The 57,671-nt window shown below is 43.8% G+C and carries 50 protein-coding genes and 5 pseudogenes (2 of these 55 running past the window's edge); 11 read left to right on the forward strand and 44 right to left on the reverse strand.

Annotated features, from left to right (window positions below; all coding sequences use genetic code 11):
* The 21 genes and pseudogenes from ACQVGT_RS16910 to ACQVGT_RS17010 form a co-directional block, all read right to left on the reverse strand.
* Positions 1-356, reverse strand: the 5' portion of a protein-coding gene (locus tag ACQVGT_RS16910) for a carbohydrate ABC transporter permease (RefSeq protein ID WP_015383038.1). The gene continues 535 nt to the left of window position 1, outside the view; the window shows 356 of its 891 coding nt (coding positions 1-356); the start codon lies at positions 354-356; its stop codon lies off the left edge, out of view.
* A gap of 3 nt (positions 357-359) precedes the next feature.
* Positions 360-1,289, reverse strand: coding sequence for a carbohydrate ABC transporter permease (locus tag ACQVGT_RS16915; RefSeq protein WP_003233835.1), 930 nt, complete (start codon positions 1,287-1,289; stop codon positions 360-362).
* Positions 1,286-2,569, reverse strand: coding sequence for an ABC transporter substrate-binding protein (locus ACQVGT_RS16920; protein ID WP_015482921.1), 1,284 nt, complete (start codon positions 2,567-2,569; stop codon positions 1,286-1,288). The genes ACQVGT_RS16915 and ACQVGT_RS16920 overlap by 4 nt, the downstream gene beginning before the upstream one ends.
* Before the next feature lie 104 nt (positions 2,570-2,673).
* Positions 2,674-3,780, reverse strand: coding sequence for a two-component system response regulator YesN (gene yesN / locus ACQVGT_RS16925; protein WP_015383036.1), 1,107 nt, complete (start codon positions 3,778-3,780; stop codon positions 2,674-2,676).
* Positions 3,780-5,513 (reverse strand): two-component system sensor histidine kinase YesM, encoded by a 1,734-nt coding sequence (gene yesM / locus ACQVGT_RS16930; RefSeq protein ID WP_046340214.1) that lies wholly within the window; start codon positions 5,511-5,513, stop codon positions 3,780-3,782. Before yesM ends, yesN begins: the two co-directional genes overlap by 1 nt.
* Complete coding sequence (locus tag ACQVGT_RS16935; protein ID WP_015383034.1) at positions 5,510-6,139, reverse strand: YesL family protein; 630 nt, start codon at positions 6,137-6,139, stop codon at positions 5,510-5,512. The genes yesM and ACQVGT_RS16935 overlap by 4 nt, the downstream gene beginning before the upstream one ends.
* A 114-nt stretch (positions 6,140-6,253) precedes the next feature.
* Positions 6,254-6,557: pseudogene (locus tag ACQVGT_RS16940) on the reverse strand (YesK-like family protein).
* A 22-nt stretch (positions 6,558-6,579) separates the two neighbouring features.
* The gene (locus tag ACQVGT_RS16945; protein ID WP_014479097.1) at positions 6,580-7,122 is read right to left on the reverse strand and encodes a GNAT family N-acetyltransferase; all 543 of its coding nucleotides are present in this window, start codon (positions 7,120-7,122) and stop codon (positions 6,580-6,582) included.
* A gap of 123 nt (positions 7,123-7,245) precedes the next feature.
* Positions 7,246-7,815: a spore coat protein CotJC gene (gene cotJC, locus ACQVGT_RS16950; RefSeq protein WP_003233850.1), complete on the reverse strand. Its 570-nt coding sequence runs from the start codon at positions 7,813-7,815 to the stop codon at positions 7,246-7,248.
* Between the two features lie 14 nt (positions 7,816-7,829).
* Entirely contained in the window at positions 7,830-8,093 is a 264-nt protein-coding gene (cotJB, locus tag ACQVGT_RS16955; protein ID WP_003219491.1) for a spore coat protein CotJB, read from the reverse strand.
* The gene (gene cotJA, locus ACQVGT_RS16960; protein ID WP_003219489.1) at positions 8,077-8,325 is read right to left on the reverse strand and encodes a spore coat-associated protein CotJA; all 249 of its coding nucleotides are present in this window, start codon (positions 8,323-8,325) and stop codon (positions 8,077-8,079) included. The genes cotJB and cotJA overlap by 17 nt, the downstream gene beginning before the upstream one ends.
* A gap of 126 nt (positions 8,326-8,451) precedes the next feature.
* A pseudogene (locus ACQVGT_RS16965) lies at positions 8,452-9,317 on the reverse strand (SDR family oxidoreductase).
* Positions 9,314-9,760, reverse strand: coding sequence for a nuclear transport factor 2 family protein (locus ACQVGT_RS16970; protein ID WP_015383031.1), 447 nt, complete (start codon positions 9,758-9,760; stop codon positions 9,314-9,316). The pseudogene ACQVGT_RS16965 and the gene ACQVGT_RS16970 overlap by 4 nt, the downstream one beginning before the upstream one ends.
* A gap of 78 nt (positions 9,761-9,838) precedes the next feature.
* The gene (locus ACQVGT_RS16975; RefSeq protein WP_015482917.1) at positions 9,839-10,423 is read right to left on the reverse strand and encodes a TetR/AcrR family transcriptional regulator; all 585 of its coding nucleotides are present in this window, start codon (positions 10,421-10,423) and stop codon (positions 9,839-9,841) included.
* 113 nt (positions 10,424-10,536) lie between these two features.
* Positions 10,537-11,004: a spore coat protein YeeK gene (gene yeeK / locus ACQVGT_RS16980; protein WP_015482916.1), complete on the reverse strand. Its 468-nt coding sequence runs from the start codon at positions 11,002-11,004 to the stop codon at positions 10,537-10,539.
* Between the two features lie 133 nt (positions 11,005-11,137).
* Complete coding sequence (locus ACQVGT_RS16985) at positions 11,138-11,857, reverse strand: YebC/PmpR family DNA-binding transcriptional regulator (protein WP_003242611.1); 720 nt, start codon at positions 11,855-11,857, stop codon at positions 11,138-11,140.
* A gap of 159 nt (positions 11,858-12,016) precedes the next feature.
* A complete protein-coding gene (phrH, locus tag ACQVGT_RS16990; RefSeq protein WP_015482915.1) occupies positions 12,017-12,190 on the reverse strand; it encodes a phosphatase RapH inhibitor PhrH in 174 nt (57 codons plus the stop codon).
* A complete protein-coding gene (gene rapH / locus ACQVGT_RS16995; protein WP_015482914.1) occupies positions 12,180-13,310 on the reverse strand; it encodes a response regulator aspartate phosphatase RapH in 1,131 nt (376 codons plus the stop codon). Before rapH ends, phrH begins: the two co-directional genes overlap by 11 nt.
* 145 nt (positions 13,311-13,455) lie before the next feature.
* Positions 13,456-14,616 (reverse strand): lysozyme inhibitor LprI family protein, encoded by a 1,161-nt coding sequence (locus tag ACQVGT_RS17000; RefSeq protein ID WP_015482913.1) that lies wholly within the window; start codon positions 14,614-14,616, stop codon positions 13,456-13,458.
* Between the two features lie 155 nt (positions 14,617-14,771).
* Positions 14,772-15,692 (reverse strand): DUF5655 domain-containing protein, encoded by a 921-nt coding sequence (locus ACQVGT_RS17005; protein ID WP_015383026.1) that lies wholly within the window; start codon positions 15,690-15,692, stop codon positions 14,772-14,774.
* 12 nt (positions 15,693-15,704) lie between these two features.
* Positions 15,705-16,043: a hypothetical protein gene (locus tag ACQVGT_RS17010; RefSeq protein ID WP_015482912.1), complete on the reverse strand. Its 339-nt coding sequence runs from the start codon at positions 16,041-16,043 to the stop codon at positions 15,705-15,707.
* A gap of 166 nt (positions 16,044-16,209) precedes the next feature.
* Here ACQVGT_RS17010 and yeeF point away from each other — a divergent pair, with 166 nt between their 5' ends.
* The 5 genes and pseudogenes from yeeF (at position 16,210) to ACQVGT_RS17035 (ending at position 20,343) form a co-directional block, all read left to right on the forward strand.
* Positions 16,210-18,219, forward strand: a complete 2,010-nt coding sequence (gene yeeF, locus ACQVGT_RS17015; protein ID WP_015482911.1) for an LXG family T7SS effector deoxyribonuclease toxin YeeF — start codon at positions 16,210-16,212, stop codon at positions 18,217-18,219.
* A 4-nt stretch (positions 18,220-18,223) separates the two neighbouring features.
* Positions 18,224-18,709 carry an LXG family T7SS effector immunity protein YezG gene (gene yezG, locus ACQVGT_RS17020; RefSeq protein WP_015383024.1) on the forward strand — a complete coding sequence of 162 codons (486 nt, stop codon included), beginning with the start codon at positions 18,224-18,226 and terminating at the stop codon, positions 18,707-18,709.
* Positions 18,710-18,722: 13 nt separating this feature from the next.
* Positions 18,723-19,177: pseudogene (locus ACQVGT_RS17025) on the forward strand (TIGR01741 family protein).
* 339 nt (positions 19,178-19,516) lie between these two features.
* The gene (locus ACQVGT_RS17030) at positions 19,517-19,909 is read left to right on the forward strand and encodes a CDI toxin immunity protein (RefSeq protein WP_015482908.1); all 393 of its coding nucleotides are present in this window, start codon (positions 19,517-19,519) and stop codon (positions 19,907-19,909) included.
* A 122-nt stretch (positions 19,910-20,031) separates the two neighbouring features.
* Complete coding sequence (locus ACQVGT_RS17035) at positions 20,032-20,343, forward strand: hypothetical protein (RefSeq protein WP_015383021.1); 312 nt, start codon at positions 20,032-20,034, stop codon at positions 20,341-20,343.
* 170 nt (positions 20,344-20,513) lie between these two features.
* On the opposite strand, the pseudogene ACQVGT_RS17040 reads toward ACQVGT_RS17035, so the two are convergent.
* The 8 genes and pseudogenes from ACQVGT_RS17040 to srfP form a co-directional block, all read right to left on the reverse strand.
* Positions 20,514-21,293, reverse strand: a pseudogene (locus tag ACQVGT_RS17040) (MrcB family domain-containing protein); the annotation flags it as partial.
* Positions 21,294-23,063 carry a hypothetical protein gene (locus tag ACQVGT_RS17045; protein WP_015383019.1) on the reverse strand — a complete coding sequence of 590 codons (1,770 nt, stop codon included), beginning with the start codon at positions 23,061-23,063 and terminating at the stop codon, positions 21,294-21,296.
* A gap of 88 nt (positions 23,064-23,151) precedes the next feature.
* On the reverse strand, positions 23,152-24,930 hold the full coding sequence (locus tag ACQVGT_RS17050) for a DUF2326 domain-containing protein (RefSeq protein WP_015383018.1): 1,779 nt from the start codon (positions 24,928-24,930) through the stop codon (positions 23,152-23,154).
* Positions 24,927-25,178 (reverse strand): ABC-three component system middle component 6, encoded by a 252-nt coding sequence (locus ACQVGT_RS17055; protein ID WP_015482907.1) that lies wholly within the window; start codon positions 25,176-25,178, stop codon positions 24,927-24,929. Before ACQVGT_RS17055 ends, ACQVGT_RS17050 begins: the two co-directional genes overlap by 4 nt.
* The gene (locus ACQVGT_RS17060) at positions 25,175-26,446 is read right to left on the reverse strand and encodes an SIR2 family protein (protein WP_015482906.1); all 1,272 of its coding nucleotides are present in this window, start codon (positions 26,444-26,446) and stop codon (positions 25,175-25,177) included. The genes ACQVGT_RS17055 and ACQVGT_RS17060 overlap by 4 nt, the downstream gene beginning before the upstream one ends.
* A 662-nt stretch (positions 26,447-27,108) precedes the next feature.
* A complete protein-coding gene (rlmD, locus tag ACQVGT_RS17065; RefSeq protein ID WP_015482905.1) occupies positions 27,109-28,500 on the reverse strand; it encodes a 23S rRNA (uracil(1939)-C(5))-methyltransferase RlmD in 1,392 nt (463 codons plus the stop codon).
* 55 nt (positions 28,501-28,555) lie between these two features.
* The gene (locus tag ACQVGT_RS17070) at positions 28,556-29,467 is read right to left on the reverse strand and encodes a diacylglycerol kinase (protein ID WP_003233894.1); all 912 of its coding nucleotides are present in this window, start codon (positions 29,465-29,467) and stop codon (positions 28,556-28,558) included.
* 150 nt (positions 29,468-29,617) lie between these two features.
* Positions 29,618-32,776, reverse strand: coding sequence for a surfactin resistance protein SrfP (gene srfP / locus ACQVGT_RS17075; protein WP_041517738.1), 3,159 nt, complete (start codon positions 32,774-32,776; stop codon positions 29,618-29,620).
* A 131-nt stretch (positions 32,777-32,907) separates the two neighbouring features.
* Between srfP and ACQVGT_RS17080 the strand changes: the two are divergent.
* Positions 32,908-33,775 (forward strand): annotated as a pseudogene (locus ACQVGT_RS17080) (TetR/AcrR family transcriptional regulator); the annotation flags it as partial.
* An 18-nt stretch (positions 33,776-33,793) separates the two neighbouring features.
* On the opposite strand, the gene gatB reads toward ACQVGT_RS17080, so the two are convergent.
* Genes gatB through gatC form a run of 3 tightly spaced genes read right to left on the reverse strand, consistent with a single transcriptional unit; the run spans position 33,794 to position 37,001 of the window.
* On the reverse strand, positions 33,794-35,224 hold the full coding sequence (gene gatB / locus ACQVGT_RS17085; protein WP_003219444.1) for an Asp-tRNA(Asn)/Glu-tRNA(Gln) amidotransferase subunit GatB: 1,431 nt from the start codon (positions 35,222-35,224) through the stop codon (positions 33,794-33,796).
* Positions 35,225-35,237: 13 nt separating this feature from the next.
* Positions 35,238-36,695, reverse strand: coding sequence for an Asp-tRNA(Asn)/Glu-tRNA(Gln) amidotransferase subunit GatA (gene gatA, locus ACQVGT_RS17090; RefSeq protein WP_003233901.1), 1,458 nt, complete (start codon positions 36,693-36,695; stop codon positions 35,238-35,240).
* Between the two features lie 15 nt (positions 36,696-36,710).
* Positions 36,711-37,001, reverse strand: a complete 291-nt coding sequence (gene gatC, locus ACQVGT_RS17095; protein WP_015482902.1) for an Asp-tRNA(Asn)/Glu-tRNA(Gln) amidotransferase subunit GatC — start codon at positions 36,999-37,001, stop codon at positions 36,711-36,713.
* Between the two features lie 413 nt (positions 37,002-37,414).
* On the opposite strand from gatC, the gene opuE reads away from it, so the two are divergent.
* Complete coding sequence (gene opuE / locus ACQVGT_RS17100) at positions 37,415-38,893, forward strand: proline transporter OpuE (RefSeq protein ID WP_003242814.1); 1,479 nt, start codon at positions 37,415-37,417, stop codon at positions 38,891-38,893.
* A gap of 105 nt (positions 38,894-38,998) precedes the next feature.
* Positions 38,999-39,697, forward strand: coding sequence for an MgtC/SapB family protein (locus tag ACQVGT_RS17105; protein ID WP_010886431.1), 699 nt, complete (start codon positions 38,999-39,001; stop codon positions 39,695-39,697).
* Positions 39,698-39,734: 37 nt separating this feature from the next.
* Here the strand turns inward: ACQVGT_RS17105 and ACQVGT_RS17110 are convergent, their stop codons facing one another.
* The 5 genes from ACQVGT_RS17110 to pcrB all read right to left on the reverse strand — a co-directional run bounded on the left by ACQVGT_RS17110 (position 39,735) and on the right by pcrB (position 47,110).
* Complete coding sequence (locus tag ACQVGT_RS17110; protein WP_080030642.1) at positions 39,735-40,745, reverse strand: phosphotransferase enzyme family protein; 1,011 nt, start codon at positions 40,743-40,745, stop codon at positions 39,735-39,737.
* Positions 40,746-40,906: 161 nt separating this feature from the next.
* Positions 40,907-42,097, reverse strand: a complete 1,191-nt coding sequence (locus ACQVGT_RS17115; RefSeq protein ID WP_015383010.1) for a CamS family sex pheromone protein — start codon at positions 42,095-42,097, stop codon at positions 40,907-40,909.
* Positions 42,098-42,112: 15 nt separating this feature from the next.
* Positions 42,113-44,119, reverse strand: coding sequence for an NAD-dependent DNA ligase LigA (gene ligA / locus ACQVGT_RS17120; RefSeq protein ID WP_015383009.1), 2,007 nt, complete (start codon positions 44,117-44,119; stop codon positions 42,113-42,115).
* Between the two features lie 23 nt (positions 44,120-44,142).
* Positions 44,143-46,362, reverse strand: coding sequence for a DNA helicase PcrA (gene pcrA, locus ACQVGT_RS17125; RefSeq protein ID WP_015383008.1), 2,220 nt, complete (start codon positions 46,360-46,362; stop codon positions 44,143-44,145).
* Positions 46,363-46,423: 61 nt separating this feature from the next.
* On the reverse strand, positions 46,424-47,110 hold the full coding sequence (gene pcrB, locus ACQVGT_RS17130) for a heptaprenylglyceryl phosphate synthase (RefSeq protein WP_015383007.1): 687 nt from the start codon (positions 47,108-47,110) through the stop codon (positions 46,424-46,426).
* A 264-nt stretch (positions 47,111-47,374) separates the two neighbouring features.
* On the opposite strand from pcrB, the gene ACQVGT_RS17135 reads away from it, so the two are divergent.
* Positions 47,375-48,952 (forward strand): FMN-binding glutamate synthase family protein, encoded by a 1,578-nt coding sequence (locus tag ACQVGT_RS17135; RefSeq protein ID WP_015383006.1) that lies wholly within the window; start codon positions 47,375-47,377, stop codon positions 48,950-48,952.
* A gap of 37 nt (positions 48,953-48,989) precedes the next feature.
* Here the strand turns inward: ACQVGT_RS17135 and ACQVGT_RS17140 are convergent, their stop codons facing one another.
* The 3 genes from ACQVGT_RS17140 to ACQVGT_RS17150 are packed head-to-tail and all read right to left on the reverse strand — an operon-like array spanning position 48,990 to position 52,071.
* Positions 48,990-49,304 carry a YerC/YecD family TrpR-related protein gene (locus ACQVGT_RS17140; protein ID WP_003219429.1) on the reverse strand — a complete coding sequence of 105 codons (315 nt, stop codon included), beginning with the start codon at positions 49,302-49,304 and terminating at the stop codon, positions 48,990-48,992.
* 2 nt (positions 49,305-49,306) lie between these two features.
* Entirely contained in the window at positions 49,307-50,302 is a 996-nt protein-coding gene (locus ACQVGT_RS17145) for a DUF3048 domain-containing protein (RefSeq protein ID WP_015383005.1), read from the reverse strand.
* Between the two features lie 26 nt (positions 50,303-50,328).
* Complete coding sequence (locus tag ACQVGT_RS17150; RefSeq protein ID WP_015383004.1) at positions 50,329-52,071, reverse strand: adenine deaminase; 1,743 nt, start codon at positions 52,069-52,071, stop codon at positions 50,329-50,331.
* 128 nt (positions 52,072-52,199) lie between these two features.
* Here ACQVGT_RS17150 and ACQVGT_RS17155 point away from each other — a divergent pair, with 128 nt between their 5' ends.
* On the forward strand, positions 52,200-52,427 hold the full coding sequence (locus tag ACQVGT_RS17155; RefSeq protein WP_003233931.1) for a YgaP family membrane protein: 228 nt from the start codon (positions 52,200-52,202) through the stop codon (positions 52,425-52,427).
* A gap of 14 nt (positions 52,428-52,441) precedes the next feature.
* Here the strand turns inward: ACQVGT_RS17155 and ACQVGT_RS17160 are convergent, their stop codons facing one another.
* Positions 52,442-53,716, reverse strand: coding sequence for an APC family permease (locus ACQVGT_RS17160; protein WP_041517735.1), 1,275 nt, complete (start codon positions 53,714-53,716; stop codon positions 52,442-52,444).
* Positions 53,717-53,859: 143 nt separating this feature from the next.
* On the opposite strand from ACQVGT_RS17160, the gene ACQVGT_RS17165 reads away from it, so the two are divergent.
* On the forward strand, positions 53,860-54,279 hold the full coding sequence (locus tag ACQVGT_RS17165) for an Lrp/AsnC family transcriptional regulator (RefSeq protein ID WP_015482899.1): 420 nt from the start codon (positions 53,860-53,862) through the stop codon (positions 54,277-54,279).
* Positions 54,280-54,319: 40 nt separating this feature from the next.
* On the opposite strand, the gene purD is transcribed toward ACQVGT_RS17165, so the two are convergent.
* The 3 genes in view from purD to purN are tightly spaced (at most 15 nt apart) and all read right to left on the reverse strand, a layout consistent with a single transcriptional unit that may run on beyond the window.
* On the reverse strand, positions 54,320-55,588 hold the full coding sequence (purD, locus tag ACQVGT_RS17170; RefSeq protein ID WP_015383001.1) for a phosphoribosylamine--glycine ligase: 1,269 nt from the start codon (positions 55,586-55,588) through the stop codon (positions 54,320-54,322).
* Between the two features lie 15 nt (positions 55,589-55,603).
* Positions 55,604-57,142: a bifunctional phosphoribosylaminoimidazolecarboxamide formyltransferase/IMP cyclohydrolase gene (purH, locus tag ACQVGT_RS17175; RefSeq protein WP_015383000.1), complete on the reverse strand. Its 1,539-nt coding sequence runs from the start codon at positions 57,140-57,142 to the stop codon at positions 55,604-55,606.
* Positions 57,139-57,671 carry the 3' portion of a phosphoribosylglycinamide formyltransferase gene (purN, locus tag ACQVGT_RS17180; RefSeq protein WP_015382999.1) on the reverse strand. It continues 55 nt past the right edge of the window, so only the last 533 of its 588 coding nucleotides appear in the window; its start codon lies beyond the right edge, outside the window; its stop codon occupies positions 57,139-57,141. Before purN ends, purH begins: the two co-directional genes overlap by 4 nt.

Below are 57,671 nucleotides of genomic sequence, written 5' to 3' on the forward strand. Positions count from 1 at the left end.
ATACGCGCAAATCCGTACGCAATGACAGCCGATGACAGGACGGCACCGATTGTTGACAGCCCGACAATAATCGCCGAGTTTTTAATAAACGTCAGAAACGGCTGTCCCGCGATCCCCTTCCACCCTTCAGCATAGTTACTGAGAATAAAAGGGTCTGGAATGAGTGAATGAGAGGTTGTAAAAATACTGGCGCTTTCTTTAAACGAGCTGACAAACAGCCAAATGACCGGGTACAGCAGTAACACCGCCAGTGTTCCTGTACAAACATGGAACAGTATGCGTTTGGGACTGACGCGCCCGGCTTTTTTTCTCTCAAAAACCGGGGCTTCTCTGACAGGCTGGTTGACCGGCTCCATCCGTCATTCCTCCTTTGACTCGTAATGAACCCAATATGACGATGTTTTAAACAATATGAGCGTAATCAGCCCGACAATGACAAGCATGACCCACGCCATCGCCGATGCGTAGCCCATTTGAAAATAGTTAAACGCACGCTGGAACAAATAGAGCGAATAGAGAAGTGTCCCGTCAAGCGGCCCGCCCTCGCCCTTCGAAATGATATAGGCAGGTGTAAATGTCATAAAAGCAGAAATCGTCTGCATCACAAGATTAAAGAAAATAATCGGTGTAAGAATCGGAAGCGTGATCTTGAAGAAACGCTGCACCCGATTTGCCCCATCCACACTTGCCGCTTCCAAATACGAAGACGGAATGTTTTTCAGCCCGGCCAGAAAAATCAGCATTGACGACCCGAACTGCCAGACGGACAGCAGAATCAATGTCCACAGCGCACTTGTCGGATTCTGGTACCAAAGAATTTTTTGATCAATCCCGACAAAAAACAGCAGCGCATTGATGACCCCGTCATTGCCAAAAATATTGCGCCACATAATCGCCACGGCGACGCTCCCGCCGATGATCGAAGGCAGATAAAAGAGCGTTCTGTAAATGGCCGTTCCTTTTGCTGCATTGTTTAAAATGACAGCGATAAAAAGCGCGAAGCCGAGGCGGAGCGGAACCCCGGCAAGCACATACGTAAATGTCACCTTCAGAGACTGCCAATACTTTTCGTCACCCGTAAACATTTCCTTAAAGTTGTCGAGCCCGATCCATTTCGGCGCCGTAAACAAGTCATAGCTCGTGAAGGACAGAAACAGGGACGCCCCCATCGGGATCACCGTAAAGCATAGGAACCCGATGATAAACGGAGAAATAAAAGCATATCCCGCCAGATTGTCTTTTCTTATACTCCGGCTTTTTTTCATTGCGTCAGCCCCATTTCCCGTCAATTATTCCTCTCTAATATCTCATTGGCCTTTTTCCGGAACGTTTTGGCGGCTTTTTCCGGCGATACCTTCTGATACAGAATCTGATCTGACGTATCCTTCAGCAGCTTGATGACCTCCGCGCTTCCCACAGGCTCTGGCGGATCGGCTTTGCTGATGTTTTTTGACGCGGTTTCTACATACTCCACGATGTTGGCTTCTTCCTCATTCAGCTTCGGTTTAATCGCATCCGCCACCTTGTCGGAGACTGGAACGCCTCGCTCGCCTTTAATCAGCTGGTTCGCTTCCTCATTATTCACGAAGAAATTAATAAATTTCGCTGCCTCTTTTTTATGCTCAGAGCTTTTCGGAATGGAAAACAGCATACTCGGCTTCAATGTCAGAGCCTTTTCCTTCATTTGCTCCGGCGGCAGATAGAGAGACAGCGGCGAGTCTGTCAGCCGGGCAAAGCCCAAATATTGATTGGAGTAGTTCCATGTAATCGCTGATTTGCCTTTGACGATAAAATCGTCTTCCATCCCTTTAATCTGTGCGCTTTCATCAGGTGTTGGGGACGTTTTCGCTTTCACCAGCCTCAGCTGCCGCTCAAAGTAATCGACAAACAACTGATCATCTTGATACGCGAGGCCAGTGCCGTCTTCTTTATAAAAGCGCTCACCCTTTGTGCGCAAATAATAAGGGAAGAAAATATCAGGCGGATGCATTCCGTTGGAACCGTAGACACCGGCTTTTTCCTGAAGATCATACGCCAGCTTCTCGTAATCCTCCCACGTCCAGTTTTTCTGATTGATAGACACACCGGCTTTTTTCAGCAAATCTTCATTGGCAATCACAGACAGCACGTTGACACCTAGCGTAAATCCATATAGCTTATTGTCGATTTTTCCGCCCGACAGCATATTCTCGTCGATTGAACTGACGTCAATCGTTCCATCCTTTGTATACGGCGTTAAATCCTCCAGCTGGTTCTTCTTTCCGTATTGGGCTAAGTAAGCGGTATCCATTTGAATGACATCCGGAAGCTGGCCGGCGGCAGACATGGGCGCGAGCTTTTTCCAGTAGTCATCCCAGTTCGCAAATTCCGCTTCAATATGGACGTGCGGATTCTTTTTTTCGTAAAGTTCAATTACCTTTGTTGTATAATCATGCCTTGGCTGCCCGCCCCACCACGCGATTCTGAGTGTAACGTCTTCTTTTTTTCCCGAGGCCTCTTCACCTGCTGAACATCCGCTGAAAATAAAGACGCAGACAAGGGATAACAGCACGTAACAAATCTTCTTCAAACCAATCCCCCCTTTTAATGTAAGTGCTTACATTTTATTTTAAAGCGTTCGGATAGGGCGAAACACTCAAAAAACAGTGGCGAAAGTCAAAAAAACAGAGATGGCTATCCTGCGGAAGCGCCTCCCTGTTTTCTTCTGAATTCTGACGGTGTCAGACCGGTATATTTTTTAAAAACAAGACTGAAATACTTCGGATTATCGCCAAACCCGATTTCTTCAGCAATTTCTGATACACTCGCATCCCGCCTCATTTTCATCTGTTTCATCGCATGTTCAAGACGCACTCGTGTAACATATTGGGAAAATTTCTCGCCTGTTTCCTGCTTAAATAACTTCCCGAGATAATCAGGATTCATAAACAGCATATCCTTCGCCGCCCATTTTAAGGACAGATTCGGATTTCCGAGCTCGTCGGCAATAAGCCTGATCATTTTTGAAATCACTGCGCTCCCATGCAGGTCACCAGACGCTTCAGCTGTGTCACGAAACAGCTGCCCCGCGTGCCGGAGTTCTCCCGCCTGACTGATGGCCAGCTTGCGGGTTGCAAAAACCTCCGCCGCCTTTTCAGCGGCGTTCTCCTCTACGGCGAGCACGGTCCATTCTCCGCTGCTGCAAACCGCTGTCAGTGCCGACCCGAGTGCCTCTCTGGCTGTGGCATCAATAGATTGTTCCCCTTTTAAGATCAAGAGGCGGATCTTTTTTCCGGCAAGTGAAGGCGGCGGAGACAGCTGGGCCACACCGGCGATCAAGCCTTCCAAGTATTGATCGGCTGCAAAGGAACGGATATGGTCGAGCTCGTGTTTTAGATGGGCTGTTTTCTTTTTGTGCACATCTTGCCGCTTCAGCTCAGCAATGATTTCCTCCAGCGAGCTGATAATCTGCTGTTCATTGCAGGGCTTCAGCAAATAATGCTTCACCCCATATTTCATGGCTTCCTTTGCGTACTCAAACTCTCCAAACCCGGACAGGACGATAAATTGCACCGACGGGCTGACGGCTGACACCTTTTTGATCAGCTCAAGCCCGTCCATGCCGGGCATTTTGACGTCTGTGATGACGATATGCGGCTGCTTATGTACAATCTTTTCATATGCTTCATGTCCGTTCTGCGCTTTACCGATCAATGAGGCGCCAAGCGACTCCCACTCAATGATTCCTGCCATTCCATCAAGGATAATCCTCTCATCATCAGCCAGCAGAATTTTATACATCACACCACCTCATTTTGGCACGGTATTGTGATCACAATCCTCGTCCCCTTTCCATGCTCACTATGAATCCGCAATCCGTATGGCTCTCCGAATGTCAGGCTGATGCGCTCGCGAATATTCCAAAGTCCGATTCCTCTTCCGCCCGTTGATTCAAGAATCCGTCCATCCATGCCAGGGCCGTTATCTTCGACCGTAATACAGACACATTCCTTCGCCTTTTTCGCCTGAATCCGGATGGCGCACGGTCTTGTAAAGGGTTCAAGCGCGTATTGAATCGCATTTTCCGCAAGCGGCTGGAGCGTCAGTTTCGGAATGAGGCAATGCTTCACCTCATCGTCAATATCCAACGTGAAATTCAGGCGCTCTTCAAATCGAAATCGCTGAATGGTCATATAGTGACGTACAATGTCCGCCTCCTCCTGAATGGTCACGATATCCTTTTTCATATGTATGCTGTTTCGCAGAAGAAAACCGAGCGATTCCACCATTTTTGAGATTTGCTTTTGCTGATTCGCCTTGGCCAGCCAATTGATGGACTCGAGCGTGTTATATAAAAAATGCGGATTGATCTGGGCTTGCAGTGCTTTCAATTCGGTTTCTTTAATAATGAGCTGTTTTTCCACATTTTCTTCCATCAGCTCATTAATCCGTTTCATCATGACAGTAAAATGGCGGTTCAGCATGCCGGCCTCATCCTGTGTATGTTCCGGCAGAGAAAGCGACACACCCGCTTCAATGCCGCCGTGCTGTACCGATTTCATCGCGGTCACAAGCTGTTCAATCGGCTCCGTGATACTGTTAGCGATTTTCCTTCCGAAAAGCAAAACCACACAGAAAAAGAGGAGAAAGCATGTGCCGATCACTGTTTTCATAAAGGAAATTTTCGCGAACATCTGATCAAAGGGGATAACGTTATAGTAGCTCCAATTTTGGTAGGATGATTGAAGATAAGAAATAAAGTAACGTTTGCCATTCTTTTTTATCAAGTCATAACCGGGGTGCTTCAGCGTCTCTTTTGCTGCCTCAGGAACATGCGCTGATGCATGTGCCGTATACACCAAATTCCCGCCTTGGTCAGCAATCATAATGTCTCCGACTGAATCGCCCCAATCCTTCGGCACATCACGAATCATTTGTTTTACATTGACTTGGATCAGCACCATGCCCAAGCCGTTCAGACTCAGCTGGTGATAGGACCTGATCTGCCGTGCTGAAATCAGGACAGGATCTGACCCGCCGAGCGTCATCCAAAGATTTCTTCCATTTTTTGCTTTCGCTCGCTTAAATACCTCTTCCTGCTCCTGCTTCAAAAGATCTGAAGAACTGCTTCCGGCTGAATACTCTGAGCCGCGGGCATCAATCACATGAATGGAATCGATGTACTTTTCATCGCTGGCATATCCCGCAAGCTGATCCCAAAGCTCCTGCTTCATTTGATATTGATCATACGTATCATCCCGATTTTGCATGCTCAGGATGCGCTGAATCTGTTCGTCTGTAATGATTTCATATGACACATCCTCTATCTTCTTCAGCTCGTCTTCGATCCTTTCAGAAGACATCCGAAGCACCTCCGAGGACTTGCGGTAAATCTGCTCATCATACACATGAAAGGCATACTGGACCCCGCTGTATACAAACAGAAAGGATACGGCCATAATCAACGATAGAAACACAAACAGCTTATCCTTAATTTTCATCCGCCTGTACCAGCCAGCAACTCTTTTCTTCATGCCGCCTTTTCTTTCTCCTGCCGCTGATCCATTGACCGAAACGCTTTAAAGGACAGCTTCGTTAAGATCAGGCTGAGTAAACTCCCGCTGAAAAACAATAGAAACGTGACATGAAACAGAACGAGACAAAGCACACCGACAGCGCCAGCCGCCATCAAAAGCGTCACCGCCGGACGGCTGAAGGCAATGAAAAAGCTGATGCTCAGCACCTCTTTGATTTTCACGTCAAAATGAGAAAATACCGGGAACACATACAGCACAACAAACGCGAAAATCAAACTAATGCTCAGGAATACATTGACGAGCACAGGCTGGTCCATCTGAGCCGCTATCCGCATATCCGCAAACAGAAACAGGGCAGCCGTCACAACGATAAGCCCGAGGATCTGTGATGCCCGCCATTCCTTTTTAAACGCCCGAATAAAGACAGAAAACACCGGGGCATCTGTATTCCCCTTCGCCCATTCTCTCGCCACTGTAAACATCGCGGCAGTAGCGGGCATCAGTCCAAACACAACCAGGCCTGCAAGAGAAAACAAAATCCAAAGCACATTCAAATAGGCCAGTCTCATCACCCACGTACAAAAACGATTCAGCCCATTTGTCACACTCTGTATCATCAACATCACCTTCCCGCTTCGGAAAACGCTTTCATTTTAAAGTAATATGTATTTCTCCTTTCGAAAGAAAATTCCTGCCGTTCTGTGAAAATTTCGACATGATGAGAGACGGCAGCAGCTTTATCTTTTCCTGTAACGCCGGATGGCCTTATCGACCAAATATCCGGCAATGGCCCCGAAAATGACATTGAATCCAAGCATTCCGAGCGCAGCCCCTTCCCAGCCGCGTACATACACGAGGCTGTACCAGATCGCAAACATGCCAAGGACGATCAGCACGGCCAACATCCATTCTGGCCGACTTTTGTCAGGAAATCTCATCCGCATCAAAACGGATACGCCAGCAAACAGACAAGCCGTCACAATCCCTGACACAAATAAAATTGGCCACAACATCGCCTGCCCTCCCTTTTAGAAAAGACAAAAAAGCCCCCTGCAAAGGACGCTTATTCTGCCGTAATCTCTTTCTCAAACAAATGATATCCGGACGCATCAGCACCCATGAATTCATATCCCATACGCCGATAAAAGGAATGCAGGGCGTCGCTATCAGCGACACAGTCAAGCCGGATCCGCGTTTTTTCCGGAAAGTGTATGCCCGTCTCCGCCCACTGAAGGACGCGGGCTCCAAGCCCCTGTCCCGCAAACCGGCGGCTTACTGCGAGGCGATGCAAATAAATGGACTCCTCATGCCCATCGTCTCCCCAAAGCGTCCGGTCCCACTCGCTCGGTTCAGGCAGCAGCATCACGACAGCCGCAAGCTCTTCATCTTTTTTAAACACAAACACATGTCCCTTTTCAATTGACCCCGTGATATCATGTATATCTTGCCCTTTCAGAAGTCCGCTCCATTGGTTAGAACCCCGATCTCGGAGCCATTCAGCTGTTCGGACGAGCAACCCGGTAATCGATTCTGCATCCTCATAGACGGCCGGACACGCGTAAAATCCATCTGCAATCGTTTCGTTCTCAATCTTAAAAGCTGACATAAAGGCCTCCCAATCAAAAAGTAAGCTTGCACACACCCTTGATTATAATGCAGACCAAACTGCAAAAACAGACCATTTTCTCTGTATGTAAAAGGGTGTATGAAAGAGAGGCCAATCTGCCTATTAAAAAATCTTCTTTTTATCCCGTTCTTCTTTTAAAATTTCAACCGCTTCTCTGAAGCGCATAGAGTGTACGATTTCACGCTCACGCAAAAAACGCAGGGAATCGTTTAAATCAGGATCATCCGAAATATCAATCAGCCATTGATACGTCGCCCGCGCCTTTTCTTCTGCGGCAATATCTTCGTATAAATCGGCAATCGGATCGCCCTTCGCTTGGATATAGCTCGCGGTAAACGGCACGCCCGCCGCATTATGATAAAAAAGCGCGCTGTCGTGATTGACGTAATGATCGCCAAGCCCCGCTTCACGCAGCTGCTCCGGTGTAGCGTCTTTCGTTAACTTATAGACCATGGTCGCAATCATTTCCAAATGGGCAAACTCCTCCGTGCCGATATCTGTTAAAAGGCCGATGACCTTATCAGGAATCGTATAACGCTGGTTCAAATACCGGAGAGCCGCGGCCAGCTCGCCGTCCGCTCCGCCATACTGCTCAATCAAATACTTCGCCAGCGTCGGGTTGCACGTACTGACCTTGACAGGGTATTGCAGCTTCTTTTCATACACCCACATTCAGGCATTCCTCCTTATACTTGCCACGGCCATGGCCCTTTTCCCCAATCCCAATCCTTGCCCGCGGGGCTGTTGCCGAACTGCAGAAGCGGTCCGTAAGAGGATTCGAACTGTCTTTTTAAGTGCCTTGAATAGCCGGAATATTGATTGAATTGCTTCAACGCATCTTCATCATGAGGATGTGTATTTAAATAAAGACTCAGCTCAACAAGCACAAAATCAGCAGCCTGTATTTGCTCTAGCTGACGATAATATTCGGCATCAACCTTTTTTGCCATGTGCGTCTCCCCCTCGATAAGGGTTTTCATAAAAATCATAGAGATCCTTCCAAAGGGTGCCTTTCCTCAAAGCCTCCATCGGCGAAAACTGCTCCATGTGCTCAGGCTGAAAGGTCATATAAAGGTTAGGGGGCGTTCTGTAATATTTCTTCCCTATAGGCGGACAGGGATCAAAACGGCTGTGAAAGGGCGTATATGATTTGACAGGCGTAAACGGCTGCATATCCTTCATTCCGGCTCCTCCTTTCTCAAAAACAATGACCTTAATAGGTATGAGGCAGGGGGCATGATTATGACTGAAACACGGCTTAGCTTTTTCAATAAGAAGACCTTCGGAAGAGCCGAAGGTCTTTCTAGACTATTCAGTCCAAAATGAGATCAGTGTTTCCAATATGCAGCATGAGCAGCCGCAAACTCTGACAGCGAACGAGGTTCTTTTCCCGTCACACGCTTCACTGTATCCGTTACCCGATGTTCCGCACCATGGCTGATTGCCTCATCAAGCTTCGCCATAAAATGGGCATAATCCGCGGGCAAACCTCCTGCCTCCATTTTATGCTGCAGCTCGGAACGAGAAATGCTGACATGCTCCACCCGGCGTCCTGCCGCTGCACCGATCATCTCTGCCGCTTCGGCATAGCTCAGCGCCTCGGGTCCTGTCAGGATATGATGTGTCTGATGAGGAACACCATCAATTAAAGCACGCACGGCTGTTTCTGCAATGTCATCAGCATCAATGAATCCTAGCTTTCCCTCGCCCGAAGCCGTGATGATGCGCCCCTGAGTTTGAATCGACATTCGATGCTGGACATTGATGAAATTTTGCATAAAGTATGAAGGCCGCAGCACCGTCCATTCTGGAAACTCACGCACTGCCTGATGAAGCGCGCCAAACACGAGACCATTCTCAGGGACAACAGACGCACTTAGCATCACTACACGCTTTGCACCGAGACGCTTTGCCTCTTTTAAAAAGGGGAGCACATAGGGAGCCGGATCAAATACACCGACCGGAGCAACAAGATAGATCTGTTTTACCTGTTCCAGAGCAGGCGTAAAACTGGAGGCGTCCTTCCAATCAAAATACACATACTCAGCATCAGCAAGCGCGCCCTTTTTCCGGCTCGCAATACGCACCCTGTGCCCCAGCTCTATTAAACGGCTGGCGATTCGGCTGCCGGTTGTGCCGGTCCCGCCTGTAATTAAAATCGGATTCTGTTTCATCGTTTTCCACTCTCCTCTGTTTGCAAAAATGATCCTCCAAAGGCCTCTTTTACAACAAGCGGATTCCAATAATCCTTATAACGAACAATGCGGCCATCTCTCGTTTCGATGACACTGATATAGCTTTGGCGATAAGGCAGCCCAGTCTCAATCACATGGCCGTCACATTGAAACTCCGCAATCATCGTATTCGTATCTGCTGAACGGTACACTGTCGGAGCGGTAAATGAAGAAAGATGGATCTGCTTAGGATAATCCTTAATATAATTGTAAATGGCCGCTTTTCCTTCTATTCTTTTTGGTGATCCCTCCGGCGCATAAGGAAACTCAAATACAGCATTCTCATCCCAAAGCTCCGTCCAGCTCTTCATGTCCTTCTCAAGCATATAAGCTATAAACTTTCTCAATGTTTCACATGCTTTTTCAAACTCATTCATCAACATTCATCATCACCTCATTTTTATTTCTAGACTATTCAGTCCAAAAAGTACATACATGGGCAAAGAATCCTTTACCACATGTTAATCAAGCACTGATAAACTCACGTCAACATGGTCCTGAAGCCGATCCATATCATCCGTCACTTTCGCAACAAATGTCAGAGACAGCCTGCTTTGATTCAGGTACCGGGCAAGCGCAGATATATCAGTATCTTCGCCATTCAATTCTCCTTGATCCTTCGCTCTTAAAAGCGCCTGATAAAAAGCGTCCTCAAGCTGCTTGGATTGTCTTTCAAAATACCGGGCAAGCTCAGGGTCATGCGGAATCTGTTCAATCGCACTGTTAATGATATAGCACGCCTTCGCCCGTTCAGGATCCCTCAAAGCATTGACACCTTCTTGAAAAATATCACGAATGGCTTCCTTTACAGATCCTGGCGCTTCAAGCCTTTCCATAACGGCAGTGTTTTTCCCTTCAAGATACGTTTTCACAGCTGACAAAAACAAATCACGCTTCGTGCCATACGTATCATACAAACTTTGGCGCGCAATGCCTAAATGAGAGAGCAGATCCTGAAGAGACGTTCCTTCGTAGCCATACTCTCCGAAAACCTCTATCGCCCTGTGAAGAACAAGCGCCGTATCAAATTCTTTATTCCTCCCCAAAAAACGATCACCTCCTGAAACAAATGTTACCAATTTCCAGACTGAACAGTCAAGAAAAAAGGTGAAAAACACTCTTGATCTGCAAGAGTGTCCTCTTTTTATCATCATCTTCTTTATTTATATCCGTCTTTTCCCCAGTGGCCCATATGGTGGTGATGGTGGCCATAATGACCATCATGATGGTGGTGATGATTATCCTTTCCAACATGGTGATGATGGTGATGAAGATTATCTTTTCCATCATGATGATGGTGATAATAGTGGTGATGGCCATCATTTTCATGGTGCATGTTCGGATAACTTACAGTTCCCGGAGAGCCTCCATAGCCGCCGCTTGGGTAACCGCCGGATCCTCCGTATCCTCCGTATCCTCCGTACGTTCCATATCCCGGATAGCCGCCGACACCTCCATGTATGCCGTGATCTGGGTAGCCTCCATACATGCCAAAGCCCGGGTGGCCTCCATACATGCCATAACCCGGGTGGCCTGTGCTTTGCATGCCATAGCCCGGATAGCCAATACCAAAGCCCTGATAATGACCACAACCAGGTCCGCCATACATATGTCTTGTATCAGTCATATTCACTCTCTCCTTCACATAGGTTACAGTCCAGAGTATGAGAATATCTTACTGATCGTATAGGCGGCCGCCTACATACAGCTAAAACAATTTCCAGGACAAAAAAAGCAGGCCATAACAGCCTGCTCACTCCTTACTCGCCTAAATCAACGTTATGATATACCTGCTGAACATCTTCCAAATCTTCTAATGCATCAATCAATTTTTCAAACTGTTCCTTTGCATCATCCGGAAGCGTTACTTCACTTTGCGCAAGCATTGTCAGCTCCGCTACTGTAAATTCCTCGACACCCGCGTTTTTAAACGCCTCTTGCACCGCATGGAATTGATCAGGCTCGGCATACACGATCGCGCTGTCATCCTCTTCTAAAATGTCACGCACATCAACATCCGCTTCCATCAGGATTTCAAGCGCTTCGTCAGCAGTTTTGCCTTCCACACCGATTACAGCCGTCGCGTCAAACATGTAAGCAACAGATCCGCTCACACCCATGTTTCCGCCGTTTTTCCCGAACGCCGCACGCACTTCCGGCGCCGTCCGGTTTACATTATTCGTCAGCGCATCAACGATAATCATTGATCCGTTCGGCCCGAAGCCCTCATAACGAAGCTCATCGTAATTCTCTTCCGCTCCGCCCTTCGCCTTCTCGATCGCACGTTCAATGATGTTTTTCGGCACGCTGTAAGTCTTCGCACGCTCAAGCACAACCTTCAGCGCCTGGTTGGATTCCGGATCAGGCTCGCCCTGTTTCGCCGCCACATAAATCTCACGGCCAAACTTCGCATAAATTCGACTCGTATTTGCGTCCTTAGACGCCTTCTTCTCTTTAATATTGTTCCACTTACGGCCCATGATGTTCCACTCTCTTTCATATATATCAATCTAAATACTGTTATTCACTTTATCCATTATACCTCAAATGGTTTGGTTGTTTCGAGTGTCTTGCGTTAGAAATAGAAGGAATGCCGCGATGTGGAAAATGGAACGTCTTCCATAAAGCAAGAAAAAGCCCTAGCTAAGGGCTTTCTTCTGATCACTAAGTTTGTAAGGGGAATGATCGATATACGTCGTATTTCGATCTGTTGATTCCTTAAATCCACTGGAGTTTGTCAGGAATGGAAACGACATGCTTCCGAAAACTAGAGTAACAGCCAGACACATCATCACTTTTTTCTTAATAGGCATATAAACACTCTCCTTTTAGAATATCTTCTTGGGCTTTCAGCACTTTCCGATAAAACGCAGCAGCTTGTTCAAAGTGACAGCTGCTTTCAAACACAGCGGCAGCACTCCGGGCACATGCTTCAATGTACGCGTGCAGGTTCTTTTTTTCGAAATAGCTTAAAAGATCATGAATTTTTCGTTCGTCAACAGTCTCCTTGTACACGGCCTGCAAGAACAGAAACAATTCTTTATAAAATTTGTGAGAACGTGCTGTGATATGGTCTAATCCTTCCTCTATGAACTGAAACGCCTTCTGTGTTTGGCCCGCTTTACATAATGTCCAGCTTAACCCAAACAAGACTTTCGGAAGCAGATCAGGCACTTTCTCTCTGCTTACTTTCGCCGCTTTTTGGAAATGTTCTACAGCCATCTGATCGTCTCCTGATCTGTCATAGCTGTTTGCAATGTTCAATAAAGAAATGGCGATAAACCGATCGTTTTGAATGTCCGTTGCCAATTTGAGCGCCGCCTCTAAATGCGGGAGCGCTTTATCATAATGTTTGAAATCATCATAGTTGCCGGCGATCACAAACAAGCTTTGTATGGTTCTAATGCTGTATAGGGGATTGTTTTGATAAATGTCCAAGGCTTGAAGAACATGATGCATCGACACATGGGTTTGCTTCATGTGATAATACGCTTCGGCCACTTTAAAATGGAATTCCGCTTTCTCAATTTCATCTGACACAACCGGCAGTTCTTTCTCCGCCTCGCGATAATATCCGATCGCTTCCACATATTCTTTTTGGTCAAATTCATACATGCCGCGGAAAAACAAAGAGTAGTATTTCAAAAGGCCTGTGAGTTTTTTCTGCGGGTTCTCAATCGTTTCAAGAAGCTCTGTCACTGTAGGGCGATTCCCGTAAGGTTGTCCCGGCTCCAAATAATCCAGCATCAGCTGGTGCCGGAAACACATCAGAGAATAATAGATCAGTAAATCCTGGTCTTCTTCCATCTGCTGAATGTCCTGCTCAACCTCCGCTTTCAGAATCTCAGCATCCGGAACACTGAACTGGCGAATCATTTTATACCATTCATTAATCTTAACACCTACACGCGAAGACGGTATGGCTTGACTCAATGGCTTCCCTCCTTCTCTATGAGATATGTCATATTCTATCAATCCCAAATTTTGAAAACAATACAGAAGGAAGAAATTGCTTTTTCATCCTGTCAATTTGTTTTTCTACGCAAAAAAGACCCTTTACGCAAGGGTCTTTGTCATTCTATTTCATATACGTATTCATCAGCTCGTAACAGCGCTCTTTCGTCTGTTTGGCAAGCTCTTCCGTTTGGACGACCCGGGATAATGAACCGCCGCCCTCCTCATCATATCGTTTCTGGGCCGCAGCATCCCTATCCTTTATCCATTGGCGCTGTTTAACTTTTAATGCCGCCATGTCTGAAGCAGGAAGCTGTTTTTGCAGCACGCCGTATATCTCGTTCAGCAATCCGTCCCACATTTGATAGTTGTAACCGTAATCCTCAATCATCTGATAATCACTTTGATAGTCATTGTGCTTTTCTTTCTGTTCTGTTGCTGACAATTTGGCAGCATAATCTGCTTTTATGCCTCCCGTTGCCTGCTCACTGCTCTGTGTATCCGCTGTATCAGGTGATGCGGTTTCCGCAGTCTTCTGAGCTGGCTCTTGCCCTGGGGCCTCAGTCTCGTCTTCATCATCACTTACCAGACTGGTATCCTTTGAGCTGATCGCCGCCTGTCTTTCCCCATTTGAACTTTTCACATTGAAAAGATAAGCTGTTCCGCCAGCAGCTTTCGATTCATAGGACTCTACAAATTCCGCCGTTTCACCGTTTCTCGACAGAATCGTTTTCGCTTCTTCTTTTGTCAGCTTGATATCATCACCTTGAAGCGACTTGCTGTCCCACTTGTTTATCTTCCAATCGCCATCTTCCTTCACCAATTCAAACGTCCATAACGTGCCCATGTTGTTTAATTCTGTTGCCGGATCTATTGATGAAGCCTCTATCTTATTCTTGTTCTGTTCATATGTAAAACGCACATCGAAATCAGTGCCCGGTTGAAAAGGAGCATCACACTCACAATAGTACTCTCCAGCCAAATCCTTTAAGATCTGATCTGCAAACGTTTCTGTTGCATAAGGCAAGACACTTGGCCGCAGCTTGTTGAAATCCGCCTTGTTTGCCGTGCTCCAGCCGTTTTCTGTTCCCGCTTTATCAAATGCATTGAAGATCGAATCAATATCGTTTTTCAAAGCAGATTTTACTTCCTGCTCCGTCAGCTTCGCAACGCTCTCCTTCTTCACGGCTTGCTTTTCCTGATTCTTATCAGAAGCTCCGCTATCAGAACACGCCGATAATAGGAATAGTATCGATAAAAGCATCACACCTAATTTATAACTCATTGTCTCTCTCACCCTTCTGCTCTCTCATGGTAGCTTTCTCATTTTATAGGTCTTTTGTCGGTTTGTACATTTCATTTTTGCAGAAGCAGAAAGAGAGTGAAATAAATTCTTCTTTAGCTATGCCACAATAAAAAAGAACTTCTCAATGGAAGTTCTCACTTATTTTTCTCATAGGATTGTTTGATCAATCCCATGATATATTCAATGTTTTCGTCATCTTTTATGAAAATCTCATAGTCTCCATTTCCCCAGTGGCCGGTCTCAGAGACATCACGCATTTTCTCTTCTGGATCATGCAATTCTCCCTTTTTCATATTCACCCACACCTTAAGTCCGCTTTTTAAAAGAAGAATGTCTGTGAAATTTTGCTTATTTGATGTAAACGCAATATAAAGCTTTGTCGGTTTGATTGAAATATGATCGTCCAAATTAAAAATGAATTCCTTTAGCTGCTGATAAAGCTCTATGATGTCAAACGGCTTATCTGCAAGGTGATCCTCTTCAGAAAACACTTTAATTTCTTTGCTGACCTCTTGAATGGTCTCACTTTGCCGTGAAATGGTCTTTATCGACTCGGAGACGCCATCAGCCTTCATTTGATTCAACTGGATCAGATCATTTTCGTATCTTTTCATCTCCCATAATTCAATAGGCAGATCTTTAAAATGGATCGATTGCTTTTGATACACCGTAAAAACAGGAGATATAAAAATAACCTTCGACTGTGACCAATCCACATCATCCCGCTTTAACGGACAATCATGATTTTCATTGTACTCAAGAATGAAATCAGCTTTATGATTGAGCATTGTCGCTAAATAGGCGTAGCCCTGATCAACAACACTGAAGTTTTTCGTATTTTTATACTCGATAATCACGAAAGCATTTGTCTCATCATCAAACGCTAACGTATCAATGCGGAAATTGTTAATCCTGAATTCGGATTTTACAAACCTGAGACCTAACATCTGCTGAAGATTTGTCTCACATAAATCCTGAATCTCTTTTTCTTTTTTAAACGGTTTCTCGCGAATACCTTCTATCTGATTTTGGCTGTTTACTTTATAGAGATACATGCTGGGCTCCTTTTATTTTACTAATTCCATTAAAGTTTTCAAGGATAGACTCGAAACCGGATTTTGCGTTTTCGTTTTCAGCGTACCGCCAATCAAATAAGAATAGTCACGGCACTCTGCCAATTGAAAACGGACTCTATTATTCGTTTTAGTGATTTTGGCAGGTTCATCAGATTCCCAAGCGTCAACGATCTTGTAAACATTTAAAATCACACCGCTCCGAACAACAATTGCCCGTTTACATTCCTTTGCTCTGGACAATTTCATATCCCAGTTCCCGCAGGCGCGGTTCGTTAGCGTGTCGCCTTTTTGAATATCCTTGATCTTTATGATTAAGAAATCTTTACCCAAATGAGCTCTTCCCCTTTTTATTGATCTATCATTATCTTATCAAAACCGTGCACTTAGGCACATGCCTAATGGCTCATTTTTCCACCAAAACACGTTCTCACCCCCACCCCCATCCCGCCCCGTGGTAAAATTTTGATATTGAGCGAACAAAAGAAGGGAAATGGTCATGAAAGTATTTGAAGCGAAAACACTGCTTTCGGAAGCGACAGACCGTGCAAAAGAGTACAAAGAACTAAGAACGCAAATGGTCAACTTGAGAAAAGCGTTAAAAAGCGTCGCTGATCTCAGTGACAGCGAATTCTCAGGAAAAGGCGCCAGCAACATCAAGACATTCTATCACGACCACGTCGGCGTCACAGACCAGTGGATCGACTACATCGATATGAAAATCGCATTTTTCAACAGCATCGCCGGAGCCGCCGAAGACAAAGGCCTCTCAGACGCATACATCGAAGAATCCTTCCTGGAGCACGAACTGGCAAATGCCAATAAAAAATCAAAATCCATCATGTCCGAACAGAAAAAAGCGATGAAAGACATCCTGAACGATATCGACGACATCCTCCCGCTCGACTTGTTTTCAACAGAAACCTTCAAAGACGAGCTGGCCGATGCCAACGACAAACGCAAAAAAACACTGGAAAAATTGGACGCCTTGGACGAAGACCTGAAGACTGAATACGCCCTGTCAGAACCAAACGAACAATTCATCAAATCCGACTTCCAAAAGCTCCAAGAAGCAACGGGCAAAGGCAAAAACGCCACACCCATCCACTACAACGCCAAGGCGTACCGTGAGAGTGACATACATAAGAAAAAAGGCGACATTGAAAAGCGGACTGAGGCTTACTTGAAGATTAAAAAAGAGGAAGCGAAGGAACGCGAGATTGAAAAATTAAAAGAAAGACTGAAAAACTATGATTATGCGGATGCCGATGAATTCTACGAAATGGCAAAAACGATCGGCTATGAAAATCTGACAGCAGAACAACAGAGATACTTCACCCAAATCGAAAACACGCGTGAACTTGAAGCAGGCTTCAAAGGGGTTGCCGTCGGCCTTTATGATTCCGGGAAAGACGCGGTCGTAGGCCTGTGGGATATGGTCACAGATCCGGGCGGAACCGTTGAAGCCATTACAGGAGCTGTGGCTCACCCGATCAAAACGTATGAAGCCATTTCAGCGGCAATCGAAGAATCGTACCAAAAAGACATGGTGAATGGTGACACCTACTCACGAGCAAGATGGGTGTCATATGCGGTTGGCACTGTTGTCACATCAATTGTCGGCACAAAAGGTGTTGGCGCCGTCTCTAAAACAGGCACAGCCGCCAAAATGACGGCCAAAGTCAAAACAACAGCAAGCAAATCTGCAACAGCCCAAAAAGCCATAACAGTCTCAAAACAAACCGTTGATCACATCAAACAAAAAGTAAACACAGGCATTGAAGGATCAAAAAAACACGTCAAAACCAAGTTAAATCAAATCGGAGATCTCACTCTAGCTGATATTCTCCCGTATCATCCGCGTCACGACTTAGTGCCGGCGGGCGTTCCTTATAACGCAGTCAACGGGGTCACACTTAAAGAGGGACTTCAGAAATTCGCCAAGGTCATCCTTCCGAAACCATACGGAACGTCATCAAGCGGAAGACGAACTCCAGCGCCACATGTACCGCCGGTAACCGTCAAATACGGCGAGCATTTCGCAAGATGGAGCAGAAAGAAAGTACTGAAGCCTAATATCATCTACAAAACAAAAGAAGGCTACACGTACACGACTGACAACTATGGTAGAATTACAAGTGTCAAAGCAGACTTGCAGCTGGGAGAAGCAAAACGAAACCAATATGCACAGACGAATGCTGGAAAGCCCCAAGACCGAAAGCCTGACGATGACGGAGGCCATTTAATCGCCACCCAATTCAAAGGCTCAGGCCAGTTCGACAATATCGTGCCGATGAATTCTCAGATTAATAGGAGCGGCGGCAGGTGGTATGAAATGGAGCAGGAATGGGCAAAGGCTCTTAAAGAAGAACCTCCGCAAAAAGTTAACGTTAATATAAAAGCTATATATAAAGGTGATTCACTAAGACCAGACAAATTTATCGTTAAGTACAGAATTGGAGATGCTGATTTCGAAAAAGTAACATTAAAGAATCAATCTGGAGGTTGAGATCATGGAAACACCAAAAATGGGTGACTTGTATCAAAGAATAGCAAATCAGATAAATGAAATCATTCCCTCTGAATGGGAAAACGTATATCTTTACGCTGAAATATTAGACGACTCTTCGGAAGTATATTTTTATTTTAATATACCGGGCGAGAATGAATTCTTATACTCACATAACATTCCAGAATATTTTAATGTAAGCGAAGATATTTATGATGATTTATTAATCGAACTTCAAGAATCATTCGAAGAATTACGCGAAGAATATAAGCAAAATAATCCAGAAACTTGGACGAACTTGACTTTGAAACTAGATAGGACAGGCCAGTTTTCTATAGATTATAATTATGAAGATGTAATTGCTTCAGAGCTAAATGGATCTCAAAGAAAGGCTGTTTGGGTGTATAAAAATCTAGGTTTACTGCCAAAAAGGAAAACGGTAAGAGACTTTTTAGAGGATTATATCAAGACTAACGAAGGAAAAATTTAAATTAGTTTCTGATATGGGTCAGTTAAATCAACAAATAGCAGAACACCTTAATGACATTATTCCATCTGATTGGACAAAAATCATTCTTTATGCGGAAATATTAGATGATTCATCAGAAGTTTACTTTTTCTTCAATACACCAAAAGTGAAGAGTATATCTATTCTCATGATATACCGAAACAATTCGATGTTAGTAAAAAAATATACGTGAGTTTATTAATTGAACTTCAAGAGTTATTCGAGGAGTTAAGAGAAGAATTTAAAGCAAACAACCAAGATACTTGGACCAATTTAACGCTCAAACTAGAGAATACCGGTAAATTCTCAATAGACTATGATTACACCGATGTCATCGCCTCAGACTTAAATGGAACACAACGGCAAGTGGTATGGGAATATAAGAATTTAGGTATCTTGCCAGAAGATAAGAAAGAGAAAGATTTTGTAATAAACTACTTAGGCCTATAAATCAAGAATGGCTCAGCTCTTTACTGCTGGGCTATTTTTATTCTCAGATTGGCTCTTGGCTTTTATGGAAACCGAAAAAGGCCTATTATATAAAAAGTCAGCCGAACGATTTAATAATTTGATTACTTCTGAATGGAATAAGGCTGGCCTATACGCTGAAATTTTAGATGAGTATAGATTTTCTTTAGTACAGAAAAAAGAAAAAAACCAATCATTCCCATACAAACGAATGATCATATTTATGATAATTTGTTTAATGCACTTCAAAATTTATTTTGAACTGAAAATACACCTTCATATCATTACTTAAACATCTTAACAAATAACGAGGTGGAAATTTTGGACTTATTTGAAGAATGCATCGAAGCCCTTAAAGATCCTAAAGAAATTTTATCAGATGAGCTAACCGAACAATACTTTGAGACACTAAACAATAAATTCCCGATAACCAGTTGGGCTAGAATTGATTGGGACATAGTACCTCAAAAAGAAAGTATAGAAACCTATGATGATCTATATAATTGGTTAAAGTCTCAAGGGATTGTAGATACAACCATTAATCTTCTATGGAATCCATCGGATGTTCCTGTTGTGAGAACTACATTAGAGAATGCATTAGAAGTGCTAGATGACGTACTTGCTGTAGGTTCAGATACTTTTATGTACAGCGACCACGGTTTTGTTATTGAATTTTTCCATGATGGTGAGGTCACAATCGGGAGAACTGAATAGTAGTAAGCTACTTCAGCTAAAATTCAAAAATGACACACCCCAGCTCTGCTTAATAAATCTAAAGCCCTCTTAATTGAGAGCTTTAGATTTATCTCATCTCACTTTATAAAAGGAGCAACATTTTGACAGTAAGAAAAGAATTAATAAAACAAATTAATTTAACAATCGTAGCAATAAAAACAAATAATCAAAAGACTCCAATCTCAATGGTGAAAAACATATTAAAAAGATATGAAGAGGCAAAAGAATTTATCCAACATTCAACAGAGGAACAATTCGAAGAAGACCTCTCTAAAGTTAGAAATAAACTAGACACTCTGACAAGAGCATATCTAGAATCAGCTAACGACTATATGAATCCTATGCTCAGAGAAATGCATAAGACAGAAAAACTGGTAAAAAAGAATATGAAAAATTTAAGAACAGACATCTGAATATCATCTGATATCTCCCCCGCCTTTTTCTAAACAGTTTTCATAGTTAGTTCTTACTATCGTATTACCAAGAGTCAATATTGCCCTTAAAACAATTGATAGTAATAATAAACCTGCTATAATCAATAATTAGAGGATAATTACTTTCAGAAAAAACAACTCAAATGATTTCAATAGCTTTTAATCAGACAACCGTACATCTCTTTAAGATCTGAAAAGGTGATTTCTATACCTATACGTTTCAATTGATCCTTAAGCTGATCAAATAATTTTTTTAAAAGTGTTTCTTTATCTTCATCTCTACCTAAATGTATAAGACGATGGCAAAGTGGACATAAACTTACCAGGTTCTCTAGCTGATCCAAGTCATATTGGAATTCATCTTGCTTAGCTATAGGCACAAGATGATGACACTCAACAAAAGGCTTATTGGTAGATTTAGAGATAAATGTTTTATGGGAGTCGTTAATTTCACAAGTGTAATTTGAAAGTATCATAGCCATTGAGGCTAGACTTGCATTCCTTGTCCATTGTTTTTGTCCACCTTTATTATAAATTGGTTCTGGACGTTCTTTCTTTTGATTTACTTTATATGTCTTTTTTCACTCTCAGATATAATAAAATGCTGAACTGCAAGCTGATATTCCTCTTCATTATTCGTATCTTCCATATATAATCCGTCTTCCTGTAATAAAATGAAATCATTGAACTGTTCTATCGATCTCTTTCCAATCAGGCCTTCTATTTCTTTAATATGCAATCAACAAATTTTGTAAATCGGTTATGAATTCTTCCTTACTAGGTATATTGCTCACATCATAATAGCGTCCACCTATATGTCCTAGTTCATACCCTTTAGCAAGATCACCATTGCCCTTTAAATCAATATTTAAAAGATTCATGTTTTTAGGTATAGTATTTAATTTTTCTCTAATGATAAAAGCTGTTTTTTATTGTTTATCAATATAATCTACACATCCCTGACAAAATGAAGAATTGCCTTCAACCTCGGGGTTGTAGTATTCGTTACATCGATCACATTTTTGTATATCATTCAAATGTCCACAATTTACGCAAGTACCAATTTCACATATAGACTCGTCTATACAAATATATTCCTCAGAACACTCTTCACATTTACTATCTGCGACCGGATACTTCCCACCATTCTTAGTTGCTTCATACTTTGCACTTTCCACTTTTTCAACTAAGTTAGGAAATAAATTAGCAATTTGCGACTCTACTTCATCAATAAATTCACTTATCAATCCCTCAGAAAACTCATTATATTTTGTTGGAAGGTAGTAACCCTGGTCATCCGCTAGTTCTGCTTCGCCATTAGTATAAGTTAGGCCACAAGTTTCGACCAACTCGCCATTACAAAGTAGTTTAAGTGTTAAAACACTTTCTCCACCGCTCTCTTCATCGACGACTTGATTTGAAGTAATAATCAATTTATTTTCTGTTAACTTACTTTGTATACTCAACAATTCATTATCTGTTCCTTCATCATAAGAGAAGGTACTAGTTTCTGTCTCCAGATCATCCCTAAAATATATACTATCTCTAATAGACTCTATATAACCTGAAACATTTTCTTCAAATATTTCGCAGATCGATGAACTATCTAAAATTCTAACACCTGCTTCTGACTCCATTCTTTCAAACTCTAACATTTCTAGTTCAGCTTTTCGTTCTTCCTCAATCTCTTGTATAATTTCTTTCTCTTCATCAGAAAAACTAGTATCATTGAATTTTTTTTCTGCACTAGATAGGGATGTGGCAACTGCTTTAATACTTTTCTTTATTGTTTTATAGGCATTAAGATCAAGAAGTTTATTATGGGCAACATGGTTTCTATTTTTACCGAAATCAGACCACTCATCTATAAAGCCTTCAGGAAAGTACTTTCCAAACAGACTATCCCACAAGTCTATTTCAACTTTACATTCTTTTCTTAATTTTTCTATAATCTTTTTATACTCCGTTGCAACAATACTAATATCACCTGTTTCTTTTAAAGAGTCCAATAAATTTGTTACTACATGATCATTTTCAGGAGCAAATTTCTTAATCTTAAGTGTTATTATTTCAAGTAAATCATCAGTATCTATTGATAAAAGGCGATCACTTACATTGGCATATGATTGAGCAACACGTTTATACGAAGAAAATCTGGCCTTATATTTATCTTTTATTTTTCTCGTAGTGTATTTTTCCCACCAATTTACTCCAAAGTTTCTAATCATTACTATGTTAATAAACTGCCTTAATTTGTTTTCTAATTCATGAATATCTGCATAAAGTTCTTTAGCAAAACTACTTGACTGTTCATCTTTTAGCCAAATGCATTCTTCCCAGTCTTTTCTTAAACTATTTTTGATAATGAACTTTAGTTCAGATAAATCTTTATCAAATTCTTGGTTAATAAATTGAGGTCCTATAGATACAAAAAGATGTTTTGAATTATTGTATGTATATATTTCTGTTTCCACGAAATAGATTCTACCATATTCTGACTCTATTTTGATTTTCTCACCAAACTGTGTAGTGTCATAAATATCACAAGATTTTATAATATCTTGGTTTTGGGCTAAATCACTTACAAAGTTTTTAATATAATTTACAGGAATATCTTCAGTTGGATTTACCATTGCAAAATTAATCATATATACACCCGCTTTTTCTATTTTAAATAGTCTTTCTATTACACCAATCATACTCCATCATTTTAAATAGCAAATCTCTTATAAAAATAAGAATAACCCTTACTTTTATAGAAAGAGTTATTCTTATTTTCTTGCATACTTACTCATATAATTTAAAACCAAAAAATCTTTTAGTGTTATCCTTTGTTCGTTCTAACCTAGCGACAATATATCCATTTTTTTCGAAGAAATCCAAATCATCTTTTAACAATTCATCTTTATTCAAAGTTACGAAGTACTGTCCCTTTTTAAGGTCTTTAATTTTTTTATCAATATACTTCAAAATCTTTGCCTTTACTGAAGGGTTTGGTTTTGAATATGATCCGTCATGTATTAGAAAGTTAATATTATGTCCACCTTCATTTTCTAAAGAAGAGATAAACCATGTTAAATCAAACATATTTAACTTCATATAATTGATCCCATGTGAACGATCGTCAGGCAAACTGCATTCTATTCTTACTCTGCCAGTTATAGAATTTTTTCTATCATTGACATTATTCTCAAATTCCACATTGAAAACTCCAGCAGTATCATATGCTAGTTCAGACAACGTTTGAAATAACTTTTCCAATCTTTCTATATGTTTTTGATATGAATTAAATTCATCCGTTTTCTTTTGTGTTACCAATAACCGTTCGCTCTTTAAAACGTTAATATCATTTGTAATTGATTTTAACCTATCATGATTACCCAACTGGATATTTATCTCAGCTATTTTAGTATTTAAATCTTCTCTATCTGCAATCATTGCGTTTATATCTTCTATTAGACTGCTATTCTTTAATATCTTATAATCACTCTTTAAAGCTTTTTCAAGGTTATCTCTCTTCCTATTTAGTTCATTTAATTTGTCATCTATGTTTTTGATTTTATCTTCAAAATAACTCCCTCTATTTTCAACCATAAAATCATAAAATTTCTTCACTTTCTCGTAATTATGAGAGATTTCATTTGGAAACCATCCCAATAGTTGTTCATAGAAAGGTTCGATATCACTTAGTTCTTTAATTTCTTTTACTTTTTTCTTTAAATTCTCTATGTTTTGTTGATATTGATTTTTAACATGAGTTAGTTTGAAAATATTATTTTGAATATTATTTAGTTCTTCCTTATTTTTACTATAGTCTGTCGCTTTTAAATTATATTGTTTGTTGATATCAATTGAATTTATATCTTTTTCAAGTTTCCTAATCTTACTCCGATACTGAGATCTTTCGGATTTCAATTCAGAAATAGTTTTTCCGATTGTAGCAGAAAGTAACTTCTGTTCATCTTTTAAATCATTTATTTTCTTGGTTATCTTTTTTATTTCGGTTTCTGAATTGTATGGCAGATTACATAAAAAAGCTAAGACCTTATTTTCTGTAGTTGCATTTCTACCTGCTATTCCCAATGAGTCTTTTATGAAACCGTTTTGTTCATCTCTTATGAGATACTCCCTAATTGAAGCAAATGTAATATCGCTATTTTCATGCCCTAATATCTCTTTCTGGATCTTTTTCTTATAATCCTTATCTTCACATAATTCCCATTCATTTAGATCATAAGTAATATTTTTATCCCATAATATATATCCCTTTTCAGGTGTATTGATGAACCTCGCTAAAAAGAAGTCCATATCATTTGAATGAACCTTAAGAGTGATTATAATATCTTTACTTAATAGAATTTTATTAGTTTTATAGTATGTATTTACTTCTTCACCTAAAAGGAAGGAAAGACATTCTATCATAGTAGTCTTCCCAACCCCATTTGCTTCATCTTTCTCGTCTTTTTTTTCACCCAATATTATATTTACCCCTACTTCATTAAATGGATAAGTATTTAATACTTTCTCCTCTTTATAAGAATATATTACTAACTCTTTTAAAATCATTTCTTTACCCTCTTTATCATATTGCTATCTGATGTTATTAATCCCGTTGAATACAAGAATGACAATGATAAAAATAAAATCCTTTCAATATTTACATTTAATTCAATACCTTGACTTTGGGCAAACTCAGAAAAAAGTTCATCTAAATGTTTTTGTTTATTATCATCCAGAAGAGAATACAACACCTTAGCGTCGTATAGTAAGTTTTCTTCTAAACTTTGGTATTTATGCATTGTAAAAAAATTCATAAAGACACCTTTTTCCGCTTATCTTCATTAAAGATATCACAACCAATAATTGTCCAAGCAACTAAGATCTTAATGTAAAATCGTAACTTAGCTTTCTTATATGAAAGTTCGCTTGAATATTCTTTATAAATTTCATCGACAGTGGCCTCAAAAATACTTTCACCATTATCAAACTTATTATGAACCCTATTATAACTAGATCTTACAGTACTAGTTATAATGGTTTTTTTATCAAAGTCAATATAGCTTGGGGACATCATAATTTCATCAATTGATGGAAAATATGATGAATAAGCTTCGATTTCCTTCCTAAAACTCTCGCTGCAAACCATTTTTTCATACTTATCCTCTATCTCTTCTTCATTTAAATCTAGAACTTCAGGTGCTTTTTTTTTATTCTGGTTAAAGTCTAATATAAAGCTTTTAAACTCATCTTCATCTAAATCTTCTTCCTCATTTGAAAATTGAGGCTTTTCTTTCTCTAACTTTCCACTCAGTTGTTCAAGAAAAGTAACAATCTGATCGTGGTTTTCTAATTGTATGTTTGTAACATTATATTTTGAGAAATCATCATTATTAACAGTTAAAATAAAACTTTTTTCATGATATCCACCGTAAATTTTATTAATATACTCAAATACGTGGCTTACATAAGGGTCTGTTAAGCTAAATCCAATAAAAAGAATTGACTTACTAGCAATTATACTTTTCATTTGGGCAAGAGCGGCATTATCATGATCATATAACTTCTCATAGTCCTCTCTTAATAAGACACAATCATTAGCAAACTCATGATCACCATGGATTTTTAGAATAAATGAGTCAAGATTATGTATCTGTCCTATTAAATGAGCATTTGTGTATACTACCTTATCTATTTGATCCTTTGCAGCTTTTTCTAATAATTGATCGTAATTAGTTGTAATTATTTTCTTTGAGATACTAAATAACTTTCTTTGCTTTTCTAATAAACGTTCTTTGCTATTATCGTACTTAAATTCCTTATATATAGTATCCCTTATAATTCTTTTTTCACTTTTTATATGTTCTAAAATATCCAATACTCCCATAGTTCCGCTCTCTAGAAGATCTAAAAATGGTTTGTATTTTGGGTTCTCATCAATCATCTTTTCTAACATTAATTTCACTAATCCATTCCAATCAGGGAAGCCGAAATCTCTCGAAAATCCAGCACCAATAAAGAATACGAGATTATTATTTTTTGCGTTTTCAATTAAGGAGTTAGGTATAAAGAGTTCATTTGTCATTTTAATCACCTTTTTTTGTTCTCACTCATACATTACCATACCAAATTATAACATTGGGATATTTCGTTGAAAATTTATATGTTTACTTAACAACACTCATAGGCCAATGCATTGAATATACTAATCTCAATTTAGGTAATAACAGTTTCACTGAACAAATAGCGTTATGTGCTTTTTCAGAATCATCTTAGATAGTTTGATAGAATTGTGTCTTATGTAGTGGGGCTATGCAAAGTATACAACCTCTTATTGTTCCTTACATATTGTAGAAGAAAGTTATCAAAACCATGATAAAGCATATTTAATAGCTGAAAGGCTTTATAGTATCGATTAGAAGAGAACTAGCTGTTTACAACCTATTTTAACAAAGGAACAAGAGCGAGTTAACAAGACTATTGATAAACTAAACATTCAGGTAAGTAGTATACTTTTCCACCCTGCTGACGAAGCTATTACAACAAAGCGAAAGTAAACGTTTACTATCTAAATTAAAAGGATAACACAAGCCTTCAAAAGAGCGATAGAATGCTTGTTTCTAGCCCTAATATCAATGATGAATAGGTACAGGTTTAAATGCATCTTAATCAGATAAATGTATTTGAGAGGGAAAGGTTAAAATACACTTCAATCTTCCCCCCTCTTACTACTTAATTAGGTACAGTCTAATGAACTGCTGTACCTTTTAAAACAAGCTTCACTGTCACCTCCACATGATTCGTATGCGGAAACATATCCACAGGCTGCACTTCGCGCGTAGCATACCCGCCCTCCTCAAGCACCCGCAAATCTCTCGCAAGCGTGCCAGGATTACAGGACACATACACCACCCGCTTCGGTTTCATCTCCACAATCGTCCGCAGGAGGGCTTCGTCGCAGCCTTTTCTTGGCGGGTCGACGACTAGCGTATCAGCTGTAATGCCTTCTTCATACCACTTTGGAATCACGGTTTCCGCTTCCCCGACTGCAAATTCTGCGTTTGTGATGCCGTTTAATTCTGCGTTTCGCTTTGCGTCCTCAATTGCTTCCGGCACAATCTCTACACCGTACACTTTTTTCGCCTTCTTCGCCAGAAATAGAGAAATCGTTCCGATGCCGCAGTAGGCGTCGATGACGGTTTCTTCACCTTGAAGCTCCGCGTACTCAAGCGCTTTGTCGTAGAGCACTTTTGTCTGCTCCGGGTTGACCTGATAGAACGATCTGGCGGAAATGGCGAATTTGACGTCTCCGATGAGGTCGTAGATGTATTCTTCGCCCCAGATGACGTTTGTTTCGTTGCCAAAAATGACGTTTGTTTTGTTTGGGTTGATGTTTTGCACAATTGATTTGACGTGCGGGAACGCTGCTGTGATGTCTTCGATGATCTTCGCTTTGTGCGGGAAGTCGTTCGTTCTTGTGATGAAGACGATCATCATTTCGCCCGTCACGACGCCGTATCTGACCATGATGTGGCGGAGCCAGCCTTTGTGGCGTTCTTCATTGTAGGCTTTGACGCCGTATTTGGCGCAAATGTCTTTGACAGCTTGGACGGCTTCGTCGTTTTTGGATTGCTGGATCAGGCAGGCGCTCATGTCGATGATGTCATGGCTTCTTTGCTGATAAAATCCGGCGACGAGTCCGCCTTCCCGTTCTCCTACCGGCACCTGCGCTTTGTTTCTATAGTTCCACGGGTCTTCCATGCCGAGAGTCGGGTGCACGGTGACGTTTGACAGGTCCAGCTTGCCGATCCGTTCTAAGACGTCTTTGACTTGTTTCTGTTTAAACAAGAGCTGGCCTTCGTATGTCATGTGCTGAAGCTGGCAGCCGCCGCATTGTTTGTAAATCGGGCATGGAGCATCGGTTCTATGCGGGCTTTCTTCCTTCAGCTCGATCAGGCGGCCGAAGGCGAACCCTTTTTTGACACGTGTGACTTTGATTTGGGCTTTTTCCTCCGGCAGGGCGTTCGGCACGAAGATCGGGAAGCCCTGCACCTTTGCGACGCCCGCTCCTTCGTGGGTCAAATCCTCAAATGTCACGTCGTAGTATTCGTTTTTTTCTACTGGGGGTTTCATTTTCATGTATGTTCACCTCTTGTTTTAAGCGAAAGAAAAACTTGGCTTACAAAGCCAAGTTTTAGTCATCCAGCTGTTCCGCTTTCTCCTTCGGCATGACGACGTGAATGTGCCGGTACAGATTCACGAATTCGCCCGGCAGCATGCCGCCGTACTCGCCGTCCAGGTTCAGCTGCATCTTTTCTGATACATTGACTTTCACGCGGTTCGCTTTTGTATAAATAATGTGCTGGTCGTTGATGTGTTCGCCGCGAAGCGCCATCGTGGCGACCCTGATAAATTCAGCAAGGTTTGCTTTCTTTAGTATCATCAAATCAAACATGCCGTCATTCAGGCTGGAATCCGGCGCGAGTTTTTCGAACCCGCCGACGGAGTTTGTCAGCGTGACCAAAAACAGCATGATTTCACCTTGAAACAGCTTGCCGTCATATTCAATCTCGACTTCTGTCGGACGAAGTGAAGGCAGCATTTCCATTCCTTTTAAATAATAAGCAAGCTGGCCGAGCATTGTTTTCAGTTTGCTTGGCACGTCGTACGTCAGCTCCGTCAGACGGCCTCCTCCGGCGATATTGATAAAATACTGGCCGTTGACCTGTCCGATATCAATCGGGCGGGCGACGCCGTTAATGACCGTATCTGCCGCTTTTAAAATATCCTCGCGTGGGATTCCGAGCGCTCTGGCGAAGTCGTTCGTTGTGCCGACAGGAATCACACCGAGTGTCGGACGATTGTCCAAAGGCGCAAGCCCGTTGACGACCTCGTTGATCGTTCCGTCTCCGCCTGCCGCAATGATCAGGTCAAACTCACGCAATGCCGCTTCCTTGGCAGCGTGTGTAGCGTCTCCTGCGCATGTCGTCGCATGGGTGGAGGTTTCATAGCCGGCTTGTTCAAATTTTTGCAGGACCTGGGCAAGATGCTTTTTAAAGATCTCCCGTCCTGAAGTCGGATTGTATATTATGCGTGCACGTTTCATTATCTCATCATCCTACTTAAGAGTATCCGATCCATTTTTACACTAACAACCTTTAATTATACTATGAGTTAAAAAAATCGCAACAAAATGTACATAATCTTACAGATGAAAACGCACAAAAGCCTCAGCAGAGCTGAGGCTTTTAGTTTTTTACTCTTCTTCCGTTCCCGGTTTTTTCTTGCGGAACTTCGCCAATACTTCATATACGATTGGCACGATCAAGAGCGTCAGAAGCGTTGAACTGATCAAACCGCCGATAACCGTGACGCCGAGTCCTTTTGAAATGACCTGGCTTCCGCCTTCGAAGCCGAGGGCTAATGGAATCAAGGCGCCAATTGTCGCAATGGCTGTCATCAGGATCGGACGGAGTCGTGTAGAGCCGGCTTCCAGGAGCGCTTCTCTCGTAGACAGGCCTTCCGCTTCCTTATGAATCACGCGGTCAATTAAGACAATGGCATTCGTGACAACGATACCGATTAGCATGAGCATACCGATCATTGCGTTCAGACTGATCGTTTCACCTGATATGTAAAGTCCGACCAGGGCACCGATGACTGTGAACGGCAATGAGAACAGAATCGCAAATGGCGCTAGTGCTCCGCCGAAGGTAATCACGAGCACAAGGTAAACGATCGCTATTGCTGCCAGCATCGCTAAACCGAGCTTCGTGAAGGAATCAGCGATATCCGCTGATACGCCGCCTGTGTCAATCGATACGTTATCAGGATGATCTAGCTTATCGATTTTCTTCTGGATAGCAGCTGATACGGCTGTGACGTTGTCAGATGTAACCTCACCTGTGACATCCGCATAGACTTTTCCGTCACGTTTTGACACGGTATCTGATGTTGATCCTTCTTTCACTTTTGCCACATCGCCGATTTTGACTTCCTGGCCAGTCGCGGAAGTGATCTTTTTATTCTCTAAATCTTTCACACTCTTATACTCGTCTTTTTCTGTCTTAATGTTCACATCAAGCTCTTTGCCATCTTTTTTCACGGTGGTGAGCGGTTCTTGCGATGTTTGTGACATTAAGGCCTGAGAAATTTGAGACGCGGTTAAACCGAGTTTGCTTAGTTTTTCTTGGTCAGCGACAAATGTGTACTCATCATATGTGCTGGAAAGGCCTGAATTTACGTTTTTCAGATCCTTTTCATCTTTCATGATTTTTTCAATGTCTTTGACCGTGTCTTTAATATCGTTTTCAGAATCGCCATACACATAGTATGTTAATTGGTTGTTATTTCCTGAAGAGCTGAAGTCCTGTGACTTCCATTCTCCGCGGTCAGATTGCTTTTGGATTTCCTTCAGAACGTTATCTTTTTCTTTATCAAAGTCAGGTGTGTCGCTTTCATATTTGATATAGAATAACGCACCGTTAGAATCTCCTCCGGCAAGCGGGCTTCCAGAGCCTAATGAATACTGAACCGTATCGACATGCTTGCGGTCAAGCAGGATTTTTTCTGCTTTTTCAGCTTCATTTTCGGCTTCTTTTTTCGTTTCACCCGGTTCTGGGCTGTATGTGAGCTGCATCGTTTTTTCTTCCTCGGACGGCAGGTAGCTGGCACCGATTAACGGTACGAGGAACAAGCTTCCAAGGAGCATCAGAACAGCGATGATAGACGTGATCCATTTGTGGCTCAGCGCCCAGTTCAATACTTTTTTATAGATGTTTGCAAGTCTGCCAGGTTTGTGTTCTTTTGCTTTAATCGGCGCGCCCGTTAATGATTTTTTGAACAGGCTGTGTGCAAGCATCGGCACAAGCGTGATCGAAATCACCAGGGATGCGGCAAGCGCAAAAACAATCGTTAAGGCAAATGGAATAAACAATTCACCGATTTGTCCGCCTACAAGTGCGAGCGGCAGGAATACCGCGATTGTCACGATCGTCGATGACATGATCGGCTTAAACATTTCCTTCGTCGCTTCACGAACTAAGGCTTTTCCGCGGAGCGGCTCGTCTTTGAGTCTCATTCGGCGATAAATGTTCTCGATCACAACGATGGAGTCATCGACTACACGTCCGATGGCAACGGTCATTGCGCCGAGCGTCATAATATTTAATGTGATATCAAGCTGCTGCAGCACAAGGAGTGCGATCAGCAATGATAACGGAATTGAAACGACCGAAATTAATGTTGATTTGATATCTCTTAAGAATAAGAGAATAATCACAATCGCAAAAATAGCACCGAAAATGGCTTTGCTTAACATCGTGTCAACTGACTGTGTGATCGGCTCCGCCATGTCGAGAGTTGCGCTGTAATTGAAGCCTTTATGGTCTTCTTTGAACTTCTTCAGCTCAGCTTTGACATTGTCGGCAACCTCTACCGTATTCGCATCGTTTGCTTTGACGATGTTGATGCCGATGCTGTCTTTGCCATTTGTGCGTGAAACGGATTCAGCTTTTTTCACATCTTTAATTGTAGCAATGTCAGAAAGCTTGACCGTCGGCACTGCTGTGCTTGCTCTTTGCTGCGCCTGTGCTGCCGCTTGCGCGCTTTGGGCTGCCTGTGCACTCTGCGCCGCCGCTTGAGATGTTGCACTGCTGCCTGCACTTGAAGCTGATGCCGTCGGGATTCTCATATTCTTCAAATCTTTAATTGTTTCAATATCGCCGCTGACGACGACAGATTTTTCTTCGTTTCCGAATGTGTACAATCCAAGCGGAGTTGTCACATCTGAACCTTGAATCACTTGCTTGACTGTATCTTCATCAAGGCCATATTCCTTCAGTTTGTCTTCTTTGAAAGAGAATTCAACCTCTTCCACCTGCTGGCCCGATACTTGGACGGACGCAACGCCTTCTATGCCTTCAAGCTTAGAAACGAGGCTGTCCTCCACTTTTTTCGTCAGCTCTTGCAGGTTATCTTTATCACTGGACACACTTAACGTCAGAATCGGGAATGAGTTCAAGCTGTAGCGTGAAATCTCCGGATCCTTCGCGTCATCAGGCAGGCTGACGTTTTCTAACGCTTCAGCTGCTTCTGTTTTCGCTTTGTCCATATCTTTCTCATAATCATATTCAATCATGACCGACGATGCGTTTTCATAGGACGTCGACGTCACAACGCTGACACCGTCCAAGTTCTGCACGGCTTGTTCAACCGGTTTGGTCACTTCATCAGCCACTTGGCTTGGTGTCGCACCCGGATATGTCGTGCTGATCGTCAAGTAAGGCATGTTCACGTCAGGAATAGACTCTTGCTTCATATTCATACCCGCATACAAGCCGGCTGCCGTTACAATAATCGTCATCAGCCATACGGCGAATTTGTTTTTCAGAACGAAATTAATAACGTGGTTCATCATATCCTCCATTACATTTTTTATTGACTGACTGGTCATTCTATATAATACTAAACGTTATAACGCAACAACGTCAACTCATATACCAGAAAATTTTACTAAATTTTTCAAGGATTAAGGGGAAGCACGTCATGAATGAAAAAAAAGAGAGAATCATAAAAACCAGCATTCGTTTATTTGCGAAAAAAGGATTCGCAGCTACGACGATCCAAGAAATCGCCAGTGAATGCGGCATTTCGAAGGGCGCTTTTTATTTGCACTTCAAATCGAAAGAAGCGCTGCTGTTATCTGCCTGTGAATATTATATCGGTATGTCTATGAACAAAATGAAAAATATAGAAGAAGATCTCGCAGGAAAGCCGCCTAAAGAAGTTTTGAAAAAACAAATTGGCGCTCAATTTGAGGATTTTCGTGATCATAAAGATTTTATCGTTCTTTTGCTTACCGAAAATATCATTCCGGAAAATCAAGAAATCAAGCAATACTTTTACAAAGTAACCATGGAGACGGATAAGCTGTACCGGAACGCCTTGCTGGTATCCTATGGCGAAGGAATCGAGCGGTATGTCGCAGATCTGTCCATCATGGCAAGAGGCATTGTGCATTCTTATATGAACGTGATGGTATTTAACGGTGAGCTTAATATCGATGCAGAAGAAATCTCAGCCTTTATTATTGAGAGACTGGATGATCTTGTACAGGGGCTGAGCCGTTCTGCACTCAATCCGATTGTGTCAAAAGACATTTTCAACCCGATGCCTGCGGGGAAGGACCAGCTGCTTGAGGACATTCAGAAAGTGAAAGAAAACAGCACGCTGCCCGAGGATATCACCGTGTCACTTGATGTTATCGAGGAAGAATTGACTCAGGATAAACCGCGCAAGCCGATTATTAAAGGCATGCTGTCCAATTTGACCGGAACCAACGACAAAGAAGTTGAAAGGCTCCGGGCCCTCATCTCAGTCTTTATCTCAATTTGACCATAAAAAAAGCAGCCTCTGCGGGCTGCTTTTTTTATTAGCGTTTTTTAATTTCTTCAAGCAGAATTTTGTTGACCATCGGCGGGTTGGCTTGTCCTTTGGACGCTTTCATAATCTGTCCGACTAGGAAGCCGATCGCGCGGTCTTTTCCGTTTTTAAAGTCTTCGATTGATTGAGGATTGTTGTCAAGCGCCTCAGTGACAAGCTTCAGAAGCACGCCTTCGTCAGAAATCTGAACAAGGCCTTTCTCTTTCACAATCTTCTCAGCGTCGCCGCCTTTTTCAATCAATTCTTTAAACACTTTCTTCGCGATCTTAGAAGAAATGGTTCCTTTTTCAATCAATTTGATCATGCCGGCAAGGCCTTCAGGTGTCAGGGCAACGTCGGCAAGCTCTTTTTGTTCTGCGTTTAGGTAAGCTGACACTTCACCCATCAGCCAGTTAGACGCTTGTTTGGCTTCAGCGCCTTTTTGAACGGTTTCTTCGAAGAAATCAGCCATTTCTTTTGTCAGCGTCAGAACCATCGCGTCATATGCAGGCAAGCCAAGCTCTTCGATATAACGCTTGCGGCGCTCATCCGGAAGCTCAGGAATGCTTGCTTTTACGCGTTCCTTCCATTCATCATCAATGTAGAGCTCGACTAGATCCGGCTCTGGGAAGTAACGGTAGTCGTCAGATCCCTCTTTGACACGCATAAGAATGGTTTTCTTCGTTGCTTCATCATAACGGCGAGTTTCTTGCTGGATGACGCCGCCGGAAAGAAGAACCTGCTCCTGGCGTTTTTCTTCATGCTCAAGGCCTTTTTGAACAAACGCAAAGGAGTTCAAGTTTTTCAATTCTGTTTTTGTGCCGAATTCCTCTTGGCCGATCGGACGAAGAGAGATATTGGCGTCACAGCGAAGTGAGCCTTCTTCCATTTTACAGTCAGAAACGCCTGTATACTGGATGATGGATTTCAGCTTTTCAAGATACGCGTACGCTTCTTCCGGCGTGCGGATATCCGGCTCTGATACGATCTCAACAAGCGGCGTTCCCTGGCGGTTAAAGTCAACAAGAGAATAGCCGTCGCCTGTATGCGTCAGTTTTCCGGCATCCTCTTCAAGGTGAAGGCGCGTGATGCCGATGCGTTTTGTTTTGCCGCCGACTTCAATTTCGATCCAGCCGTTTTCGCCGATTGGCTTATCAAATTGAGAAATCTGATACGCTTTCGGGTTGTCAGGATAGAAATAGTTTTTGCGGTCAAACTTCGTATCCGTTGCGATCTCACAGTTGAGCGCCATAGCGGCTTTCATTGCGAATTCAACGGCTTCTTTGTTCAGAACAGGCAGGACGCCCGGATATCCGAGGTCAATAACGCTTGTCTGCGTATTCGCCTCCGCGCCGAATGGCGTTGGAGAGCTTGAGAAAATTTTTGATTTTGTTTTTAACTCAACGTGGACTTCAAGTCCGATTACCGTTTCAAAGTTCAATTCTTTTCACCCCTTACAGTTCAGGTTTTGCTTTATGATGGTCTGTCGCTTGTTCAAATGCATGAGCAACGCGGTATACAGTGCTTTCATCAAAGTGTTTTCCGATGATTTGCAGGCCGAGCGGAAGACCGTCTGCTAATCCGCATGGCACGCTGATTCCCGGTACGCCGGCAAGGTTGACCGGAATCGTTAAGATATCGTTTGCGTACATTGTGAGCGGATCCTTCGTGTTTTCACCGATTTTAAACGCAGGTGTCGGTGTAGTCGGTCCAACAATAACATCATATTTTTCAAATACGTCTTCGAAATCCTTCTTAATCAACGTACGCACTTTTTGCGCTTTTTTGTAGTACGCATCGTAGTAGCCTGAGCTTAAAGCAAACGTTCCAAGCATGATGCGGCGTTTGACTTCATTTCCAAAACCTTCAGCGCGCGTTTGCTTGTAAAGGTCAATCAGGTTATCCGCGTTGTCTGTGCGGTAGCCGTAACGGATGCCGTCAAAGCGTGCCAGGTTCGCTGACGCTTCAGAAGATGACAGCAGGTAATATGTCGCAAGCGCGTATTTACTGTGCGGAAGAGACACTTCTTCCCATGTAGCGCCGAGGCCTTCAAGGACTTTCAGCGCTGCCAGGACAGATTCTCTCGCTTCTTTGCCGACACCTTCACCAAGGTATTCTTTCGGAACGGCGATTTTCAGTCCTTTGATGTCGCCAGTTAATGAAGAAAGAAAATCAGGCACGTCCACATTTGCACTCGTGGAGTCCATTTTGTCTACGCCGGAAATCGCTTGAAGTAAAAACGCGTTATCCTCAACCGTACGTGTAATCGGCCCGATTTGGTCTAATGAAGACGCAAATGCGACCAGACCGTAACGAGATACACGTCCGTATGTAGGTTTTAATCCGACAACGCCGCAGAAAGATGCCGGCTGACGGATGGAGCCGCCTGTGTCAGATCCAAGAGAAAACGGAACTTCTCCCGCAGCAACCGCAGCCGCTGAACCGCCGCTTGAACCGCCGGGAACTGTTTCTAAGTTCCAAGGGTTTTTCGTCAGCTTGTAAGCTGAGTTTTCTGTAGATGATCCCATAGCGAATTCATCCATGTTCAGTTTTCCGATTGTGACAGCTTCAGCGTCTTGAAGGCGCTGAACGACAGTAGCGTCGTAGATCGGGTCGAAGTTTTCAAGAATTTTGCTGGAGCATGTTGTGCGCAGCCCTTTTGTTACAATATTATCTTTTACGCCGATCGGCATACCGAAAAGAAGACCGTGCTCAGAACGGCCGTCAACCGCCTCATCAAGCTCCTTCGCGTATGCGCGCGCTCTTTCTTCATCTAATGCCAAAAAGGCTTGTACCTTATCATCAACCGCTTGGATGCGTTTATAAGATTCGTCAACCAGATCAGAAATCTTAATCTCTTTTTTATGTATGAGCTGTTTTAATTCTGTGATTTTATGATCAAATAATGACATTCTTGTGTCCCTCCTTTAGTCCAGAATTGATGGCACACGAATATAGCCGTCTTTATGGTCAGGCGCATTTTTCATGACATCCTCAACCGGAAGACCTTTACCCGCTTCATCTTCTCTCATGACATTTTTCATTTTCAGCACGTGAGTTGTAGGCTCCACATTGTCTGTGTTAACCTCATTAAGCTCCTCGGCAAATGAAATGATACTGTCGAGCTGTTCAGTGAACATTCTTGCTTCTTCTTCAGTAATCGCAAGTCTTGCAAGGTGTGCAACGTGCTTTACTTCTTCTATTGATATTCGTGACATATGATCCACCTCCACATATTTCTCCGTTAAGTCATATAATACTGATCATATCAAAAACAAGCCCTTTAAAGCAACAAAACGCCTTAAGACAGGCCTGTGTTTTCGAAACAATACCCTATATATTTTATACTAAAATGAGGAGAAGGAGAAACGAAATATTTTTCTGAATATTTTTACTTTAATTATTTTTTGAAAGCGTTTTATTCTTTATTCCCTTCTAGGTTTGTAACGGTATTTCTCGCTCATGATCAAGGTTTCATCGCTTGAATGGCCGGGAATACTTTGTTAGGTTAAGTTACCAAGTGCACCCGCAAAAGAATTTCTTTTGTTTTGCACTTACGCCAGGCTGCTTAACTGGCACCATCAATTTGAGAGGTGATGCAACATTATTAGAAATGAAGAGAGGGTAAAACGTGAGTATTGAAATTATTATATCTTTAGGAATTTACTTTATTGCCATGCTGTTAATCGGCTGGTATGCATTCAAGAAAACCACTGACATCAATGATTACATGCTTGGAGGAAGAGGCCTCGGACCATTCGTTACTGCTTTGTCTGCCGGTGCGGCCGATATGAGCGGATGGATGCTGATGGGTGTTCCCGGCGCGATGTTTGCGACAGGGCTGTCCACCTTATGGCTTGCTTTAGGTCTTACAATCGGGGCGTACTCAAATTACTTGCTGCTGGCTCCAAGGCTGCGTGCTTATACGGAAGCGGCGGATGATGCGATTACGATTCCTGATTTCTTTGATAAACGATTCCAGCATTCTTCATCACTGCTGAAAATCGTATCTGCATTGATCATCATGATCTTTTTCACATTGTATACCTCTTCCGGTATGGTATCTGGCGGACGGCTGTTTGAATCTGCTTTTGGTGCGGATTACAAATTAGGCTTGTTTCTGACCACTGCAGTTGTCGTGTTATACACACTGTTTGGCGGTTTCCTTGCTGTCAGTCTGACTGACTTCGTGCAGGGTGCGATCATGTTTGCAGCACTAGTGCTTGTGCCGATCGTTGCTTTTACCCATGTGGGCGGCGTTGCTCCGACTTTCCATGAAATCGACGCTGTTAATCCACATTTATTGGATATTTTTAAAGGCGCGAGCGTCATTAGCATTATTTCCTATTTAGCCTGGGGGTTGGGCTACTACGGCCAGCCTCATATCATCGTCCGATTTATGGCCATTAAAGACATTAAAGATTTAAAACCTGCACGCCGAATCGGTATGAGCTGGATGATCATTACAGTTCTAGGTTCCGTGCTGACGGGTTTAATCGGTGTTGCATACGCCCATAAATTCGGAGTTGCTGTAAAGGATCCGGAGATGATTTTCATTATCTTCTCTAAAATCTTGTTCCACCCATTAATTACAGGGTTCTTATTGTCAGCTATTTTGGCTGCCATCATGAGTTCGATTTCCTCACAGCTCTTAGTCACAGCAAGTGCTGTAACAGAGGATTTATACCGGTCATTTTTCAGACGAAAAGCTTCTGATAAAGAATTGGTCATGATCGGGCGTTTGTCCGTCTTAGTCATTGCCGTTATCGCGGTACTCTTATCATTGAACCCGAACAGCACCATTCTTGATTTGGTCGGATACGCTTGGGCCGGCTTCGGTTCAGCTTTCGGGCCAGCGATTCTGCTCAGTCTGTATTGGAAGCGAATGAACGAATGGGGCGCGCTTGCTGCCATGATTGTCGGGGCTGCGACCGTGTTGATCTGGATTACAACCGGCCTGGCAAAATCAACCGGTGTGTACGAAATCATCCCTGGGTTTATTCTCAGTATGATTGCCGGCATCATTGTCAGCATGATCACAAAACGTCCTGCAAAAGCCTCTTACCGATTATTCGGTGTCATGGAAAAGCTGTTAAAACGCAAAAAGTAAGCAATAAGCCATCAAGCGCAGCTTGGTGGCTTTTGTGCTCTTGTTTTGCTATAAATACTGTGAGAAAATCATATTTATTTAAAAACACCTTAGAGAAGGGGGAAGTTGCTGTTGAGCTGGTATATTGATCCTGATATTTTATTGAAATTGGGCATTGCCACATTGATTGGCATGGTCATCGGGCTTGAACGCGAATTAAAAAATAAGCCGCTCGGATTAAAAACCTGTATCGTCATCGCAGTCAGCTCATGCATGCTGACGATCGTCAGTATTAATGCGGCATATCATTTCCCTAAATACTACCGCATCATGATGGATCCGCTTCGTCTGCCGGCACAAATCATCTCCGGCGTCGGGTTTATCGGCGCAGGTGTCATCCTGCGAAAAAGCAATGATGTCATTTCCGGCCTGACGACATCGGCCATGATCTGGGGGGCAGCGGGGCTCGGGCTGGCTACGGGAGCCGGTTTTTATAAAGAAGCGTTTGCCAGTCTTCTGTTCATCCTGATCAGTGTGGAATTTCTCCCATGGGTGGTCAGAAAAATCGGCCCCGACCGCCTGCAGGAAAAAGACATCCGCATCAGAATGTCACTTTCTGATAAAGACAAAATGACAGAGATTTTAAAAGAAATGAAAAGAAGAGATATCAAAGCACACTCCGTTCGGATCGACGACCTGGGCGAAAAGGATTTTCCAATTATGGAAGTGAAGGTCCGCGTCCATAAAAACAGATACACGACCGATGTCTACTATGACATTAAAGCCATTGAAGGCGTAGTCGGCGTGAAGTGTGATACATTATAAAAGCCAATGGGACTGGAATCCCATTGGCTTTTTCTATCTACACCAGTGCTGAAAAATCAAATGCTGTAATCGGCGTGCCATTCTCTATATCTCTTCTGAAACCGGCCAGCATTTCTTTTTCCTCTTCTCCTATTGTGTTAAGGTCAAACATCTGATGCAGCAATCCGTAAATCAGCATATGGCGAAGGCGGAGGAAATCAGGTATTATCATCAGCCATGCAGGATCAAGCTCATTTTCCTCCCAGTACCCTTTCATAAAATGCGTCATAAATTTTTCTGTAAACGCAGCTTTATCATCATATGGCACAACAGGATACCACAGGACATTGTAGAGAAGAATGCTAATATCGTTAACAAACCAGTTGTAGCCGATATCATCAAAATCAAATGCCGTGATTTTGCCATGATCCCAGTTAAAATTGCCGTGGTGCAGATCCGCATGTACCAAGCCGTAGCTGTCCTGGCTTTTCGGGAGCCTCCGCAGTTCATTCATCAAAGAATCGGCTTGCTGAAACACCTTTATCTGATCTTCAGGCACATATTTTCTCAGCTTTAATTGCTCCTCTTCATCCCATTCCTGTCTTTTGAAAGCGGGATTGCTCAATTTGTAGCTTTTTGTCAGGCTGTGCATGCTGCCTGTGTATCTGCCAAGCTCATAAAATAGCGTTTCATTCCAGTCCGATTCATCCACTTTTTGCCCTGGCGCTTTCTCATACACTCTCAATAAAAATGACCCGCCGTTTCCGTCCGGCACTGCTTCTACGTCTTTTCCGTTCAGCGACGGGAGCGGTTTGGCTACTGAAATTCCCCCTATTGCAAGGTGACGGAGCCATTCCATCTCTCCCATTATATAATCAGAAGATCTCCGAATCGTATGGGTAATCTTTAAAATATAGGGTTGATTGTCTTTCATACATTCATATACATAGTTTTCCGCATCAGCCAGAAAACGCACCTGATCTTTTGAGAAACCGTATCTCGCTGCAGCTTCTGCCAAAACCTGCTCTTCATGAAATATTTTTTTGATATCTTTATGCACGTCTAACATCCTTTCATTGCTATAGATTTGATAATGATTGTTTTCACACGATTTCCAGCATCAACATACCTCCCCTTGATTTGTGTTTCGGCAGAAGCGGAAATATTTTCCCTTTTCCTGTTAATTGTAACATAAAAACCCTTGTGCCAATATGGCACAAGGGTTTTCTATCAGTCATAAATGTGAACAGTCGGCTCTTTATCTCCAGCATTGCGGATAATGACCGCTTCCTGTCCGTCTGAGGACGTGATATTGACTTCGACATCAACTGAGCTCTTAGAGTAGTAGTCCATCACTTCACCCGTTAAGAACTGGGTAAACGCGACAACTTCACTTTTTCCGTAGAATTGCATTGGTATGTCAATCTTCATTTTCTTCATTTCATCATTATCATACAGCGCTGTACCGACAACGCCTGTATAGTTCGGGAAATATTCTTCAATTGAATTTTTGAACCGCTTAAAGACCTCGGTGTCATCCGGGTATTTTTCTACTGTGGTTGTATCCGCCGGATAGAATACATATTTTTCATTGATGTCATCCCAATTTGAGATATCAGTAGAGCCTGCTTTGACCTCTGTTTTGGCGATGAAGTTCCCCGGCACAATCGATGTTTTTGACGCCTGCTTATAAAGCGCGACGGTAATCGGCACATTCTTCAAATTATCCTTTTTACGGAGGCGGTTAATAACCTCCTGTGCAATTTTTTCTCCCTGCTGGCGAAGCGTGCTGTCTTTAATCTCCACTTCTTTTTGCGGGTCGCCAGTTTTTTCACGATAGTAATACACGGAGTTTAACGCCAGTCCGATCATGACGCCGCCAAGCTGGATAGAATTCTTGTCTTTTCTGACTAAATAATCGTGCTCAAGCATGGATGCTAAATAAATCGGGCTGCTTTCGTTCTTTTCTTCTGTTGAACCAGAACTCGGGAGCGCCGGGTTCAAGCCTTCATTTTTGAAGTTTTTATCTTCTTTTTCGGCTTTTTTCAAATCAGAGCCCGTTTTTTTCCGTGCCAGCCAGCTTAATACTGTATCCTCATCTAAATATTGTCCTTCTTGGAACAGATAATCGTCAGTCGAGAAAGAATCTTGGGCAAGACGCATCAGCCCTGTTTCAAACTCGTCAATGTCCAGCCTAGTATTCAGCTGTTCCGTTGTTAAGCCGCGCGCTTTGCCTGCCTTAAACGGCAGCACCATTTTGTAATAGGAGTCAGAGATATTATATTTCGGGACAATCGCTTTTTCTGACGATTTCGCCGTCTTTTGCGTAATCTCTTCCTCCTTCTCCCCCCCAAAACCTGACGAGCAGGCAGACAGCATTAATACTGCCGCCGTTGCCGCCAATGCCAACGTCTTTTTCAATAGAAAACACTCCTCTTATTTCTTTAGCTCTCCCATTAACTGTTCTTCATTCCACACTTCAATGTTCAGCTCTTGTGCTTTTGTCAGCTTGCTTCCCGCCGCTTCTCCGGCGATGACTAAGTCTGTGTTTTTGCTGACGCTTCCAGTCAGCTTTCCGCCCAGCGCTTCGATTTGCGCTTTGGCTTCGTTTCTTGACAGCTCTTCCAGCTTTCCTGTCAGAACAATTGTTTTACCGGCAAAGTAAGAGTCGCTGTCCTCTGCTTTTACTTTTTTCGGGCCTTTGTAGAGCGTGTTTACGCCCAGCTCCTGAAGTTCATTCAAGAGTTCAAGCATTTCTTCTTTATGAAAATAGGTGATCACAGCATCAGCCATTTTTTCACCGATTTCATCTACCGCGAGAAGTTCCTCTTTAGAGGCTTTTTTCAGGTTCTCCAAGCTTTCAAAATGCATGGCAAGCGTCTTTGCAGCCTTTGATCCGATAAAGCGGATGCCAAGCCCAAACAGCAAACGCTCTAACGAATTTTCTTTTGATTTTTGGATGGAGCTGATCAGGTTTTCAGTGGACTTTTCACCCATGCGCTCGAGCTGGATGACTCGTTCCTTCGTCAGCTTATATAAATCTGCCACATTGCGGACAAGGTTTTCCTCAAACAGCTGTGTGATCACTCGTTCGCCGAGCCCGTCAATGTTCATGGCATTGCGGGAAACGAAATGGATCAGCCCTTCCCGGATTTGCGCCGGACATTCAGGGTTAATGCAGCGAAGCGCCACTTCTCCTTCGATCCGGACGAGCTCACTGCCGCATTCAGGACATTCCGTCGGCATGCTGAATTCCTTTTCTTCTCCTGTGCGCTGTTCAACGAGGACATTCACAACTTCCGGGATGATATCGCCCGCTTTTTTGACGACAACCTTATCCAAAATCCGAATGTCCTTCTCTTTAATTAAATCTTCGTTATGAAGGGATGCTCTTGAGACCGTTGTGCCGGCAACTTTTACCGGCTCAAGAATCGCGGTCGGCGTAATCACACCCGTTCTGCCGACATTTAATTCGATATCGAGAAGCTTCGTCAAGACCTCTTCAGCAGGAAACTTATACGCGATGGCCCAGCGCGGGCTTTTCGCCGTAAAACCGAGCTCCTCCTGCTGATCGAGAGAATCGACTTTAATGACAATGCCGTCTATTTCATACGGCAGGTCAGCGCGCTTCGCCTGAAGCTCATCGATCAGCGTAATGACTTCTTCTATGTCGCCGCATTTTTTTCGTTCCTGATTCGTTTTAAATCCGAGTTCGTCGAGAAAATCAAGCCCTTGGCTTTGCGTCTCCACACCCATCTCGTCAAGCTCCGCTATACTGTAGACGAAGATATCGAGGTTTCGTTTCGCTGCAATTTTCGGATCGAGCTGCCTGAGAGATCCCGCCGCGGCATTTCGCGGATTGGCGAACGGCTCTTCCTCATTTTTAATCCGTTCCTCATTAAGAGCTTCAAACGAACGCTTCGGCATATACGCCTCGCCGCGCACTTCGATCGACAGCTCACGGTTCATTTTGAGGGGGATATTGCGAATCGTCTTCAGATTCTCCGTAATATCCTCTCCCGTCGTTCCGTCACCTCTTGTGGCCCCTCTGACAAAATAGCCATCTTCATAACGGAGAGAAACAGCAAGACCGTCTATTTTCAGCTCCACATTATACGCCACATCGTCGCCGACGGCTTGGCGCACACGGCGGTCGAAATCACGAAGATCATCAGCATTAAAGGCGTTGCCCAGACTGAGCATCGGTGTGCCGTGGGTGACTTTCTGAAACGCTTCAAGCACAGCTCCGCCGACGCGCTGCGTAGGAGAGTCAGGCGTTCTGAGGTCTGGGTGCTCCTCCTCAATCGCAATCAGCTCCTGCATCAATCTGTCGTATTCGGCATCTGGGACGCTCGGTTCATCTAAGGTGTAATATTCATAGCTATACTTGTTGATGGTGCGGCGCAGTTCTTCTGCCCGCTGCTTCGCTGTTTCTTTGTCCATCTGCTTCTTCCTTTCCTCTTCAATTACTGCTTTTCAATAGGAGCAAATGCTGCTAACAGGCGTTTCACGCCGACAGGGCTCGGGAAGGCAATATCGAGCTCCGTCCCTTCTCCTTCGCCTTTCACGCTGACAACAGTTCCTGTTCCCCATTTTTTATGGCCCGCCTTATCTCCGACTGCCCAGTTCAAGGTGTCGCCGCCTGTTTTGCTGGCGTAGGATACCGGGCGTGAAACAGGGCCGCGTCTCGGCTGCATTTTTCTCGCAGACGTCGCTCTTGTTTCTTTTTTCTCATTTAGGTTTTCCAATAAATCATCCGGTATTTCAGCAATGAAGCGAGATTCCGGGTTCATATTTGTCCGGCCAAACAAGGTGCGCATTTTAGCATTGGTCAGATAAAGCTCCTGTTCCGCCCTTGTAATCCCAACGTACGCAAGGCGGCGTTCTTCTTCCATTTCCGCTTCCTCCATGAGTGAACGGCTGTGCGGGAAGACGCCTTCTTCAAGCCCCATCAAGAAAACAACCGGGAACTCCAGTCCTTTCGCGGCGTGCAGTGTCATCAGGGTGATTGCATCCTTGCCGCCTGACTCTTCCTCCTTCTGGTCGAGCTGATCAATATCTGCGATCAACGCCAAGTCTGTCAGGAACGCAACGAGTGTCTTGTCTTCACTTTTCTGTTCAAAGTTTTTCGTAACAGACAGGAACTCGTCGATATTTTCTAAACGGCTTTGGGCTTCGATCGATTTCTCAGCCTTCAGCATTTCTCTGTATTCCGTCTTATCAAGAATTTCTTCTGTCAGCTCTGTAATGGATAAGTAATCCTGCATATTGGTCAGGTTTTCAATCATCTGTCTAAAGCTGTCAAGCGCGTTTGCCGCTTTGGCACTGACGCCGATAAAATCAACCTGCTGAATCGCTTGGAAAAATGACAAGCCGTTTATGGCCGCATACGAAGCGATTTTTTCAAGTGATGTCGCGCCGACTCCGCGCTTCGGCACATTGACAATGCGCGTGAAACTGATATCGTCATCCGGATTGGATACGAGGCGCAGGTACGCAAGAATGTCTTTAATTTCTTTTCTGTCATAGAACTTTGTGCCGCCGACAATGTTATAGTTCAAGCCCGCTTTGAGAAGCGTTTCCTCGATCACACGGGACTGCGCGTTTGTCCGGTATAATATGGCGATATCAGACAGCTTCCGCTTGCCTGAGCTGTGAAGCTGATGAATTTTACCGGCCACAAACTGTCCTTCACCGAATTCATTATCACCGCGATAATAGGAAATTTTGATACCTTCATCGTTTTCCGTCCACAAATTTTTCGGTTTGCGGTTAGAGTTGTTTTTAATGACCTCGTTTGCCGCGCGCAAAATCCGTTTCGTTGAACGATAGTTTTGTTCTAGCAAAATCACGCTTGCATTCGGATAATCTTTTTCAAATGAAAGGATGTTGGTGATATCCGCGCCGCGCCATCTGTAGATTGACTGATCTGAATCCCCCACAACGCAAAGGTTCTGGAAACGCTCGGCAAGCTGCTTAACGAGCATGTATTGCGCCCTGTTCGTATCCTGATACTCATCAACATGGATGTACTGGAATTTGCGCTGATAAAATTCAAGTACTTCCGGCACTCGGTCAAACAGTTTAATCGTCGTCATAATCAAATCGTCAAAATCGAGCGACTGGTTTTTCAATAGCTTCTTCTGATAATCAGCATATACATCGCTGACCACCTGATCGTAGTAGCCGCCGGCAACTTTAGAGAATTCCTCCGGTTCAGTCAATTCGTTTTTCGCACTGCTGATCGTACCGAGGATGCTTCTCGGGTCAAACTTCTTCGGATCAAGATTGCGCTCCTTCAAAATCCCCTTGATCACTGAAAGCTGGTCAGCCGTATCAAGAATGGAGAAATTTCGGTTGATCCCAATCCGGTCGATATCTCTGCGCAAGATCCGCACGCACATGCTGTGGAATGTGGAAATCCAGATATCGTCCGCGCCGGGTCCGAGGATGCTTTCCACACGTTCTTTCATTTCGCGTGCCGCTTTATTTGTAAATGTGATTGCCAGAATGTTCCACGGCGCCACATGCTTTTCTGCCATTAAATAAGCAATTCTATGTGTCAGGACACGCGTCTTTCCGCTTCCCGCTCCCGCCATCAGCAAAAGAGGCCCGTCCGTTGTTTTGACAGCTTCCTGCTGAACGGGGTTTAAACCGCTTAGTAATTGATTGCTAATATAATTCAAAATTTGTTCACCCGCCTATACAAAACATATGTTCTATCATAAACCAAATCCGTACAATTTACTACTCGCTTTTCACAGCCGCTACTGTTTTCAAAGCCATGTCGAAATCTTCATACACAGCATTGCCTACAACGATCACGTCCGCATGCTCTGCGTACTGTCTGGCCGTTTCCGCATCTTTGATGCCGCCGCCATAAAACAAGGTGGACGTTTCCAATACAGCCTTCGTTTTCTTGACAGCTTCTATGTCTCCAAGCATGCCGCTGTATTCTAAATAAAAAATCGGCAGTTGCAGCAGCTCCGACACACGCGCATAGGCGACAATATCATCCATATTCAGATCGGCGTCCGCTTCAGTCAGTGCCGCGGCTTTGCAATCTGGATTTGCGATGCAGTAGCCCTCCGCTACGATTTCTTCCATAGACATCAGTTCTCCGTATTCCTTCATGGCTTTCTGGTGCATTCCGACAATCCAATCCGCGTTTTTGCTGTTTAATACACTCGGAATAAAATATAAGTCAAAGCCGGGAACGATCGCTTCAATCGCTGATACCTCCAGGACACACGGTACCAAAAACCGTCTTACCTTAGACATCATCCGCAGGACATTATCCTCTGTCACACCATCACTGCCTCCGATAATGACCGCATCCGTTCCTGATTCGCAAAGAATCTCCAGCTGTTCGTCAGGCAAATCTTTATTTGGATCGAGTTTAAAGACATGCTTCCACTCTGTTACATCGTACACGTCATACGTTCCTCCATTCGTTTGTTACCATTTAAACATTATAACAAATTCACATAGCGCGGAAAAACGGAAAAAGCCGTTAATCTCGTTATTCACTGAAAAAGGTGTTTTGATTCTATTTTCATAAAAAAAGAGAGCATATGGCAGTACCTGCATGGTGAGTCCTGTATCGGCAGGAGCACACATTTTTCACCAAATTCCTTCTGCTATTGTTTGGAAAGTGTTCAACTGTGGAAATGGTTACATAAAAAGGGAGGCTGAGAGATGGAAACCATCATAATAGCACTCATCGCATTTATCATTGGGATCATCGCTATCCCGATCGTCTTGTTTGCCTGGATCTACATAAAGGATGAAAAACAGCAGGAGCACTCAATTCTTCGCAACTATCCCGTCATCGGAAGGTTTCGGTATATCCTTGAAAAAATCGGGCCGGAGCTCAGACAGTATTTATACAGCAATGACAATGAAGAGCAGCCATTTTCACGAAAGGAATATGAGCAAACCGTCATCTCCGGCAAATACAAAAGCAGAATGATGGGCTTTGGATCTGTAAGAGATTTTGATAAACCTGGCTATTATATCCGTAACGCTATGTTTCCAAAACAAAGGGAAGAAATGCACGTAAATCAAACGCCAAAAATTGAAACCCAAATCTATAAAATGGATGCTGACAATCTGTTCAAACGCAAGGAGCATGCCGAACATATCAAGGCAGACCCGTACTTTCTCCATCCTGATGATGTGCAGGTGATTGGCGAGCATACATGCGAGAAGCCATTTTATGTGAAGGGCTTAGTCGGCCAGTCTGCCATGAGCTACGGTTCTCTTGGAGAACGGGCTGTTACGGCGCTCTCAAAAGGGCTCCATCAGGCAGGCGGAACCTGGATGAATACAGGTGAAGGAGGATTGTCTGAGTATCACTTAAAGGGCGGCGCCGATATCATTTGCCAAATCGGACCGGGCCTATTCGGCGTGCGCAAAAGAAACGGGGAATTTTCATGGGAGGAATTTAAAAGAAAAAGCAGGATTGACCAGATTAAAGCGTTTGAGCTAAAGCTGGCACAAGGAGCGAAAACCCGCGGCGGCCATGTGGACGGCGCCAAAGTATCAGAGGAAGTGGCAGACATTCGGAATGTCGAACCTGGAAAGTCGATTGACAGCCCGAACCGCTTTTATGAATTCTCAAACCCTCCTGAAATGCTCGACTTTATTGAAAAACTTAGAGATGTCGGACAAAAGCCAGTCGGCATCAAACTGGTCGCAGGGCATCCTGAAGAATTGCATGAGCTTTTCTCTCATATGCAGAAAAGCGGAAAGCATCCGGATTTTATCACGATCGACGGAAGTGAAGGCGGTACCGGAGCTTCCTTTTACGAGCTCGCGGATACAGTCGGTCTTCCGATTATGACAGCGCTGCCTATTGTTGACACGCTTCTTAAACAATACGGCTTGCGCAGCCAGCTGAAAATCTTTGCTTCCGGAAAACTCCTGACTCCTGATAAAATCGCGGTCGCCTTAGCCCTCGGCGCTGACTTTGTCAACATCGCACGCGGCATGATGTTTTCCGTTGGCTGCATCCGCGCTCTCGTCTGCCACACCAACACCTGTCCGGCAGGTGTGGCGACGACAGATCCGAAATTGCAAAAAGCATTGAGCGTTGAGGAAAAACAGCATCGTGTCTGCAACTACGTTATTTCTTTGCGTGAGGGGCTGTTTAACCTTGCAGCCGCAGCAGGGATCAATTCGCCGGTTCACTTTTCCAAGGAGCATGTTGTCTATCGGAAAGAGGATGGCAGTCTCATCGATATCGACAACCTGATCCATCAATTTGTTTCATAAAGAAACCGCCCTTGCCGAACGGCAGGGCGGTTCTATGTTATTTTGAAGAAGACTCAGTTTCCGTCTCCTTCACACGGTCAAGCGCCATTTCATAAGCGTCATTCCCGTAATTTAAGCAGCGTTTCACACGGGAAATCGTAGCCGTGGAAGCGCCTGTTTCTGTTTCAATCTTATGATACGTGTTTCCTTCGCGAAGCATGCGCGCCACTTCAAGGCGCTGAGCCAGCGATTGAATTTCGTTAATTGTGCATAGATCATCGAAGAATCGGTAACATTCCTCCAGGTCTTTCAGCGATAAGATCGAGTTAAATAACTGGTCCAGCTCTTTGCCGCGTAATTTATCGATTTGCATCGTTACACACCTTCTCCTTTACTAATGGAAGCCGCATCAAGATCAGGTACGATATTGATCCAAGTCTTTCCTGGCACAAACGGAAGCCACTTGCCGTCTTTTACCGGCACAATTCTGCCATTCACTTGTTTCCAGTCTGTTTCAATGACGTTTCCGTGCTGAAACAACAGACCTTTTCCTCCTGATTCCAAGTCGATGTCCCGCCTTCCATCTTGATCAATAATATGATGGCTGGCTTCAACAATGAAAATATTTTGCATTGCAACCGGCTTTCCGGTTTCCCGGTCTGTCGTTATGACACCATCAGAGCTTCTTGTATAAGATTCAGCTTTTTTATCATAGTTGTATTCGACAAGATTTGTAACGTTATTTGTTCCATAATCTACCCGAACATTGTAAGATTCATTTGCAGGTTTTGCATCTGATGTTTGAAACAGCAGCGGATTTGTTTCCTGCTTCAGCTTATACCCCTTTTGATCTGCCGCCTTTTTTATGTAATCATAAGACGTATAGGAATTGTGGGGCGGTTTGCTGAAATCAGCTCTCCAAAATAAGCTTCCGTCAAAATCTAATCCGTTCATATAATCAGCAGCTCCGGATTCCAGCTGCTCTTTGGCGCCGGGACTCCAGCCGTGATGGACAAATATGCTGTCAAAGCCATTGCTGAGAGTGACGAAATATTCCCGCGCGCTCCGCACAGGTCCGACAGTTTCAGGCATCTGGCTTTGGAAAATGGCCAGAAATCTTGTGATTTGCCCTTCGGCTAGCGCTTCTATGACAATGTCGGCTTTAGACAGACCCGACTGCGGCCTCGCCTTCGGGTGATTGTTCACCACAACAGCAACAGGCCGGCGTTCAGTCACCTTCTGTTCAGTCTTTAGCCCCGTTAAAGGAGCTTTCTGCTTCTTTGCAGTATCCGGGACAGCATCCTTCTGCTGGCAGGATACCAGCAGAAAAAACACGAAACACAGCGCGCAAACTGTCATCCATTTTTTCATATGTCGGCTCCCTGCTCTTTTATATTTTAACGCATTATCGATGGAAAGAGTACAGTTTTTTTCATGACGTCGAAGATTCCTCTTGGCGTAATGCGTATATACGGAAGGTGCGTACTTTGCAAAAAGAGCAGCGTATAGATAGGATCGCAAAACTCATAGCCTCTTTCAGTCAAAAGATCTCTCAGCTTTTGTTCCTTCTCAAGCACGTCTTCATACGCTTCCGAAGAGGCGCAGCCGCACAGCGCAAGCGGGATTTCATGCAGAATGTTTCCGTTCTCCGCTAAAACAATTCCTCCTCCGATTTCTTTCATGCGGGCGAAAGCGAGCAGCATATCCGCTTTATTTTTTCCAATCGCGACAATGTCGCCCGTCGTCGTAAAGGAGCTTACAAATCCCTGCACGCTTGAGGCAAACCCTTTTATCATCGTATTGACGCGCCATTTCCCGTGTCTGTCGAGCATCGTTAAATAACTTTCATCATGGTCAAACGAGAGCTGTTCCATCGAATTGTCGATCTCAATCATATATGGCTCCATAATAACCGCATTCCGCATTTTCACGCCCATCGGCATAGAAAACTGCAAGTCATCCATCGTCATATCATATGAAAGCTCAAGCGGGACAAGACCGCCTTTGTGCCAGTCCGTCTTTGTAAACGCCTTCAAATCACAGCCGTCTTCCCGCAGAATGGTCCCTTTTGACAGAACAGTCACTGGATTCGGATTTAACGGATCTTCCAGTATGTTGAGCGATGCCAGTCTACCCGGTCCGACAACTCCTAAATAATCATCCATTTGGTAATACTTTGCGATATTAAATGATGCCATATTGTAGGCGTCGATTGCAGGTACACCTTCTTCTAAAGCGATTCGAATCAGCTCGTTTGTCATGCCGCCTTTATAGAAATTCGGGGTTGCGCCATCTGTCGTGTAAAAGAAGTGGTCATAATAGCGGAAGCCCTTCTCATGCAGCTCTTGCAAGATTTTTCTTACATCGGGGCGAATGGAAGAGTTCCGAAGGGAAACATAATAGCCCAGTTCCAGCCTTCTCATCACTTCATCACCTGTCATCGCTTCATGATCACAATCCGCACCGAACAGCTTCATTTTTGTAAGCGTTTTATCAGAAGCGCCGGGAAAATGTCCTTCAATGCGTTTTCGCTGTTTCTTTGTAGCTTGCATGCAGTGGAGCATTAAATCATCACCATCTACCAAGCGAGGCCATCCGGTCATTTCTCCGCCTTGAATCACATCCGGATGTTCAATCCACTGTTTTCTGACGTCAAATGGAAGGACGTGGTCCTCGTTCAGAACCTCGGTCTGGAGGTCATAGCGTGACCACCAAAAATACTGGACAGGCTGCTTTTTGAGTTCATTCAAAATCGTAAGCGCTTTCTTTTTTCCGCTTTGCAAAAGCAAAAATAAGTTATCATTCACGAATGTCGTTGTTCCGTATTGAGACACATATTCCGCCAGTGTTTGGGGATTATATATTTGAAAAGGATGTGCGTGCGGTTCAATATAACCTGGCACAATGTATTTTCCTTCACAATCAATCGTATGAATTTCTTCGGCTCTATTCGGAAGTTCATGACCCACATAAACAATGCGGTCCTGATAAATCCAAATGTTTTTTTTCAGCCATTGTTTTACATATGGATTTAAGACGAGAGCATTCCGTAAAAGGAGCGTTGGAAGCAGCTTTGAGTCTACAACATCAACCTGTGCCCTGATGTCTTTGTTTTTCCAGTTAAAGGTGCGTTCGGACATTCACATACTCTCCTTTACATGTATTAGACTCATGGTATCACATCCTTCCTCATCACGCACGATAAAAACGTTACAAATTTTTGAAGGTTCGATTAAAAAACTTTTTTAAGTAAAAGGAGCGGATTTCCTTGAAGCCAAACATCAGTCTCATCAATGCCGTGTTCAGAATCGCCTGCGGATTGACGATTATGTCAGCCGCCAGCGCAAAGTTTACGAAAAAACCTTGGTGCAGAATGCATCTCTTTTACATCTTTATGGGGGCCATGAAAGCGGGTTCGGGAATCTTGCGCTTCTGTCCTGTGACCTACATGTTTCAACACAGCGATTCTGGAAATAACGAGCATCAAAACGGATAAATGGAAAAGCTTGATCACAAAACATGATCAAGCTTTTTTTTATGCCCTCCCTTTGTTTTCATATAGAAATATCCTGCAGCTGCCAGCACTGCCGGATAAAGCAGTGCCCAGCCGCTGAATGAGTAAATCACTGTGCACGCCACAAACGCTCCGAGCGCCATCCACCAGCCTAAATCTCTCCAGCTCAGGAGTTTCAGTGCTGCCGCCATTGTACATATGTAAGATGCGATGAAAGCTGCGCTCGGCCCTTTCAACAGAGTTGTCAAATCGATTTGAAACACGCCATGCGCTGCAAGCACTAAACCAAACACTGCAGCCATCGCTGTCAAAACGCGAATAGGCGTACGTTTTGTCGCATTCAGTTTTCCAAAATATACGGGAATGTGCCCCTCCCTCGCCAATGCGTACACCATTCTGGAAAAACCAGCAATATTGGCATGAATGGTGGCGAATGTAATAAACAGCGCTAAACATACCGTGACATATACACCGCTTTCCCCTGCTCCTTTTGAGATGAGCATGGCAAGCGATGCAATTTCTCCATTCTCACCGTATGAATGAGTTCCCACCGTCACAAATGACAGCATGATATACAGCCCTGCCACACAAGACGCTGCCAAAAACAAGCTGAGCGGGACATCTTTTTCAGGGCGATGAAATTCCTCAGCCAACGGGGTAATCATTTCCCAGCCTACAAAAGAGAAAAAAATCATAACTGAAACAGATCCCGCGGCAGACCAGCCATGCGGAAGAAACGGCTTGAATTCTGCTATCGTGACGTGTGGCAATGACACAGCAATAGAAGTGACAAGCAGAAATACGATGACGAAAATAACGAGTGTACTGATGTTTGCAGATAGTTGAATTCCTCTCATATGAAGCAAAATAGATATAGCCAGCATACAACCAGCAATCAATGTAATCTGCCAATCCGCCGCCTCTGTGACGTAACTGACGTAATGCGCGCCAGTCAAAGCGATGATGGGAACGCCGATCGGAACGGACCCTAACATGATCCAGCCCAAAATAGCCCCGGCTTTTTTCTGAAAGGCCAGCTGCACATAAGCCGTGATTCCTCCCGCGCTGGGCGCTATTTTCACAAGCCGGGCCAGCGTGCCGACAAGAAGAAAAGATAAAAAAGACATGAATACCCAGACGAATAAAGAAGCCGGACCGGCCGTGTCCGCGGTGACAGACGGCAGGATTAATATCCCGCAGCCTAAAACCGCCCCAATCGTTAAGGCCGTTCCTTGTATCCAAGTGATCGAACGCTGCAATTCTGGCAACATGATGCCTCCTCTCCCGTTGATGGCTTTATTATAGAAAAAATAAGACGGCATCCATATGCTACAATGAAGGTAAATCAACAGCATTACCTTACGATCAAAGGAATTTTCATTCATTCGCCTAAATATGTAAAGGAGCCGGACAAATGGACGATACAGACCTTCAGATTCTCTCGCATTTGCAGCGAAACGGCAGATTAACGATGGTTGAGCTGGGAAAGCTTGTCGGACTCAGTTCGCCAAGCGCGGCGGAGCGTGTCAGGAAGCTTGAAGACAAAGGAGTGATTACCGGCTACAGCGCGAATATCTGTTACGAAAAACTAAACAAGCATGTCACCGCTTTTATTCTCATGGAGCCAAAAAGCTGCAAGCACTACGCCGCCTTTGCAACATCGCACCCTGATGTAGCAGAAAACCACCGCATCACGGGTATGTACAGCTATGTGACAAAGGTCGTGATTGAATCGGTACATACGCTTGAGGATTTTATTGACGCCTCGATGGCCCATGGAAAACCAACCACGCTCGTTGTGCTTTCTTCTTCCAGCTGCCATCCCGCTTTTTGATAACAAAAAAACCCGCAGCTAATCTGCGGGTTTTCCTCACTTATTTTTGAGCAGCCTTTAAAGCGCGTGCCCCAATGTCTTTTCTGAAAAAGAGTCCCGGTTTGAAAATTTCATCAACCGCTTTGTACACTCGGTCTCTAGCCGCTTCAAACGTTTCATCAAAAGCCGTTACATTGGCAACGCGGCCCCCGTTTGTAACGAACTCTCCGCCTTCAGCTTTCGTTCCGGCATGGAAAACCACGACCTGCTCTGTTTCTGCTGCAAGGCTGCCGATCGGCGTGCCTTTTGCGTAGCTTTCCGGATACCCTTCTGATGCAAGCACAACACTCACTGCCGCGGTATCCTTCCATCTTAAGTCAACTTCCTTATCATCTAAAAGATCAAGAAGCACCTGTACCAGATCAGATTCCATGCGCGGAAGCACGACCTGTGTTTCCGGATCGCCGAAACGGGCATTAAATTCGATGACCTTCGAGCCATTTTCAGTAAGCATCAATCCAGCGTACAAAACGCCAGTGAAGGAACGGCCTTCTTGTACCATTGCTTTTGCGGCCGGCTTAACGATGGTTTCTACAGCATGGCGGACCGTTTCTTCCGAAATTTGCGGAACTGGAGAGTAAGCGCCCATTCCGCCCGTATTCGGGCCTTTGTCTCCGTCAAACGCACGCTTGTGATCCTGGGCAATCACCATCGGATACACCTTTTCCCCTTTGACAAAGGCCATCAGAGAAAATTCTTCACCAGAAAGATATTCTTCAATGACAACGGACGCGCTCGCATCACCGAACTTTTCATCTTCAAGAAAGTCATGCAGACATGCAATTGCTTCTTCCTCTGTCATAGCCACAGTAACGCCTTTTCCAGCTGCAAGTCCATCTGCTTTTATCACAATCGGAGCACCTTTTTCCTGCACATATGCCTTCGCCTCTTCAAAGGATGTAAACGTGTCGTATTCTGCGGTCGGAATGTCGTATTTCTTCATTAAATCCTTAGCGAACTGTTTGCTTCCTTCGATGATCGCCGCGGCTTTTGACGGGCCGAACACGCGCAGACCCGCTTTTTCAAATTGATCCACCAGACCTTCAATTAAAGGAACCTCAGGGCCGACAATGGTCAGGCCGACCTGGTTTTCTTTTGCAAACGAGACAAGCCCTGCGTGGTCGCTTTCCTCAATGTTTACAAGCTGTGCGGAAGCTTCCATGCCGTCATTTCCGGGAGCGGCAAATACATTCTCGACGAGGCTGCTTTGCGCTGCTTTCCACGCCAGCGTATGTTCTCTTCCGCCTTTACCGATAATTAATACATTCACGTCGTTTTCATCCCCTTAATGTTTGAAGTGTCTGATGCCGGTGAATACCATGGCAATGCCGTATTCATCCGCTTTTTTGATGGAATCCTCATCACGGATCGATCCGCCTGGCTGAATGATGGCTGTAACGCCCGCTTTTGCCGCTTCTTCGACAGTATCTGGCATTGGGAAATATGCATCCGAACCGAGCGCGCTGCCCTTCGCTTTTTCCCCTGCTTGCTCGATGGCGATTTTTGCCGATCCGACGCGGTTCATTTGGCCTGCTCCCACGCCGACTGTCATGTTGTCCTTCGCGAGAACAATCGCATTTGATTTCACATGCTTCACGACTTTCCAAGCAAGCTTCAAGTCTTCCCACTCTTGCTCGTTCGGCTCTCTTTTTGTCGGAATGCTAATCTCAGCTTCATCGAAGCCGTGCATATCTAAATCTTGAATCAGCAGCCCGCCTTGAACAGATGTCAGCTGTTTTTCCTTTTGAACAGCGACGGATACGTCAAGCGTCAGCAGACGGAGATTTTTCTTCGCAGTCAGGACGTCGAGCGCTTCTTGGCTGAATGAAGGCGCAATGATGATTTCTAAGAAAATGTTATGAAGCGCTTCGGCAGTTGCCTTGTCCACTTCACGGTTCAGCGCGATAATGCCGCCGAAGATAGATGTTTTATCCGCTTCAAACGCTCTGTCAAACGCTTCTGCGATCGTTTTTCCTGTTCCTACGCCGCACGGATTCATATGCTTCACAGCAACCGCAGCCGGCTCAGTGAATTCACGAACGATTTGAACTGCCGCATCCGCGTCTTTAATGTTGTTGTAAGAAAGCTCTTTTCCGTGAAGCTGTTCTGCTTGCGCAATGGAGCCTTTGACAGGAAGAGCTGTTTGATAGAAAGTTGCTTCCTGATGCGGGTTTTCTCCATAGCGAAGCGATTGTTTTTTCTCAAATGTCACAGTGAATTGCTCTGGTTCTTTTTCACCGACAACATTTGTCAGATAGTCAGCGATCAGTGCATCATATGCCGCAGTATGACGGAATACTTTTGCCGCGAGCTCGCGTTTTTTCTGAAGAGATACGCTGCCTTCTTCTTTGATTTGATTCAGCACTGGGCTGTAATCGGCCGGATCGACAATAACTGTGACATCCTGATGGTTCTTTGATGCCGCACGCAGCATGCCCGGTCCGCCGATGTCGATATTTTCGATCGCCTCTTCATACGTGACGTCTTCTTTAGAAATCGTTTCTTTAAATGGATAGAGGTTGACGACAACGAGGTCAATCGGCTGAATCCCGTGTTCATTGATCTGCGCCATATGCTCTTCATTGCCGCGAACCGCCAGAAGGCCGCCGTGAATATTCGGGTGAAGTGTTTTTAACCGACCGTCCATAATTTCAGGAAAGCCTGTCACTTCAGAAATTCCGATCACATCCACACCGTTTTCTTGAAGAAGCTTTTTCGTTCCGCCTGTGGAGATGACTTCAACGCCAAGCTCTGTCAGTTCTTTTACGAAAGGAACGAGATTTGTTTTATCTGAAACACTGATTAATGCACGTTTAATGGTCATGCCTTTTCACCTCTGTTATTTAATCCTAATAGCTGTTTAATCACACTCGGATACCATTTATGCTCAAGCTTGTGAATCCGCTGTTCGATTGTTTCCAATGTATCATGTTCATCAATTTCGATTGCCTTTTGAGCGATGATCGGACCTGTATCCATTCCTTCATCGACATAATGTACGGTGATTCCGGCCACCTTCACACCCGCCCGGAACGCCTGTCCGACTGCGTCGATTCCAGGAAACGCCGGAAGAAGCGACGGGTGAATGTTAATGATTTTTCCTCCATATGCTTGAAGGAGCGTATCACCGATCAGCCTCATATAGCCGGCAAGAACAATCAATTCAACCTCGTGAAGACGAAGCTGTTCAATAATGGCTTTTTCAAATGCAGCCTTGTTTTCATAAGACTTCGGCTCAAATGCAAAGGATGGAATGTGGAATGCTTCCGCCCGTTCGATGACTTTCGCCTGCGGTTTGTCGCAAACGAGGAGCGCTGCTGACGCATCCCAGTTCTCCTCCTTCAAACGCGTGA

The sequence above is a fragment of the Bacillus sp. SCT118 genome (assembly GCF_058566435.1).

Coding starts and splice junctions, on each gene's coding strand:
- yesN (WP_015383036.1), bottom strand. CDS start 3,780: ATGTATAAAATTCTGCTGGCTGATGATGAGAGGATTATCCTTGATGGA.
- yesM (WP_046340214.1), bottom strand. CDS start 5,513: ATGAAGAAAAGAGTTGCTGGCTGGTACAGGCGGATGAAAATTAAGGAT.
- ACQVGT_RS16935 (WP_015383034.1), bottom strand. CDS start 6,139: ATGTTGATGATACAGAGTGTGACAAATGGGCTGAATCGTTTTTGTACG.
- ACQVGT_RS16945 (WP_014479097.1), bottom strand. CDS start 7,122: ATGTCAGCTTTTAAGATTGAGAACGAAACGATTGCAGATGGATTTTAC.
- cotJC (WP_003233850.1), bottom strand. CDS start 7,815: ATGTGGGTGTATGAAAAGAAGCTGCAATACCCTGTCAAGGTCAGTACG.
- cotJB (WP_003219491.1), bottom strand. CDS start 8,093: ATGGCAAAAAAGGTTGATGCCGAATATTATCGTCAGCTAGAGCAAATA.
- cotJA (WP_003219489.1), bottom strand. CDS start 8,325: ATGAAGGATATGCAGCCGTTTACGCCTGTCAAATCATATACGCCCTTT.
- ACQVGT_RS16970 (WP_015383031.1), bottom strand. CDS start 9,760: ATGTTGATGAATGAGTTTGAAAAAGCATGTGAAACATTGAGAAAGTTT.
- yeeK (WP_015482916.1), bottom strand. CDS start 11,004: ATGACTGATACAAGACATATGTATGGCGGACCTGGTTGTGGTCATTAT.
- ACQVGT_RS16985 (WP_003242611.1), bottom strand. CDS start 11,857: ATGGGCCGTAAGTGGAACAATATTAAAGAGAAGAAGGCGTCTAAGGAC.
- phrH (WP_015482915.1), bottom strand. CDS start 12,190: ATGCCTATTAAGAAAAAAGTGATGATGTGTCTGGCTGTTACTCTAGTT.
- ACQVGT_RS17000 (WP_015482913.1), bottom strand. CDS start 14,616: ATGAGTTATAAATTAGGTGTGATGCTTTTATCGATACTATTCCTATTA.
- ACQVGT_RS17005 (WP_015383026.1), bottom strand. CDS start 15,692: ATGTATCTCTATAAAGTAAACAGCCAAAATCAGATAGAAGGTATTCGC.
- yeeF (WP_015482911.1), top strand. CDS start 16,210: ATGAAAGTATTTGAAGCGAAAACACTGCTTTCGGAAGCGACAGACCGT.
- yezG (WP_015383024.1), top strand. CDS start 18,224: ATGGAAACACCAAAAATGGGTGACTTGTATCAAAGAATAGCAAATCAG.
- ACQVGT_RS17045 (WP_015383019.1), bottom strand. CDS start 23,063: ATGATTGGTGTAATAGAAAGACTATTTAAAATAGAAAAAGCGGGTGTA.
- ACQVGT_RS17050 (WP_015383018.1), bottom strand. CDS start 24,930: ATGATTTTAAAAGAGTTAGTAATATATTCTTATAAAGAGGAGAAAGTA.
- ACQVGT_RS17055 (WP_015482907.1), bottom strand. CDS start 25,178: ATGAATTTTTTTACAATGCATAAATACCAAAGTTTAGAAGAAAACTTA.
- ACQVGT_RS17060 (WP_015482906.1), bottom strand. CDS start 26,446: ATGACAAATGAACTCTTTATACCTAACTCCTTAATTGAAAACGCAAAA.
- rlmD (WP_015482905.1), bottom strand. CDS start 28,500: ATGAAAATGAAACCCCCAGTAGAAAAAAACGAATACTACGACGTGACA.
- ACQVGT_RS17070 (WP_003233894.1), bottom strand. CDS start 29,467: ATGAAACGTGCACGCATAATATACAATCCGACTTCAGGACGGGAGATC.
- srfP (WP_041517738.1), bottom strand. CDS start 32,776: ATGAACCACGTTATTAATTTCGTTCTGAAAAACAAATTCGCCGTATGG.
- gatA (WP_003233901.1), bottom strand. CDS start 36,695: ATGTCATTATTTGATCATAAAATCACAGAATTAAAACAGCTCATACAT.
- gatC (WP_015482902.1), bottom strand. CDS start 37,001: ATGTCACGAATATCAATAGAAGAAGTAAAGCACGTTGCACACCTTGCA.
- ACQVGT_RS17110 (WP_080030642.1), bottom strand. CDS start 40,745: ATGTTAGACGTGCATAAAGATATCAAAAAAATATTTCATGAAGAGCAG.
- ligA (WP_015383009.1), bottom strand. CDS start 44,119: ATGGACAAAGAAACAGCGAAGCAGCGGGCAGAAGAACTGCGCCGCACC.
- ACQVGT_RS17135 (WP_015383006.1), top strand. CDS start 47,375: ATGGAAACCATCATAATAGCACTCATCGCATTTATCATTGGGATCATC.
- ACQVGT_RS17140 (WP_003219429.1), bottom strand. CDS start 49,304: ATGCAAATCGATAAATTACGCGGCAAAGAGCTGGACCAGTTATTTAAC.
- ACQVGT_RS17145 (WP_015383005.1), bottom strand. CDS start 50,302: ATGAAAAAATGGATGACAGTTTGCGCGCTGTGTTTCGTGTTTTTTCTG.
- ACQVGT_RS17150 (WP_015383004.1), bottom strand. CDS start 52,071: ATGTCCGAACGCACCTTTAACTGGAAAAACAAAGACATCAGGGCACAG.
- ACQVGT_RS17160 (WP_041517735.1), bottom strand. CDS start 53,716: ATGTTGCCAGAATTGCAGCGTTCGATCACTTGGATACAAGGAACGGCC.
- ACQVGT_RS17165 (WP_015482899.1), top strand. CDS start 53,860: ATGGACGATACAGACCTTCAGATTCTCTCGCATTTGCAGCGAAACGGC.
- purH (WP_015383000.1), bottom strand. CDS start 57,142: ATGACCATTAAACGTGCATTAATCAGTGTTTCAGATAAAACAAATCTC.